A 57671-nucleotide genomic window follows, 5' to 3' on the forward strand; every position below is an offset into this window, starting at 1 on the left:
GGCGCTACATCATCAAGTGACCTTGCATAAATACGTGCTCTGGCAAATGAGTTATGTTCTGGTGGATTAACAAGCCCTGTGGTTGATTGAAAAATATTTATTTGATAACCGTCATAAAAATGTTCCATATCAATTAAAAGCGCTAAAGACACAAATGCGGCAGCCCGACCATAATAAATTTCGGGAATCACTCCGATGATCTCTAACTCGACTATACCTTTTTCCAGTTTGCCATCGAGTTGCCTTGTCACGACCATTTTTACTTTATCACCAACCTTTGCCTGCATTTTTTCTGCGGCTAAAGCGGATATTAAAATCTGTTGTTCATGATGCAAGAGCGGTAAACTTTGGGTTATAGGATCACCTTTAGCTGTCGGAATAATTTCAGCATTATTAACAAAATGACGATTATCTTTCATTAAATCAGCTTGAGTATTAAGGGAACGTGTCAACGGAATCACAAACGCAGTTTCAGGTTGTTGGGCAATCCATTCAAACATTGAATGATCTAACTGTAAATTACCCACAATTTTAACTTCTAAATTTTGCGGATCATTAAGTAACTGCTGGCGAAGCTGTGAAACAACACCATATTTTAAGCTAAAGAGTAGCAACAGTGGGGTAATTACCGAGATCACCGATGCAATAATACAAAATGAAACCTTCTTGTCGTACCATAAATCCGACAAAGATAACCGAGTAATAAGCCGCCATTTCGATAATAATGTGATCATCGCTTATACCTCATCTTGTAAGGGTAAAAATTCGGATGAATGGGAAGAGGTAATTTGAGACGTTAAAGTAAATAATCCTTTATCAGCAATACGTTGCCAATCATGGGTCACAATCAAGGCAGCAATATTATCCTGCTGAGCTTGCTCAATAATTAAATCAAATAATAAATTGGCATTATAAGGATCAAGCGCTGAAGTCGGTTCATCAGCCAGTAATAGTGCAGGTTTATGGATAATTGAACGAATAAAAGAAGCTCGCTGTCTTTCACCAATCGAGAGTTGTTTAGGATATTTACTTAACAAGTGTGAAATACTCAACTTTTGTACTAAATAATCAAATCGTTGTTTATCCACCTTTTTTTGTAACACATTTACTGAAAGCAAAATATTATCATGCACCGTTAAAAAAGGGAGTAATCCGCCTGTTTGCAACATAAAGCCCAAATAATTTGCGCGCATATCCGCTAACTTATCCAGTTTATCGTGTTGGATTAGTTGAGCAATATCAACGTCACCATTACCCATAGTAAGATTGTAGCAACCAATATGGTCAGGCTTTAGGATCATACCTATCATTTCAAGTAATGTGCTTTTACCCGAACCGCTATCACCTCGAATAATAACCACTTCACCCGCTTTAATGGTCAGCGCAGGAAGGTTAACACTAAAAAAAGATTTACCAGTTGAGCGCGTGATTGCAAGTTTTTTTATCGTTAGCATCTGTTTTACGGTAACATCTCTAAAGGAATAGGATAAACATTTTCACGAGGATCACTACCTTCCGCTAATGAAATCCAACGATCAACATCCGCATTACATTTCTGATAATAACGAATTTTACTATTTAAATTACGAATAAATTTCTCCTGCTCAAGACCACTCATACTTTTCCACAACTCTTGATCCAACCCGGTTACATCACTTTTATAAGGGATATTATCCAAATATTCCCCAAGTAACCCCAAATCGGCAATTTTTGTGACTGCGTTCGATTTTAATTTACTTGGGTCTTGCCCCATAGCAGCAGCAACCGATCGCAGCTGCGAAAACATATCATCGGCAGAAATTAATCCATCATTTGCTGCATTAGCGATTTTACTAACAATATCGCTTAAATCACTTAATTGAGATTTAGTTAATAAGATTCGAGGTTCAGCTGTTGGAATAGTGGGTTTAATAAAATCTTTATCAGCAATCCACGCTTTGAAGACCGAAGGCGCTTTAGACCCATTAGTTTCACCTAAATAAGCCAACTGCATAGCTTTACCCAGTAATAATGCATCATTCAACATATCGGCATTACTATCTTTAGCATTAATCGCATTACCTATTGACGCTTCACCTTTATAAGCAAGTTTCACTTGCTCGGCTAAGGCTTTGGCTAAAGAGTCAACTTTTTGACCAAACTCATTCACATTACCGGCATTAACAGGGTAGTAAAGTGATTTATGAATAAAATCATTGTACGTTAAATCAGAATACTGCGTCGCAGCAATTTGGTGATCTTTTTCGCCACTTGCCGTTTTTAAATGTAATGCATAAATCGCAACCCCTTTATGCTGTGCTTCAAGCCTTAATTGCGCAGCATCCATACCGGTGCTAGAAAGTTTATCATCCCCCGAAATTGCACTTGCATCCGTAATAAGAATCATATAACGCGCACCAAAACTATTCCAATTAATATCATTCAACGCTTGTGCAATCCCCGCAAATGAATCTTCGGCAAAATAAGCCGTTGATACCGAGGCTTGTTTAAGTGATGCACTGAGTTTTTTAAAATCTTCACGATTTTTTACTTGGTTTGGATCGGCAAAAACTTTTGTCACAAATTCAAGTTTATCTGATGCGGTTAAACTTGATCGAAACGACACCAACCCAAATTTAACTTGATCTTGTAACTTCTCTTTTTCAATATGCTGATAAACGCGTTCAACGGCCTCTTTGGTTCTTGAAATATACGGATCCATGGAAATCGTTGAGTCTATCACAAACACAATTGCAGCTTTAAAAGGAGCGACTTGATTAGTACTATCATCTGTTTTTTGAGTGGTAGTGGATGACTTAACGTTCTGAGTTGTTGCCACTAATTTATCTTGTTTACTGACAGAGGCGACTTCTAATATACGCTCATAAAACCCTTGTCCATTCATGACCTCTTCACCTTGTAAAATAGGTAATAAATAGAAGTTATTTTTAAAATCAACAAATTCCGCCGGCTCTTGAGCGATAACTTTTGGCGAAGTTTGGTTAACGTTTAATGCCTCACGAATGGGTTTTAATAATGTTTCTGGATGTTCAGAATCAACAATTGCCGTGAGTGAATCTTTATCTTTAAAAAATAGCAAAGGATCACGTTCAACCGGATTAGTAAAAACCAAGGTCATTTGCATATTCCATTCAATTGCGCATGAGCCATTAATCCAACCTACCGTTTTTCCATAGGAATCAGGTCCAACACTTAACCATTCTTGGTTATTTTGATTTTTACGTTCATAAACATAATAGCGAGAAAATGCAGGAACTTGCTGTCCTGTAACCTCGCTAATATCTTTTTTTAACTCACACGTTGGCGTACTTAGTACGCGTTGATACAGTGTTGTTTTACCTTGCTGTTTAAGCGGTTCATTGGCAAAACTTATCAAGGGTAAACAAGTTAAGCTCAATACAAACATAATTTTTGAGATAGCTAAATTTTCCATTTTTGTTCCTACCTACTTTTGTAGCTCAGCTAACCGTGCTTTTACGTCTTTATTATCGGGATCATTATTCAATGCGGTTTCGTACCAATAAATAGCCGTTTCTTTATCAGCTTCAAAACAGCTATTAGCTTGATAATACTTTTCGTCATATTCTTTGGCATACAAAATGGCAATGGTTGAATTTACTTGTGATTGATTAGCATATAACCGCTGAGCAATATTACATTTTTTTGCTTTTTTAGCATCATTGATCAACTGAATAATCATTGGAGTCAGTGGTTTAGTTTGCAAACATTTTTGAATAAAAGTGAGATCATCATCACCTACTTGACTTAAACTACATTGACCTAACATAGCCGGTTCAGCGTCTTTAGCTTGTTGATTTTGGAAGAATAGAAAATACCAAATTGCGATACCCATAACAATTACCAGTAAAATAGCAATGATCAAGCCGAATATTAAACCTGATTTTCTTTTTTGTTTAATCGGTTGTGTCAACGTCTCATCCGTTACAGTTTCAGATGTGGGTACGGATGTAACGACTTCCTCAACGACGGGTTCAACAGGTTCTTCGATAATTTGTTCTTCGATTTCAGGCTCGTAAATGGTTTGTGTTTCGCCATCCATTTTTTCGTCATCGGGGATTACATCTACACACTCCTCAGGTTCAAGATGCGTATCAGACGTAGTAGTAACCGTGTTTAATGCAGCTGACGTCATCACACCATCAGCTATGTTAATGACGCCTCGGTCACTGTAATTTTCGTTTTGCTTATCACGAATCTGTACCAAAAATCGTGCAGTACTTTCTTGAGTTAATAACGAATCAACCAGCCATTCACCAACAAGCCCGGTTAACTGTTCATGTTCGACAGTCATATCAGCCAACGTATGCCAACTTTTTTCTGGACTCCATTGATTTAATCCAGACAAATAATAACTATCCTGATTACGTTGAATCAATATTTCAATATCAGCACTACCATTCCATTTATATGCCAAAAATTTAGCTATACCTGGTTTATAACCATTTAATTCGATTCTTAATGCCATAATGTCCTCTATCCTGTCACTTCACTTTGTTATTGCATTAATTTACAAGAAATCATCCAATTTAATTTGTGATTGTTTAAAACATGCCAAAATCTCACCCAGACGACTATTTTGTTCCTGACTTATTTCCCGTCCGGCATGATGTCCGACATTTTCTTGTGCAAGCGTAGCAAAAGCTATAAACCAATCAAATATCGCAAATTGAGAATAATTTTTAGTATTATTATCCAATTTTGGCAACTGGTGAGATGATTGCATAACAAACTCATTTAACGGTGATGCAAATATACGCTTGCCATGATTAACACGACTCATTGGAATGTTATCCAACTGACCTTCAATAAAACCTAACCACGCAATATAATCAGATAATTGAGTATGAATTGTACTTATCTGTCTTGATTCAAGATCATCACGTTTACTGCCAGTATTTTCGTTATTTAAGATTTTTTCGGTTAAATTTTGTTCAATCTTCAAACGATTGGCTCCTGTAATAAGCTCTTCAACAATAAAAGATAATGATTTTTGGCTTAAACCAAAAAACTGTAAAATATGCTGATCCAGCACGATATTTCTTAAGTGCTCTAACCAAGTTGTAAAAACACTCTTAGCAAATTTAGATTCAGTCGGCAAAGTCACTGCTGGCTTACTGGTTAAATTGCTATTCATGTCCGAAAAAAGGTCAAATTCAGTATTAAAGCCAAAATCATTGGATAAATTGCCGACTAAATTATCATCATTATCTTTAGCTATCTGGTTTTCTACATGGTTGGAATGATACAAAGCTCGAATTGTTTGATCCGGCAATTCTAAAGTTTTGAGTAATTCACCTAATAACAATGCTTTACCCTGCAACTCTTTCACCACATCTGCGATAACGTGTTTTTTCTTACCAAGTTCTTCATCACTACCAGCTTGGTACCACGTATCAAAACGCATATTTGTGATGTAATCAATTTTTTCATTTAATTGCTCAACAATACGTTGTTGTTTTACTTCAGTAATCGCTACTTTTTCTAAATATTGACTAATTCGACCTATACCGCCATCGTTAAGTTTAAGCATGGCATCCCACGCTTCTTTTGGTTGAGATACATATTCTTGAACATCAACATTGTCGATAAAAGTCTTTTTTAATACGTCCATTTTAGTCTGATAATTCTCATTATGAGACAGTTCTTGGCGTGAAGAAGGATCGACATTTAAAAACGGTACATCAAAACCAGGTTTACGAACCAAATAAACATTGTTGAATTTCTGATTATTTGACCAATTCATTAGCCAATCATAACTTCCAAAACGTTCTAAAATAGTTTGTTGTAATAATCCACCTTTACCCCAACTATTTTTAAGATTATCTTCCGACAAGGTCAACGATGTACATATCCGTTTATCAAACATGGTAATCGCCCACAACAAGCCAACTTCTTTGGTTGCTCGCTTTTCAGGTGTTTCACCTTGTGTTTTACCGATCCACCGTTCAAGCACCGGCCCAACATCATTCACATCAGATTGCTTATCAGAAGGTGTACAAACCACTAATACATTCATCTCTTGGCTATCGGTATACTTTTCAAATAAGTAGGCAACTTTACCCCGTAATAATAGTTGAGAAATGGGATTACCTTCTTTAACATCTGAAATCGAGATTAAATTCAAGCGTCCTCGATATCCCGGAAAATCAAGCAAATCAACTTTTTCAAATGTTGAAACTCGCGTTTTGTTCACTAATGGAAAAATTAATTCCGCTGTTAAAAAAGCCAGTTGCGCCAAAGATAAATCCGTTGGTTTACCGTTAATAGGCGTTATCGTAACCGATGAATCTTTATCGGTGTTTAATCGCTCTAAGATGTCTACATTCATAATACTGTCAATTTGCGATTTAGTACCATTTTGCTCTTTAATCAAAACAGTTAACGGCGCATACACAGTTTCAGCATGATGTAAACGAGATAACGTATTAGCAAGCTGAATATAGATTGTTGTTAGCTCTGCAATTCCACCCCATAATACCGCAAACAGCTCGCCTCGTTCAGAAACAGATAGATAAGGAAGTAAATGTACTGCTTTTTCCCAATATCCCCCTTTTAATCCTTCTAAAGCGTTGCCGAAATTTTCAGACAAATAATCGTAAAGTTCAACGATATCATCTTCCGATATACCGCCGACATAACTGGTTTGTTTTTTATTTTCCAACCGTTGGATTAACTGATTTAATTGTGAAAATTCAATTTTATTAGAGACTTTTTGCTGGTCAAAATCTTTAAAAAAAGCATTAATTAATATTTTGACAATTTCTATCTCTCTAAACAATTTTAACTCTAACGGATAGTTGGCAATTCCACCCTTAGCGGTTCGACTAAAACGCGTGACTAAACCTGTCGCTTCTTTACCACTTCCTACCGGATTGACATGATCGATAAAATCTAAAATTTGGTTATCGACAACCGTTTCAAGTTTGCCATTATCTCCTGCGGCAAGTGCCGAAATCAGGTATGATTTTCCTGCTTGAGAAAGTCCAAAAAAACCGACCGCAACCGATTTGGTAGAGACCTCACCTAATCGTTTAGCGCTATTACGCAAACGGCGTAAATCAAGAATTAAATTATCTGCTTCACTATTTAAACGTTTGGATGAATGACGTGTTTGATTAACCCATTCAATTGCTTCTGCTGATGCATGGTAAACGTGTTCCCAAGATTTAGGCAGTTGTTCATTTATGTTATTCATCGTTTTATCATTCCACTATCAAGCCAATATTGGGTACTGATTAAACCGGAGTTAACCATTGTATTTAAACTCAGTTTAACATCTTGGTTTTTATTGCAAGCTCGTCCATCAGATGCTTTTATGTCTTTAATATAAAAATTCTCGACCATTTTTTGCCTATTTTTAATACCTAAGGTCACTTCAAGTACCACGCCTTGAGCACTTAAACGCCGAGCAACATCGCCGTTTTCAATGGTCAAAATATAGATCGGAGAAGCCGGCCAGCGATCAACTTCAAGTTGTTTAAAACCTAGCCGTGTTGTACCTCGTATTTCAAAAGATAGATCAGGAAAATCATAATCAGGATCATCTAAATTTATATCTCGGTAATAGACATTTTCATTTTTAATCATGTTTAAATTATCCAACAATCCAATGTATTTGACTGTTGAATAAAGATCCATATTTGTTGATCTAAAATAGAAATTAGGTAGCCTTAAATTCTTACTTAAGAAGCAAAGCATAGCGCCTACAGCAGCGGTGGTTTTAGGATCATCAATGCGTTCTTGTTTATGGAATGGATACCATCCGCCCGTATAATAACCATGGAGTGGCAAGATTCGCCCTGCAGGGATAGACAAACGAGATCGAAAATAACTTTGAATACCCGGTAAGCGTGAAGGGCGTCCAGTTAATAACAGCACATCACATTGATAACAACTGATGATTTCGGACAATGCGTCAAACGTTTTACAAATATTGTAATAATCACCACGTATAAACAGGTAATGAATTCGTTTGAGATTAATCTCAATATTCAAATTAAGTACTGAAAAGTCAGGATTATTTAATGAACGCTTGATTGGCTCATTAATAAAATTCAGCACACTATCAGTCATAACATGATGCTCTAATAATTCTTTAAAACTTGCACTAAATACCTGCTGTTCACTATGTAAAGGATCGTAAAGTTCATACTCTTTCAAGATTCGCAAACCTATCGGCGTAAACAGTTGTAATGTCAGTTGTTGACGTAAAACCGCATCTTGAATAGAAAGTTGTTGTGAACCAATAATCGTTGACAAGATTGGGCTTGGATCAGCAAGTCCTGCCTGCTTTAAGCCGTTGGTTAACGAGGTTAAAACAATATCTTGAATAATATCAAGTAAAATATCATCACCCGCTACTTTAAAACCATCACGAAAACGCTGACTTGGAACAATATAGGCATTACTACTGTTTTGTTGCCCGTTTGCACCATAATCTAAATGGTAATCGTTGATGACTAAATCGGTTGTACCCCCACCGATATCCACCGTCGCAATGGTAACTTTTTGCTTATTGGTTTTGTCAGGTCGAACAATTGAAGCAATAAATTCTTCACTACGTCCGTTAAAATTATTTTGTGTTTCATTGAAAAGATAAACTACTTGACCACAGGTTGCTTCATCCCATTGAATATAAACTTCCGGTATGTTTGGCCAAATATGTTTAAGTTCTTCCGGATGAGTAAAATCAATATTATCATCCGAATTATCCCAACCTAAACTTTTCCAAACAAGTCCAATAGCTTGATACACACAACTTTTAAATATCGCTTGTTCGGGTTTTGGCATAGCGGGCGGAATCGTTAAGATAATTGAACGTAAATTACGTGGCGTTTTAGCATGTTCAAGTTTATTACGTTGCGCAACGCTATTAATCTGCATCAAAGCATGCATCAATACTTCGCATAACATAAACGTCATGAGCGAACTACGTGAATATTTAGGGTGGAATACCGGTATTTTACGATCATATTCTTCTTGAATATTGTTATTAAGAATATGTAGGGCTTCACCATATTCATTAATTAAATTTGAAAAGGGCTCTGCCGTTGCAAAAGGTTCATGATCGCTTTTTACATAATAAGAGTTAAAACGCCAACCTTGTTCGTACTTATCTTGATCCCATAAATAACGTTTTGGACTTGAAAGCCCGGTTGCACCTTCGTTGCCTTCACGGCGACTAGCTAAGCGGCTTGCTTCTTTACCGACACGAACAATACTAGGCCAACGGAAGGTATCTCGTCGACCACTCTGTAGCGAAAAGTGTTCTTTACCAAAAAAGGTTTGTGCAAATTCAACTCGACTTTCAAATGGTTCGTTATAGATATATTCAGGTCTGGTTAGATCGCGTATCTCCAATTCATAGCGATGATTAAGACTGTCTTTATCTTGAACATGATCTTCAATCAAAATGCCACAAGTTCGTGAATTACCCACATCTAAAATCATATCGACAGGAATCGATTTCACAATATCATTTTTATTGTTAGAAACAATTTTAATGGTTGGTAGATTTAATGTTTCACCGAGCAAATTAATGATATTAAGATAGTGCCCATAATAAGCCTTATTATTCATTTCTTGCTGGATATCATCCTTATGCATCTTTAAACGTTCAGGTTGCTGCGCTAATTCTTCAAACAGATCGATTAACCAACTGGAAATCCATTTGAGTTCTAAAAACCATGACACATGATCAGAGCGGTGCGCCAGACTAAAAATCGCACCTGTCATTACGTCATTTTCAGTTGGAGCAAGATAAGCAACATCATCCAAATTAGTAAAGATTTTAGTGTCAAACGCAAATGTTATACGATGCGTATTACCATCGGGATCTTCACCCTGAGGAATACTGACAATTCTTACTCTGCTCCAGTTATGAGGACCTTTATCAAATCGTTCTGGAGGAATTGACCGTAAAACAGGAATCGGTAACCAAACACCGTCATACAATTTTAGGGATTGATCGACACTAATTTCTTGTGTGGGGGTAACCGCAAAAGTGGGGTTGTCAGGACTAAAAAATTGACCATTTTCGACATCTTCTAGTAATCGAATCAATGCACCACTTTCGGACGGATCAATAAAGCACCCATTCGCTTTATTGCGCCATTGGCTGTCTTTCCAATCTATTTTAAGTGCAAAATCAAGAAACTGAATACCACTGTTCATGATAAGTGTCACTTCTTGACCATAATTGCGTAATTCTGGAAGCATATACTACCCTATTGTTTTTTCATCGTTAACGGGAACGATGTACCATTATTATAATTTCCCTTACAATCAGTTTGATTGTTACTGTTTGTTGAGCACTCTATTTTCGGTAATTGATATTTTGTATTATCGCTACAAAGTGCTTCAGTATTGCTCTTTATACTTAAATTTGAGTTTTGAAAACCACTACCAACTTTACCGACACATTTCACACCATCACTACGAATTACCGTAACTTCACCATTTCCTTGATCAAAACTATAGTTTAAACGTAATGGTTTACCCGTTGATTTATCTTGGATTCCACCACCTACTGTCCATTGTCCATTAAGAAAATCCATAGAACCTTGCTTAATTGCATCTGGTGGTACACTTAAATTTTGGGATTGTGTAGCGTTATTGGTATCCATAGCTGCTGTGTTTTGATTCTGGTTTTCATTCTGATTAGTGTTATCAACATCAGAAGTCGTATCTGCATTATCAGGCGTTATGTCATGAATTGGCGGATTATCATCACCTGCACCATGACTATCGACAGGTAATGTGGTAGGCGTGTTGAGCGTATCAGTCACATCAATGTTACCTTCTGTAACAGTTGTACCAATTACGTCATTACGATTGTCAGTATTTAACACCGAATCATGATTTATGTTAGTACCCACCGATCTATGGATAACATTCACATCACGAATAGGATCCTCACCTTTTTTATCTTCTGGTTTTTTGTCCCGATCAGTCTCAACCGGTACATTCACCGCATTATCGACTGACAATGGCGGTGTAATTGATGATTCAGGGTGATAAAAGCACCCTCGTAATAAAAACAGTAGTAATAATAACAATAATAGTGGCAACAGCATTAATAACCACATCCACCAACGTTTCCACCAAGGACGTTTAGACGTTATCGGGGGGTCAATTTGTTCAGTAACATAAGGTGCTGTGCTTTCTGATTGTTCTAAACATTTGAAAGGTGATTGGGTTAGTTGAGTTTGTGGATTAATAAATCCCCAAAAAGTAATAACAGGCTTGCCATTAACGATATAAATATATTCATTGCTTGGAAACCGAATCGCCATAAGATTTGGTTCTTGGCTGTCCTCACGGTGATTAGGATCATAAATTAGGCGGCTAAATAGCAATTGATCGCCTTCAAGGTTTGGATTATTAGCTAATTGTTTGCCTAGCTCAACTACCTTTTGTTCAAATGCTGCCAACAATTGAAGCGCTGATTGCTGTTCTGATTCGCTGGCAGATGACCAAGGCACAATATCATATTGAGCCGAATCAAAAGGAATATACCAATCAACCCTATTTCCTTGATCATTACGTTGTGGAATGGCTAAATAGTCGGCATATTGTTTACCTATTTTTACTCTGAACATTTCACGAATTTGGGTTGCCACTAGGTAAGCAGCTTTACCGTCATGCCCAAGCATTTTAAAATCTTTAATATCACCAGTTCTAAGTAGTGTATTTGCCATACTGACCTTTCCATTCCATTATCATATGATATTTTTGTAATCTTTTAATTCTAACAGAAAAATCCAGCTGTTGTAATTGTTATCTATAGGATAAGTTAAGATTTTTTTACTTTATTTTTTACATACTGCAAAATTACCTTACCATAATAGTCATTTTAAAAACATATCATCAGTCAATACTCGTAATGGTTGCATATCACTATCTCCCCGAATGACTAAGGATGGATCAGAACGTAAACACGTTCCCCCATAATGTCCGCCGACAGTGAAAGTACAGATTTGCAAATAACGATCATCGACTTTCGGTAAACACCACAATTCTTGATAGATGTTTTCTTGTTTAGCAAATTTACCGACAGTTTTCCCCAAAATGGTTTCTTTGCTGCTGACTAATTGAATATCACTCCCCCGACGCCCTGCAATCGGCTTAACGGCATACCCCTTTTTCTCTAAACTTTTATTAAGTTCGAATGTAGACTCTAATAAATAACGATGATTAGGAAATAGAGACCACAGCACCGGTAAAATCGCTTTATTGCTTGGAATAACTGTCCATAAAGGTTCAAATACAGTAACTTCGGGACGTAAAAGAACGTCTATCAACCTTACCGCATTTTCTGGATGCCAAGTCCGGATTGGTAATCCAGCTATTTGGGCTTCACTTTCTTGACGAAGTTGTTCTAATACGGTTTCCCATGCCCATGTTTTCCAGACACAGGTTACTTGACGATCTTCATCATCAACTAATCGACCGCGTTTATCCCATTTTAAGCCGCTCAAACCTCGTAAAATTTTGCTCTTAAATCCTGCTTGTGTTAGGGCTTTTTGCATAAATAAAGCATGATAATTTTCCTCATTATCATTATCTTGCATAATATGGATAAAAGCTTGTGCATCGCTATGCTTCCAACAACTCGCTAATGCGTTAAGCAACCCAGCACTAGGGTTTACGCCAACATTTAGCCCAGCTTGTATTGCCCAATTTTGTAGTATCTGTCCAGCTTCAGTATGACACGATGCCGAATCAGCATTATATTCATAAACTTTAAAGCCTCGTTCATCCATGCAAAAGTCTAGCCGACCGGTTATCATTTGATAACGTCGTTGTTGCCATGACAGTCGCAAACGTGGCCATAAAATTTCGGGGATATTAAAATTCATCAGCAAGTTATCATCTTTTAGTACTCTATCGGTTGCATGTAAATACATAAGATGTAACTCATTGGTCGCTCGAATAAGTTCTTGCTCGGCACTTTCAGAAATAGTGAAATATCGGTAGTGATCATCATGACTAATTGCATGCCCTGCCGCTTGGATATAAGCATTTTCTAAACTATCTTGCTCATTAAGCCAGTTAATATCAAATTGACCTTGATTTTCAATATGTTGACTATGAATAGCCAGTAAAGGCGCCGGTACGGTTGGTTGTGGTAGACTATATTGTGTATTTTCGGTTTGAATCATCCAACCTAATATGGTGGTATCGTCAAACGTATCATGTAACAAATAACCATCGTCGGTGACCGTCATCCTCAATTCACGAGTCCAATGTTGACCAATTGGTAATCGGGTATGAATAACATTTTGTTCAGCTATCCGAACTTTATCTTCAAAGACTTCGGTAATAATAGCAACATGACCCGTTCTATCGAAAACACCACCATCATCCCAAATAAGTAATGCGCCAGCTTCAGGTTTTTTCTTACCACCATTAGCAAAAGCTTGTAAAGGCAATATCGCTTCATTGATGACTTGTCTTAAGACACGAAGTGAAAAAATTTCATGAGCCATGCCGACATCAGTAAACACAATACCGTAATTAAGAAATAAAAAACGCCTTGCAAATTCAACGCATTGCCATTTATATCCCATATATTCATGACCGGAATAACTTCTAAAAGAGGCATCATCAGGGTATTGAGTTGGGTCTAATGTTTCATAATCAGAAGAGTAAATGGCAACGCCACCTGGGGCATAACCTAACAATGTACCAAAAGGTTCTCTATCATCGGAGTGTGCTAACATATTTTTCAACCTTTTTTATAATTTATAGGATAATGCTAACTAAGCTGTGATAAAATTAATCTATCATAGATCAATTTGAATACTTTAAGAAGCGAAGTTTATGCTTGATCACTTGAAGAACATCAAAGCGCCTATATATGACTGTTATTCCTGGTAGTAATACCCCAAACATACCGATTACGTGAGAAACATAAAATTATGCAACAGAAAACAAATTTAAAAGAATTATTAGATTTTCCTTGTTCTTTTACTTATAAAGTCATGGGAGAAGCTAAACCAGAACTGGTTGATAAAGTCGTGTCCGTTATCCAACGTCACGCACCGGGTGATTACAGTCCGTCAATCAAACCTAGCAGTAAAGGGAATTATCATTCTGTGTCGATTACTATCAATGCAACACACATTGATCAGATTGAAAATTTATATAAAGAATTAGGTGAAATAGATATTGTAAGAATGGTTTTATAACACTTTACTTTTTCATCAATTTTTGTACAAAATAGAGCCTTGTTATTCCGACGAGGCTCAATCATGAAACCAGAAACCATTGCACTTCACACAGGTTATACCCCTGAACCCACTACTCATGCTGTTGCTGTTCCCATTTATCAAACAACCTCTTATGCTTTTGATGATACACAGCATGGCGCAGATTTATTTGATTTAAAAGTCGCTGGCAATATTTATACCCGTATTACCAACCCAACTAACGCCGTACTCGAAGCTCGAGTCGCTGCGCTTGAAGGTGGTATTGGTGCTTTAGCTGTTGCATCGGGCATGGCGGCTATCACTTATGCTATTCAAGCAATTACCTTTGCTGGCGAAAATATTGTATCTGTTTCGCAATTATATGGCGGCACTTATAATTTATTTGCCCATACCTTACCTAATTTTGGTATTACAACCAAGTTTGCTCCTCATAACGATTTAGTGGCTATAGAACAGCAAATTGATGACAAAACCAAGGCAATATATTGCGAAAGTATTGGCAATCCTGCAGGTAATATTGTTAATTTAAGCCAACTTGCCGACATCGCACATCGGCATGGTATTCCGTTAATTGTCGACAATACCGTCGCCAGTCCTGCACTTTGCAGACCATTTGAATTTGGTGCTGATATTGTCGTGCATTCATTAACTAAATATATTGGTGGGCATGGTAATAGTCTTGGAGGAATCATCGTTGATTCAGGACGGTTTCCATGGAAAAAATATGCGGATAGATATCCAATGCTTAATCAACCAGATCCATCTTATCATGGTGTCTCTTATACGGATACCTTTGGTGATGCGGCTTACATTGCACGTTGTCGAGTAATCCCTTTACGCAATATGGGCGCTGCACTATCGCCATTTAATACTTTTTTGATACTACAAGGGCTTGAAACCCTTTCTTTGCGCATGGAACGCCACTGTCAAAATGCACTCAACGTTGCAAATTATCTAATCTCACACCCACAAGTTGAATGGGTTAACTATGCTGGTCTTAGCAATCATCCTGAACATGATTTAGCGGTAAAACAGATGGATAATCATTTACCTGCTGGCATTTTATCGTTTGGTATTAAAGGTGGAAAATCTGCAGGTGCTAAATTTATTGATGCACTAAAATTAATTATTCGTCTGGTCAATATAGGCGATACACGCTCATTAGCTTGTCACCCTGCATCAACTACGCATAGGCAACTTAATAATGAAGAACTGAAAAAGGCAGGAGTAAGCCAAGAAATGATTCGTTTGTCTATTGGGATAGAACATATTGATGATATTATTTCTGATTTAGCACAGGCATTAAAAGCGACACTATAATCAAATTCAAAAAGCCAGATAACAAATGTATAACTGGCTTTTTTAACAATCGATTAATTAATCTAAGATTTTAACAAGTTCGTTTGTCACATCAGATACAGATTGGGTACCATCAATGCGGTAGTATTTTGCACGACCTTCTTTCGCTTCATGTTGATAGTAATCAATTAAAGGTTTAGTTAATTGATGATATTCAACAAGGCGTTTACGGACTATCTCTTCATCATCATCTTTGCGAGTTGTTAAAGGTTCACCCGTAATATCGTCAACATTTTCTAATTTTGGTGGATTATGACGGACATGATAAACTCGTCCCGATGGCGCATGAATTCGGCGTCCACTCATTCGATCAATGATAACAGAATCAGGCACATCAAATTCAAGTATATAGTCAACATTAATACCTGCTGATTTCATAGCATCAGCTTGGGGTACAGTTCGAGGGAATCCGTCTAATAAAAACCCATTTGCACAATCATCTTGTGCAATACGTTCTTTCACTAATGCAATCACAAGTTCATCAGTAACAAGTTTACCGGCATCCATTAATTCTTTAGCCTGTTGACCAAGTGGCGTACCTGCTTTCACTGCTGCACGTAACATATCGCCGGTTGAAATTTGAGGAATACCATATTTTTTCATAATGAATTGTGCTTGAGTTCCTTTTCCCGCACCTGGTGCACCTAATAAAATAATACGCATGAAATAACCTCTTATGGTTTTTATATAGATAGATTTTCTATTCTGGTAAATATTGAAATATCACTTTACTGCTGGAAATTAATCCATCAGTTTGACAAATATAATTTATGGCACCACAGCCTTTGATCATTTGAGCAGGTTGATGACAAGTGGGGCAAATATAGTGTTCGATAAAATGTTGTTTGCAGTGAGCACAAACGTAATGCTGGGCAGACATAACATCCATTTTATGATGACATTTAGGGCACAAGCCTTCTTGACTTTGCCCTGCTATATTTTTTTTTGACATAAACTATTTACGACCTCTAACGTGTTTCATCAATCGACGTCGTTTACGTTGTTGTGATGCCGTTAAACTATTTTTTCGACCTTCAAAAGGATTCGCCCCTTCTTTAAATTGAATTCGAATCGGCGTTCCCATAATTTTTAATGAGCGTCTAAAATAGTTCATTAAATATCGTTTATAAGAATCGGGAAGATCTTCAACTTGATTTCCGTGAACAACCACAATAGGTGGATTGTAGCCTCCAGCATGGGCATATTTGAGTTTTACTCGACGTCCACGAACGAGAGGTGGTTGGTGATCGTCTTGTGCCATTTGCATAATTTTGGTTAATAATGCAGTATTTACCCGACGGGTTGCACATTCATAAGCTTCTTGAATTGAATCGAATAAATTACCCACACCACTACCATGTAAAGCCGAAATAAAATGCAAACGGGCAAAATCAATAAAATCAAGTCGGTCATCTAGTGTTGCTTTAACTTGCTCTTTGATGTCTTGTGATAACCCATCCCATTTATTGACAGCAATAACAAGTGAACGCCCACTATTGATGATAAAGCCGAGTAATGATAAATCCTGATCTGAGATACCTTCTCTGGCATCAATCACCAATATGACAACATTTGCATCTTCAATCGCTTGTAATGTTTTAATCACTGAAAACTTTTCGACAGTTTGCGTTACCTTACCACGTTTACGCACCCCTGCCGTATCAATTAAAACATATTCTCGTTCGTCACGAGTCATTGGTATATAGATACTATCTCGAGTTGTACCTGGCATATCATAAACCACAACCCGTTCTTCACCTAAAATTCGGTTAGTTAGTGTTGACTTACCTACATTTGGACGCCCGACAATAGCCACTTTAATCGGTTGATTAATCAGTGATTCAACATCATCTTCGTCAACATCGTCATAAGATTCTGATAAATCTGGTGGCAATTGGTCTTCATTAAAGTCATCTTCATCGTGATCTTTAAATTGAAAAATAGGTTCCAACGCCGTTTCAATCAAAGAACTGACACCACGCCCATGACTTGCCGCTATGGGGTAGATATCGCCTAAACCTAATGAGTAAAAATCTGAGATAGCCGTATCAGCATCAATACCATCAATTTTATTGGCAACTAAAAAAGTGGCCTTTTGACGAGAACGCAAGTGTTTAGCGATCGCATGATCTGCCGGCATAGCACCCGCTCTTGCATCGACTAAAAACAGAACGATATCGGCTTCTTCGATAGCTTGTAAGGATTGGTCAGCCATAAAGCTTTCAACCCCTTCTTCAGTGCCATCAATTCCACCCGTATCAATTACAATATATTCATGGCCCTTGATTTCAGCTCGTCCATACTTACGATCACGGGTTAATCCAGGAAAATCTGCGACTAACGCATCACGTGTTCTTGTTAACCGATTAAATAAAGTTGATTTTCCAACATTTGGACGACCAACTAGTGCTACAACAGGTACCATGTTTATTCTCTAATTACTTAAATTTTTTGTGAAAGCGTAAATATCACCATTTTTGACTTGAACAATCAGTTTATTGTCAACCACCAATGGTTTAGCGATTATTCCGCTACTACTTACTTCTATTTTATTTACAAGTTCACCTGTTTCAGCATTTAACCAATACAGGTAACCTTCAAAATCACCAAATACGACATAATCTTGATAAATGACTGGATCAGTCAATTGGCGGTGTGTAAAACTTGATTGCGTCCAAAGTACGCCACCTTCCGTTTTTGATAATGATTGAATATTATCATCTTGATCTACTACGTATAATCGATTTTTATCAACCGCAAAACTGTGTGTTGAACCTATTTTTTTACGCCATATGACTTCACCATTACTTAAATCCAGTGCAGCAACATAACCATTAAATCCAACAGAATAGACAGTATTTCCTTCAACTACAGGGGTTGAATCAACATCATTTAATTTTGCAATTTCTGTTGAACCAGTCGGTTGTGAAATACGTTGTTGCCAAATTAATTGACCATCATTAATGTAGTAAGCATTTACTCGACCATTATCATCACCAAAGATAGCTGCACCATGGGCAATGACTGGTGTTGAGTTACCTCTTAATGATAATGCCGGAACTTCAAAAGTCACTTCCCAAAGTTCGTCACCAGTTTCACGATTAAGCCCTTGTAATATACCATTAGCGGTATGAACCACTAATTTATCATCAGATGATACCGGGCGAGCAAGGACTTCTCCTTTAACTGATTTTTCCCAGACGACTTTTCCGTTTTGACGATCTAAAGCATAAACAACAGCACGTTCACTGCCAACATAAACATAATTTTCATCGGCACTTACACCACCAGAAAAGAGCGCTGTTTTACTACTGAAAAGTGTACTTTTAGATAAATCGACATTCCACAATGTATTACCCGTCGTTAAATCAACTGCTTTTACCTCTCCACTTCGGCTCGCTGCATAAATAACATTATCATAACTAGCAGGACCTAATAATGAATAAATACGAGTATTTCCTGCAGTACTGTTACGCCATAATTGGTGAATAGTAAATTGGTTACTGACTATAGGAGAAGGTGAAACTTGAATAACTTCTTCTTCTCCTCCAAATATCGAGCATCCAGCAAGTGAAAACATAAAAACACTGGTTAAAAAACATTTAGATAACTTCATTGTATAGACCCTTATAGCAGGATAAATTAATTTTTATTTTCTTCCGTTTCAGTCTTTGACTGATCCTCTTGCTCTGCTTTTTCTTCAGCAGTTTGTTTATCTTGTTCAACTGTTTGTTTAGCTTGTAAATATTCAGCTTGATTTAGTTTAATTTTAATATTTGGCTCTGAACTTATCATTGCCGCTGATTTTAGCGCAATTTTATAAGCATCTACCGCCTCAGCATAACGAGACATTTTGGTTAATATATCGCCCCGTATTTCGTTAATCACTGGTTCCCAAGCTTCATTGTTAACTTTATCTAACGTTGCTAAACTTTCTTGGTATTGGTTTTGTTGATACTGCACACGTGCAATACGAATATTAATAACGGATTTTACCGGTTCCGCTTTTGTTTTAGATAAAGCATCAGTCAATAATGCTTGAGCACCTGCATAATCTTTTGTTACTTCGATATAAAATTTAGCCGCAAAAAGATCAGCAAAAACGTTATAAACGCTATCACCCTCTTTTGCAAAAGCAACTAAATCATTTACGGATTCCGGTTTTGTCTGATCTAACTGTTTTACAAGTTGCTCATAACGATCTGACATTTGTTCCAATTTTTTAACTTGATTTGATTGATAGTAATTCCAACCATAATAAGCCAATAATCCGATGACAATAACGGCAACAATAATTTTCCACGTTTTCGCAAGAAACTCTTTTAAAGCCCACATTTGTTCTTCACTTGACGATTGATAACTCACGCTTATCTCCTATTTCCTTTAGATTTATATCATTGCCAAACAAGTTTGAACAATATCGCTTTGCGCGACTTCAGTTTGTTCACCTGTTTGTAAATTTTTGATAGTTACCGTTTGGTTCGCTAACTCGTTTTCACCAACAATAACCGCTATTTTAGCACCTAATTTATCTGCTTTGGCAAATTGTTTCTTAAAATTAGACGTTCCATAATTAGTCACAATTCGTTTATCAGGTAAACCGTCACGTAATAATTCAGCAACACATTGTGCTACTGAAATCGTGTTTTCTTCTCCCGAGGAGATCATATAAATATCAATCGAATTATCTCGATTTAATGAAGGATTGACAGCTTGAACAAGTAAAACTAATCGTTCAAGTCCCATAGCAAAACCAACAGCTGGCGTTGATTGACCACCTAACTGGCTCACTAATCCATCATAACGCCCCCCACCGCAGACAGTACCTTGAGCACCTAAGCTACTTGTTACCCATTCAAATACTGTACGATTGTAATAGTCTAATCCTCTTACTAATCTTTGATTAATATTGTATTTTATTCCTGCTTTATCCAGTAAACGACACAGGCCTTCAAAATGTTCTTTCGATTCCGCATCCAAATAATCAAATAGTTTTGGCGCTTGATTAAGTAATTCTTGTACAACTGGATTTTTCGAATCGAGTACACGTAATGGATTAGTATACATTCTACGTAAGCAGTCTTCATCCAATTTATCTTTATGTTGTTCAAGAAAATCAACGAGTGCTTGACGATAGTTCGCTCTAGCTTCAAGTGAGCCAATTGAATTTAATTCTAACGAAGTGTGATCCTGTATACCCAGTGCTTTCCAGAATCTTGCGGTTAATAAAATTAGTTCAGCATCAATATTAGGTCCTTCAAGCCCAAAAACTTCAACCCCAAATTGATGAAATTGGCGATAGCGACCTTTTTGCGGTTTTTCGTAACGAAATGCAGGCCCTAAATACCATAGACGTTGTTCTTGATTATAAAAAAGCCCATGCTCAATGCCCGCACGAACACAACCCGCAGTAATTTCGGGACGTAAAGTGATACTTTCATCATTACGGTCATTAAAAGTATACATCTCTTTTTCGACAATATCCGTCACTTCACCGACGGCTCTTTTAAATAGCGCAGTATCTTCAACAATGGGGGTTCTTATCTCATTATAGCCATAGCTATTTAGAACACCTTTAACAATTTTTTCAATTTGTTGCCAACTCGCACTATCTGTTGGGAGTAAGTCATTCATTCCCCGTATAGATTGGATTTTTTTCTCTGTCATTTATGTATTCGCTATCTAATAAAATTATAGTTCAGTTGCTGCAATTCTGTTTTTTAGTATTGATGCTTTAGCTCGAATTTTTGCTTCCAGTTCATCGATCATCTGTTCGTTATCAATACGACCAATACGTACACCATCTTCATAAAAGCCACTTTTATTATGACCGCCAGCAACACCCATCGTTGAAGCCAAAGCTTCACCTGGCCCATTAACAACACAACCAATAATCGATACATCCATTGGTGTAATGATATCTTCTAAACGTTGTTCTAACGTATTGACTGTATTAATGACATCAAACTCTTGTCTTGAACAGGTCGGACAAGCAATAAAGTTGATACCACGAGATCGAATTCTCAATGATTTTAATATATCAAAACCGACTTTAACTTCTTCAGTAGGATCAGCAGCTAAAGAGACACGCAATGTATCACCAATACCTTCAGATAATAACAAACCTAAACCTATTGCCGACTTAATTGCACCACTGCGAACGCCACCAGCTTCAGTGATCCCCAAATGTAGGGGTTGTTTTATCTGTTTAGCTAAAATTCGATAGGCATCCACCGCTGTAAATACATCTGACGCTTTCACACTCACTTTAAATTGGTCGAAATTGAGCCTATCCAAAATGTCAACATGACGCATCGCTGATTCTACGATTGCTTGTGGCGTAGGTTCGCCATATTTTTCTTGAATATCTTTTTCAAGTGATCCGGAATTAACCCCAATTCTTATTGGAATATTTTTATCTTTAGCACAATCAACAACTGCTCGAATTCTTGATTCATTACCGATATTTCCCGGATTAATTCTTAAACAATCCACGCCATATTCTGCTACTTTCAAAGCAATACGATAATCAAAGTGAATATCTGCAATAAGTGGCACTTTCGCTTGTTGTTTAATCAATTTAAACGCTTCTGCCGCATCCATTGTTGGAATCGACACACGAACAATGTCGACACCTACTCGCTCAAGTGCTTGAATCTGAGCAACAGTTTTTTCAACATCCGTCGTACGGGTATTCGTCATGGATTGAACGGCAATGGGCGCACCACCACCAATAGGTACACTGCCGACATAAATTCGGGTAGATTCTCGTCTGATTATCGGTGAATCCTGATGACTCATAACACGCCTAATGATATAACAAAATAACTAGCTTGTGATCTTAACAAGATTTGCATCAAATGTCTGTATACGAGTAAGAAAATTTGCTAACTGTTAACGTGATTCGATGATGATGGCGAAATGTAATGACTCACTTCTACATAATTATTTTTACTTTCTTTATTAAAATAATAAATAGTTACACCAACTATACAAACCACTACAAATAAGCTAAAAAATAAAATCCGCTTTCCTCTTTTTCTAGGTTCAAGGGCAGGAATGAGTTGCTTTATTTTTGTTTCGGATGCATTTTGCTTTGACATTTTTTCTAGATAAGGTTGATACTCGTCCTCAGATAAACCAACAATTTCAGCATAAGAACGAATATAACCTTTAACAAAGACAAGAGGGGCATGAACTCGCTGATCGTTCTCAATTTCTTCGACCACTGCCTTTCGAACATGGATCTTATTGGCAATATCTTCTTGAGTTAATCCCATATTATTACGTAAATTGGAAAGCATCTTACCCAAAGAAATATTGTCTTCCATCATCCCCTCATTTTTGTTAAGAATTAAAAATAAATTAAATTGGATCCATTTTTACATATTTTTAAAATTAATCAATTCTTTTCGCATTAAACCATTGTGAAGGTTTTGCTATTTCATCTTGAGCGGCAACTAATTGAAGCTCATATTCATTGAGTTTCAAGGTTTCAAGCATAACAGCATAAACCGCAGAAGTGGTATGTTCTAACGCCTCAACCAGCGATTTACCAAGCAAAATATTCGCTAAAAACAATCCACTCGTCATATCGCCTACACCAACAGGCTGTCTCACGCCAAAGTCAACTAAAGGGCGCTCAATGTGCCATGCTTCTTGTTCTGTAACGAGTAACATTTCAAAACGATCTTTACGATACCCCGCACGACTTAAATGTTTAACTAAAATCGCTTTAGGCCCTTTTTTACAAAGTGCTTTACATGCAAATACCGCTTCTTCAACGTTATTAATTGGCTGTTTTCCATTTAACTCTTCTAGCTCCAAAATATTAGGCGCCATCATATCTGCTATCGGTAATGCAGTATTACACAAAAATTCAGATACGCCTGGCGCAACAAAACAACCTTTTTCAGGATGCCCCATAACAGGATCACAAAGATAAATTGCATTAGGATTTACAGCTTTTACTTTTTTTACTATTTCGGTTATGGCACTACCTTGTTCAGGGGATCCCATATAACCACTTAATACTGCGTCACATCGTTTAAGTTCACCTATGGCGTTAATGCCATCGGCGATATCAGTTAAATGTGATGCTGGCATTACCGTGCCTGTCCATTGACGATATTGCGTATGATTTGAAAATTGCACAGTATTTAAAGGCCATACATTTACTCCCACACGACGCATAGGGAATACAGCAGCACTATTACCTGCATGACCAAATACAACATGTGACTGAATAGATAGTATATTTTTCATAAATTAACTCCAAATTAGTAAGCAGTAATATTTCTTACCTCGACGAAGTAATGTATAACGTCCAAAAAGCTTATCTTCTTGTGAAAAATGATAATCTGTTGTCGCGTTACGTTCACCATTAACTGAAATCGCATTAGATTCAATCATTGTTCTGGCTTGGCCTCTTGACGGTGCAAACTGTGCATTAACGATCGCTTGTTGCAAATCAATATCGCCCTCAACCGTAATCGTTGGCATACCGTCTTGCGCCAATTGTTCAAAATCGGCTTGAGATAGATCGGCTAATTTTCCTGAGAATAAACTTTCAGTGATCCGTTTGGCTGCCATTAAGCCTTCTTCACCATGGACTAAGCGTGTGACCTCTTCAGCAAGAACATATTGTGCTCTTGGTGCCACACCGCTATTTTTATCTTCTTCTTCAAGTGCATCAATTTCATTTAATGACATGAAAGTAAAGAATTTTAAGAAACGATAAACATCAGCATCAGCGGTATTAATCCAGAATTGATAGAATTTATATGGACTGGTCTTTTTAGGGTCAAGCCAAACCGCACCGCTTTCCGTTTTACCAAATTTTGTACCGTCAGATTTGGTAATTAAAGGAACCGTTAAACCATAAACTTGTTTTTGATGTAATCGACGAGTTAAATCAATACCGGCAGTAATATTACCCCATTGATCTGATCCCCCAATTTGTAACACCACATTATGATCTTTATTTAAACAAGCAAAATCATAAGATTGTAATAAACTGTAAGAAAACTCAGTAAATGAAATCCCAGCTTCATCACGATCAATACGTTGTTTGACTGATTCTTTGTTAATCATGGCGTTAACTGAAAAATATTTACCAATGTCACGTAAAAAAGTTAATACATTCATGCCACCAAACCAATCATAGTTATTAGCGACAATCGCTGCATTTGCACCACAATTAAAATCTAAGAATGGAGAAACTTGTTGTTTAATTTTTTCGCTCCACTCAACAACAGTCTCTTGAGTATTTAATTTACGTTCAACGGCTTTAAAACTCGGGTCACCAATTAAACCTGTTGCGCCGCCAACAAGCGCAATCGGTTTATGACCGGCTAACTGAAAGCGTTTTAAACAAAGTAATGGTACCAAATGACCTAGATGCAAACTATCAGCCGTGGGATCAAAACCACAATAAAGCGCTATGGGATTTTGTTCAATTAGTTCCATGAGTGCTTTTTCATCTGTCAGTTGAGCAATCAATCCTCGCTCTTGCAGTTGTTTGATCACATTTTTTGTCATGTTATTTTACCTATAAAAATTTTATTACGTTGAAATTTGACTTTGGATAACTCTATTTTTATTGAAATCTATTCTACTTTATTATGATAACGTTTATACGCTTGTTTAAAATGATCTTCCACTATTTCATTCGGTTTTTTATCACATAAACTAAAGATTACTATCGCTAAAGACGCAAATAAGAAACCCGGAATAAGTGAATAAAGATTAAACCAATTAAAATTAATCCAAAGCAATACTGTTGCCGCTCCTGTAATCATACCTGCTAGAGCGCCATTGCGTGTCATGCGAGACCAAAATACTGAAAACACAATAATGGGGCCAAAGGCAGCACCAAATCCTGCCCATGCATGACTAACTAAATCTAAGACACTATTATTAGGGTTAATTGCTAATAAAATGGCGATGACCGATACCAGTAAAACCATGATTCGTCCAACCCAAACAAGTTCACGTTGTTTTGCTTTCGGTCTAAAAAAGGCACGATAAAAATCTTCCGTTAATGCGCTTGAACAGACAAGTAACTGACAACTTAACGTACTCATCACCGCAGCCAAAATCGCCGCTAATAAAACACCAGCAACCCATGGATTAAACAATAATTTGGATAACTCGATAAAAATACGTTCATGTTTACCGTTATTAATGAGATCTGAAAACTCTGGATGATTGGCAAAGAAAGCAATACCAAAAAATCCTACCGTAATTGCTCCACCTAAACATAAAATCATCCAAGTCATACTAATTCGACGCGCATTTTTCATCACATCATGTGAGTCAGCCGCCATAAAGCGAGCTAAAATATGCGGTTGCCCAAAATAGCCAAGACCCCAACCAAGCAATGAAATAATAGCGATAAAATCCATGTGAGCAAAGATGTTGGTATAATCAGGATTGAGCGATTCAATATTTGCTAAGGCATCGGTAAAACCACCTGCGTTCACCATAACCATAACGGGAGTTAAGATAAGTGCAAACATCATCAAACTCGCTTGAATAGTATCCGTCCAACTGACCGCTAAAAAACCACCTATAAAAGTATAAGCGATTGTTGCGCCAGCACCAGCTAACATTGCCCAACCATAACTCATTCCAAAGGTACTTTCAAAAAGTTTTGCACCCGCAACAACGCCTGATGCACAATAAATCGTAAAAAAGATAAGAATGATTACCGCTGAAATAATACGCAGCAAAGCGCTTTTATCATCAAATCGGCGAGCAAAATAGTCGGGTAAGGTCAAGGAATTATGATTAATTTCAGTAAAAACACGTAACCGCCCGGCAATCAGTAACCAGTTTAAGTAAGCCCCAATTATCAAACCAATTGCAATCCAACTTTGCGAAATACCGAATAAAAAAACAGCCCCTGGCAGCCCCATTAATAGCCAACCACTCATGTCCGAAGCGCCAGCCGAAAGTGCAGTGACAACACTACCAATACGGCGCCCCCCCAAAATATAATCACCAAAGTTTTGCGTTGATCGAAAGGCAAAAAAACCGATCGCAATCATTCCTAAAATGTATATAGCAAAGGTGACAATCATTGGTAAGGACATATTTCTAAAAAACCTTGTTGATGAAATTAAAAAATAGTGGAGTAGCTTATCATAAAAACCACATGCTAAAAAGCAGGCGATGAATGAATATAACTAAGCTGACAATCCGTCACGCTAAAATTTTTCAGATAGGTCATTGAGAATGTTATTTTGCCGTAATTTTAATTATCGTCGTATAAAGTGACTTTTAGCTAAAAATTAAATTTAACCTACAATATTTATACAAATAAAGTATATAATATCAGGCATGTTATTTATATTTATTATACTCTGTGAAACAATCAACTCGTATTCAAATTTTAGAAAGATTAAAAGATCACATTAAAGATCCAACAACAGAACTTGTTTATCAAACACCTTTCGAATTGCTCATTGCTGTTGTTCTTTCTGCACAAGCAACCGATGTGAGTGTAAACAAAGCGACCAAACCTTTATTTGCAATTGCTAATACAGCGGAACAAATCTTAGCACTTGGGATTGATAAGCTCAAAAGTTATATCCGTACCATTGGCTTATACAATAGTAAAGCAGATAATATTATTAAAACCTGCCAGATTTTAGTTGAGAAATATCAAGGTCAAGTGCCAGAAAATTTTGATGCATTAATCGCATTACCCGGTGTAGGCAGAAAAACAGCGAATGTAGTGCTAAATACGGCTTTTGGTTGGCCAACGATTGCGGTTGATACTCATATTTTTCGTGTCAGTAATCGCACAGGCTTTGCACCCGGAAAAACCGTTGAGGCAGTGGAAGAAAAATTATTGAAAGTGGTACCCAAAGAGTACAAAATAAATTGTCACCACTGGTTAATTTTGCATGGACGTTATACTTGTATCGCCAGAAAACCGCGATGCGGGGCTTGTGTGATTGAAGATTTATGTGAATTCAAACAAAAAGTTTACCCAGAGTAATTATCAATGACTGAAAAATTTAAATTAACTCAAGAAGAGATAAACTTATTCAAAAGTAGCATTGGCAACACCCAAAAACTTGCACAAGATACCGTTGTTCATAAACCCTTAAAACGGTCTCAAAAAGCCATTGCGATTGAAAAACGACAACATGAAAAAAATCATGCTGAGTTTTATTTTTCGGATGATTATCAACCGCTCTTACAAGACGATCCCATTCGTTATAGTCGTGACAACGCCGATCCTTATGAGATTAAAAAATTACGTCGTGGATTTTATGAACCTGAATTTTTTTTAGATCTACATGGATTAACACAGCAAGAAGCGAAAAAAGAAATAGCATCGCTTATTACTGCTTGCTTAAGCGAAAACGCACATTGTGCTTGTATCATGTATGGACATGGTAAAAACATCTTAAAAAAACAGACGCCAATGTGGTTAGCCCAGCATCCTAATATCATTTGTTTTCATCAAGCACCGAAAGAATTTGGCGGCAGTGCAGCATTACTTATTTTATTTGATACAATTAATAACTAAAAATAAATGTTAAACACATAGGGAATAACAACTTGAAATTATTAAAGAAAATAAAACATGTTTATCTACTTCTAATACTTGCCATCTTTATTACTGCATGTAACGAACTTGATGCAATTCCACCCGAAAAAAGTAACTATATTGGCACATGGCAAGGTGAATATATGGTGATAAGTATAGCTAAAGACGCCAGAGTTAATTACAATTATAAAAAAGATGGGGTGACGACAACCATTAAAGGACCGATACAAGAATTTATTGGTGATGATTTTAAAGTAGGGATTTTAGGTTTAAATTCTTTATTTAAAGTAAGTACGCCTCCTTATTTTGAGGACGGTCAATGGAAAATGGTTATTGACGATCAATTAGTTATCAAAACATCGGATTTAAAATCACTTTAAAATAAAAAAGCCAGCATAGTTGCGCTAGGCTGGCAAACATTGGAAGCAATGTGAGCAATGTCATACTTTTTCAGAAGTCTTGCGACGCTCTAATCAAGTACATCTTAATGATAATAATTCTCATTATTAAAAGCAAGCGTTTTTTTGACTTTTTTCAAAAAAACAGAAAAAATTTAAAATAAAAGTTTTTTAATATGAAATCATTGTGTTAGCGTGAGAATAATAGAGAGGAATACAGGGCTATGTCACCCTGTATTTTAGCAATGCTGATTTTTTAGTTGATAATTTGAAGTGATAAGTTTAACTTATTTTAGGTTATTACTATTTTTGATAGATGAATTCAACCCCTTCTTCGTCACTCTCATCCCAATCATCAAAATCATCGTCGTCGTCATCAAAAGCCTCATCCATAGCTTGTTGGTGATAATCATCCCACATAAATTCAACTTTTTCTGGTGATGTTTCTTCTTGCTCTTCTTCACGTGGATGAGCATTCATATAATCCATCAGATCCCAACATAAAGCTTTTACCCCTTCATGATTGACCGCTGAAATAACATAATATTTGTCATCCCAATCCAATGCTTTAGCGATTTCGGCAGCACGTTTAGCACTTTCTTCTTCACCTAAAACATCCATTTTGTTGAATACCAACCAACGAGGTTTATTGGCAAGTTTTTCACTATATTGATGAAGTTCTTGAATAATGACTTTCGCATTTTCAATAGGATCAGATTCATCAATTGGTGCAATATCAATTAAATGCACTAAAACTCGACAACGTTCAAGATGTTTTAAAAAACGAATACCCAGACCAGCACCGTCCGCAGCACCTTCAATTAATCCCGGAATATCCGCAACAACAAAACTTTGCTCATTATCCATTCTTACCACGCCTAAACTTGGCACTAACGTCGTAAACGGATAATCAGCGACTTTCGGTTTAGCTGCTGAAACTGATCGAATAAATGTGGATTTACCGGCATTAGGTAAACCAAGCATACCGACGTCAGCAAGTAGCAATAATTCTAACAGTACATCACGTTTTTCACCGGGCGTACCATCGGTTTTTTGCCTTGGAGCCCGATTCACTGAAGATTTAAATCGTGCATTACCCAAGCCATGAAACCCACCTTTTGCGACTAACACTTTTTGTTGATGATGCGTTAAATCGCCGATAATTTCACCCGTATATTTGTCTGTGATTCGAGTTCCAACGGGCACTTTTACGGTAATATCTTTGCCTCTTTTACCGGTACAATCTGAACCTTGTCCATTTTGTCCACGCTCTGCCCGATAATTTTTTTCAAATTGGAAATCAACCAAAGTATTGAGATTTTCATCCGCAATAAAATAGACATCACCACCGTCACCACCGTCACCACCGTCAGGGCCACCTTTGGGAATGTATTTTTCTCGACGAAAACCTACGCAACCATTGCCACCATCACCGGCTTCGACTCGGATTGAAGCTTCATCTACAAATTTCATTATTCTTCCTCTTTCTTCTGGTTAATTAGCCAGCCTTTTCTTGGATGCCATAAATAGTGCCCAATTGTGGCAAACATCGCACCAGCAACGACTGATACTGCGCCAATATAACCTAAAATATTTAAATACTGCATAGCAAATTTTTCTGGCCAAATTATGGCAAATAAATCTGAAAAAATTAATGCAAACAACGGTGATAATGTGGTAATTGCACTAACTTGTGCAGCTTGCCAACGTTCCATTGCCATAACTAATGCGCCATAAGCAATAATGGTATTTAAACCACAAAAGATAATGGCAAATAACTGCGTTGCATCGGCATGAGCGATTTTTGTTGGCGATGCCAATGGCCATAAAAATACCGTACAAATAAGATAAATTAGCCAAAGTAACTGTTCTGCACGTAATTTACGTAATAACACTTTTTGTGCCAATGCATAAGCTGCCCATGAAATTGAAGCAAGTAAAGCAAGCCAAACACCAATGCCATAAGTCGATATATTAGCAAATAGAACGATAATATTTTTATTAAAAAATAGTCCTAATCCAATTAACAATATCGAAATACCCATTATTTGCGTTGGTCTTAATCGCTCTTTAAAAACAAACGCACTTGAAATCATAAAAATTACAATACCCATTTGACCTACAACTTGAGCCGTTGTCGCAGAAAGATACTGAACAGAACTTGCAAATAACGCAAAATTACCAAGTAACCCAAATCCGGCAATCATTAATAAGATAAAACGTCGACGTTTTTTAAACATCGCTAAATTAGGAAATTGTTTTTTATAAGCTAACCATATCGTAATACCGACGGTAGAAATTGCCAATCGAGACCACGCTAACGTTAATGGGTCAATAACCACCAATGCATATTTCATTGCAATCGGCACTAGCCCCCACATAACCGCTGTTAACATGGCTAAGGCAAAACCTAATTTAACATTTTGCTGTTTTATCATATTAACTAATATTATATGAATTCAAGAAATGAAAAAAGCCCCACAATAGCTGTGAGGCTTCCATAAACGTTAAACCGCTTTTTATTAGCTGTTAGCAATTACACTAACATAACGACGGTTTTTAGGTCCTTTAACTTCAAATTTTACTTGTCCGTCAATTAAAGCAAATAAGGTATGGTCACGACCACAACCTACATTAGTGCCTGGGTGGAATTGAGTTCCACGTTGACGTACTAAAATATTACCAGCAAGAACTTCTTGAGAACCATAACGTTTAACACCTAAACGTTTACTCTGGGAATCACGACCATTACGTGATGAACCACCAGCCTTCTTATGTGCCATTGTTCGATACTCCTATTAAGCGATTGCAGTGATCTTCACATCAGTGAACCACTGACGGTGACCTTGTTGTTTACGATAGTGTTTACGACGACGGAATTTAACAATTTTCACTTTATCGCCACGACCGTGCTCAACAATTTCTGCTTTAATTGTTGCACCTTCAACAAACGGAGCACCAACTTTGATGTCTTCACCATTTGCTACCATTAAAACTTTATCGAAAACAACTTCTGCACCTGTTTCGACTTCAATTTTTTCCAAGCGAACGACTTGTCCTTCGCTGACTCGGTGTTGTTTACCACCACTTTGGAAAACTGCGTACATACTTAACTCCGCAATAAAAAGCAGACTATTCCTGATTTAGCATATATGTCTGCATTGATTAATCTTATAGGGCGTGAATTTTACGCAAAATTTATCCTTGTTGCAAGCAGTCTTTACTAAAAGATCGCAAAAAGTTACAAAAAAGATCAGCAAGATATCGTTTTAGCGTTACAATACGGATAAATCATTATTTCTTAGTTAATTTATTGTAATTCTATGCTGAGTACTAAAACAACCAATAATAAAACTCGCTATCATGCTTCAATTATTAATCGTTTGTCGCTATTAATGTGTTTTTTAGGCACCATTGCGTTAATTGCGTTATCGCTATCTATTCAAGTCGCTAATGATACCAAAGGTAGCGCTTATATGATTAATCAATTAGGGCTAATTCGTATGAAAAGTTATCAACTTTTATCAATGGTTCCCCTTAATAAACACGATAATGACCGTTTAAATATTTTTAGTGAAATAACGTCGTCAAAGCAACAATTAGCTCTTTTTGAACGTTATGATTTAATAGATGAATTCAATGAGTTACATAATAAATGGCGTACTGAAATTGCAATAAAAATTGCACAAGCCAAAAACATCGATGAGATAAAAACGGATATCGATCAATTTGTTATCAAAACCAATTATTTAGTACATAAGATCGATCAGAAGACCGAAAACCAGATTCATTATATATCTCGCTTGCAACAATTATTTATTATCATTATTGTGGTCTTTCTTATTGCTCAGATTTACTATTTGCGTCGTTATCTTCTCGCCCCTTGGCGCAAACTGATTAATATGGCTCAGGCTATTTCAAAACACAATTTTAGTGAACGTTTTCCGCTACGTTCCAGAAAAAATGAATTCGATTTGTTAGGGTTAGCGTTAAATAACATGTCTGATCAAATCGAATCTCAATATTTAATCCTTGAAGAACGGGTGGCTGAAAAAACGGCTGAATTGCAACAAACCAATAACATCATCTCATTTCAATATCACGCCACCAAACAGCTCCATACATCAAAGCCATTATGTGAACGTTTTTTAATGATTTTACGTCAATTAGAAGAACTTGTACCACTCACTCAATTTCAAATCCGATTTTATGAATCTGAAAACCCTGAACATTACCAACAAATTAGTTATGACAATGAGCAGAAATTACCTTTCTGCCAAAATCCGCATTGCTGTGCTTGTTTAACCGAATCAAAACATTCTCAACAACATGGATTTCAACGTTATTGGTATCTTCAAGACAATGGCGAAAAATATGGCATTTTATTTGCCATTCAACCGACAGATGTTACCCTTAGCGACGAGCAGGAAAACTTAATAACAGGACTTATCGAGCAGATGTCCACGGCAATGATGCTAGATCGACAAATAGAGCAACAAAAGCAGTATTTATTAATGAAAGAGCGATCAGCAATGGCAAGAGAGTTGCATGATTCAATTGCGCAATCATTATCCTGTTTAAAAATACATCTTAGCTGTCTACAAATGCAATCTGATTTGACATCACAAAGTAGTATTGAACTATTAGCAACAATGCGAAAAGAGGTCAATATCACCTATTCCCAGTTACGTGAATTAATTACCTCTTTTCGTTTGCGGCTCAATCAAACAGGTTTTTATGCTAGCTTAATGGAGATGATTGAAGAGTTTAATCAAAAACTAAAATTTAACATTCAACTTGAATATCAATTACCGCTCAATATCATCAAAAGCAAACATGCTTTTCATTTATTACAATTTATTCGAGAAGCGCTAAACAATGTGTACAAACACGCACAAGCATCACACGTTATCATTGCGTTAACCATTGATGATAACCAGATTATCACAGTCAGTGTTAGCGATAATGGTATTGGCTTTCAAACTGATGTTAAGCAGGATAATCATTATGGTATGGTGATTATGCGAGACAGAGCAGAAATCCTAAATGGTAATCTAACAATTAATACTGAGCCACAAAAAGGCACGCAAGTTATGGTAATATTTAAAGCCAATAAGACCATTCCATTTACGATAATAGAAGAGTAACCCATGGACCAGATAAAAAGTTCGATACTACTTATTGACGATCACCCTATGCTTAGAAATGGTGTAAAACAATTAATCAATACCGTTAGCCATTTTGAAGTGATTGGCGAAACGGGGTCTGGAACGGAAGGGATAAAACTCGCTGAAAAGCTCGATCCCGATATGATCTTACTGGATATCAATATTCAAAATGTTAGTGGGTTAGAAATACTACGCTATTTACGGGAAAAAAATATCTCCAGTCGCATCATTATGTTCACGGTATCGGATGCCAAAGAAGATATCATTACCGCACTCAAAAGTGGAGCGGATGGTTACCTGTTAAAGGATATGGAGCCAGAAGATTTTATTAAAGCGCTAAAAGATATTGCGGAAGGTAAAATCATTATGGATGAAGCAATTTCGCATATTATTCTTCACTATATGCGACACAGCGGCGAACCAACAACCAAACAAATTCACGATATAAACTTATTAACGCCTCGAGAACATGAAATATTTAATCTGCTAGTGCAAGGGCTTTCGAATAAACGCATTGCCAAAGATCTGGATATTGTTGAAAGTACCGTAAAAGTGCATGTAAAAAGTATCTTTAAAAAATTAAATTTTAAATCACGCATGGAAATGACCGTATGGTATTTACAGAGCAAAGAGTAATGCATTAATTGAAGATAATTGATTATACTTAACTCAATCGAAAAGTTTAAAAGCTGTCATCCCTTAAATTATGATGATGTAAGGCAGTATACGTTTAGATAACAGGCAAGACCATTATGCTGTAAAGTAATAGACTTGCCTGTTTAAATTAATGATTTGAAAACCAATTGAGTTTTTCTCGTAATGCAACAACAGGCCCGATGATAATCAAACTTGGACTACATGCTTGCAAAGCGATTTTAGCTAACTCACCAAGCAAACCTGTTACCACTTTTTGTTTGGTACTGGTACCTTCCTCAACAATGGCGACGGGCGTATTAGCATTCATTCCGTATTTGATTAATTGTTGACTAATGTTTTCAGCTTGAGACAGCCCCATATAGAACACTAAGGTCTGCTTTTCAGCCGCTAAACTTTGCCAATCAAGATGACTACCATCTTTCAAATGCCCGGTAATTAAACGAATACTATGCGCATAATCTCGATGTGTTAAAGGGATACCACTGTATGCAGAACACCCCGATGCAGCAGTAATTCCCGGTACAACTGAAAATGGAATATCAGCATTATATAACGTTTCCAGCTCTTCGCCCCCTCGCCCAAAAATAAACGGATCGCCCCCTTTTAGACGGACAACTCGTAACCCTTTTTGCGCTTGTTCTAACAAAATTTGATTAATCTGTTCTTGTGGCACGCAGTGATACCCTGCCCGTTTGCCAACAAATATACGCTGAGCATCCCGCCTGACAAGATTCATAATTTCATCCGAAACCAATCGATCATACACAATAATATCGGCTTGTTGGATTTGCTGTAATCCTTTCAAAGTCAGTAAGCCTGCATCACCGGGACCGGCGCCTACTAAAACCACTTCACCACGATGATCCAATGATAGATTAAATAACTCATTGGTTAGTATTTCAACTTGTTCAGAATCATTATTAGCAATGGCTTGTGCCAATCTATCATGAGTAAACAGCTTTTCCCAAAATCGACGGCGTTCTGTGAGCGTTTTATAGGTTTGCTTAGCTTTATTTCGTAAATAACCCGCATATTGCGCTAATTTACCTAAGTGCTGAGGCAATATTGACTCTAGTTTTTCTCGTAATAGACGAGCTAAAACCGGCGCATGCCCTGCTGATGACACAGCAACCATAATTGGTGAACGATCAATAATCGAAGGCATAATAAAACTAGCATCTTTCGGCGAATCGACAACATTGCAAAAGATACGGCGATTTTCAGCCTCGAGACTGACGGTTTGATTGGTTTTAGGACAATCGGTCGCTGCAATGACTAACCATTTATTATCAAGCAGTTGTGCATTAAATTCCCCTTGCTGTAATATCAACTGGTTTTGCGCTTGCCAACATAAAAATTGCTCATTGAATTCAAGTGCGTTAACCGTTAACTTTGCACCTGCTTCGAGTAATAGCCGAGCTTTTCGTTCAGCGATTTCACCACCCCCGACTAACAGACAATCCCGATTTTCTAACTTACAAAATAGTGGAAAATAATCCATAAAACCTCAATATATATCCTTTTTAATTCAGCCAAGATTATGGTCGTTCAGTTTTTGGTGTCGAATACCAGTATCCCAAGCCCATAAAAACAACGCCAGAAACAAGGTTACCTAACGATACCCAAAGTAAATTATGACCAATTCCACATAGGGTATAAGCATCACTATGATGACCAAACCATGAAAGTGAAAATAACGTCATATTCGCCACCGAATGCTCATAACCACAGGCAATAAATGCTAGCAAACACCACCAAATCGCAATAAATTTAGCTGAACCTTCAACACGATTTGCCATCCAAATAGCTAAACAAACTAGCCAGTTACATAAAATACCACGAAAAAACAGTGCACTAGCCGATGCGGTCGTTTTGGCTAATGCTGCACTATGCACTAAACTGGTATCGGTTGATAATAATGGTGTAGCAGCATAAAAATATAAAGCAGCGACAAAAATAGACCCCAATAAATTGGCTAACCAAGTTTGAGGTAATACTAGCCACATCTGTGTATGCGTAATTTTCTTACATTTTACGCCAAACGTTAAAAACATTGTGTGACCGGTAAAAAGCTCAGATCCTGCAATCACCACTAACGTTAAGGCAATACCAAATGTCGCCCCCATGACTAAAGGTCTTAACGACGGATCAAGTAAATTACCTAAAGTGAAGATCAAAATAATACCAAGACCAACATAAGCGCCGGCCATAGCAGAACTTAACCAAAACCCTATCGGGTTAGTTTTGGCTAAACGTACAATACGTGCTGCATTGGCAGCACATTTATTAATTGTATCGGTATACATAACTATCTAAACCTTTAAAATTGTTTTAACTCGATGATTTAACTTCAACAAAACCATCTGTATTGACTCTTACTTCATAATGCGCAATTGAATAGTCGGCATCATCAATGCAATAACCATCTTTTAAACGAAAACGCTGTTTTTTTAATGGGCTTGCAACATACAAGTCATTTTCATGCTGTCCAATAATACCTCGAGATAAGACACTGGCTTGTGCAAAAGGATCGATATTACTGATTGCATAAATTTCATCGGAATCATAAGGACGAAATACTGCAACATGTTCATGACCGACAAGTGCACACACGCCTGTTTCCGGTAAAATGTCATCGAGTTGACAAACTGTTATCCATTGACTCATATTATTGCTCTCCTAACATTGCTTGACGTTCTTCGGCTGTCGCAGGTCGATGCTGATCTCGTTCAGGAATAAATTTGACATTTTCATCACGCAAATTACTGTTAATAAAGTGAGTAAATCGTTGTTGGTTTTCAGGATGTTCAACCGTTTCTTTCCACTCACACACCACCAATTTACGCAGACGAGTCATTTCACTTTCCAGCTCATCATTAATACCTAACTTATTGTCGATAATTACACTACGCAAATAGTCAATCCCGCCTTCCAGATTTTCAAGCCATACCGAAGTGCGTTGTAATTTATCAGCGGTACGGATATAAAACATAATAAAGCGATCAAGATATTGAATTAATGTCTGTCTATCGAGATCAGCAGCAAGCAAATCAGCATGACGAGGTTTCATCCCGCCATTACCGCATACGTAAAGATTCCAACCTTTTTCAGTTGCAATAACCCCAATATCTTTACCTTGTGCTTCCGCACATTCACGTGTACAACCCGATACACCTAATTTGAATTTATGTGGAGCCCGAATCCCTTTATAACGATTTTCCAGTTCAACACCCAGACCAACACTATCCCCAACACCAAAACGACACCACGTACTCCCCACACAGGTTTTAGCCATTCGTAAGGCTTTTGCATACGCATAACCACTCTCAAAGCCAGCATTAATTAACTCTTTCCAAATAGCGGGTAGATCATCTTTTTGCGCACCGAAAAGACCGATACGTTGTGAGCCGGTAATTTTTGAATAAAGTTGATATTTTTTAGCAATTTGCCCCACCGCAATCAAGCCTTCTGGCGTAATTTCACCTCCGGCACTACGCGGAATAACCGAATATGTTCCATTTTTTTGGATATTACCAAGAAAGATATCGTTACTATCTTGCAACGGAACTAAATCTTGTTTGAGAATATAATCGTTCCAACATGAAGCTAATAAAGAGGCGATCGTCGGTTTACACACCTCACATCCATAACCCGTACCATGTTTTTTGATCACTTCATTAAATGAAGTTAACCCTTCAACACGAATTAAATGATATAATTCTTGGCGTGAATATTTAAAATGTTCACATAAAGCATGGCTGACTTCGATACCTTGTTTAGCTAATTCTGAGTTTAAGAGCTGAGTCACCAATGGAATACAACCACCACAACCTGTACCGGCTTTGGTTTCTGCCTTAATTGCCGCTACAGTATGACAACCTGCGTGAATCGCATTAATGATTTTTGCTTTTGTCACATCGAAACATGAGCAAATTTGTGCAGTATCCGGTAAAGCTTCGACGCCCATTGTGGGTTTAGCCCCAGCATGAGCTGGTAAAATTAAGGTGTCCGGATGCTCAGGAAGATCCATCTCATTTAACATCAATTGTAATAAATTACTGTAATCAGCCGTATCACCCACCAATACAGCACCTAATAATTTTTTATTATCTGACGAAACGACCAATTTTTTATAAACCGGTACATTTTCATCTAAATAGACATAGCTACGGCTAGCGGGTGTTTTTCCTTTGGCATCCCCTATACTACCGACATCAACGCCCATTAACTTTAATTTAGCGCTCATATCAGCGCCTTCAAATTGCATTGGCTCACCCATTAAGTGCGCTAAGGCAACTTGTGCCATCTTATAGCCCGGAGCAACCAAACCAAATACTTTACCTTGCCAACACGCACACTCACCAATAGCGTAAATATCAGGATCAGATGTCTGACAATGGTTATTCACCACAATGCCACCACGTTGACCAATCTCAAGTTGACATGCTTTAGCAAGTTGATCATTCGGGCGAATACCTGTTGAAAATACGATAAAATCAACTTCCAGCGACGATCCATCAGCAAATTGCATCTTCTTACCTAGCGGCGTATGAATAATTTCTTGGGTGTTTTTACTGGTATGAACTCCAACGCCCATCTCTTCAATTTTTCGGCGTAACTGATCACCCCCCATGGCATCAAGTTGTTCAGCCATCAATACTGGCGCAAATTCGACGACATGCGTTTGTATTCCTAAATTTTTCAGCGCACCAGCAGCTTCAAGCCCTAACAACCCCCCACCGACAACAGCACCTGATTTACACTGTTTTGCGCATTCACGAATGGCATCAAGATCTTCAATGGTTCGGTAAACAAAACAATCTGCACCATCTGAACCTTTAATAGGTGGTACCCACGCATAAGATCCGGTAGCAATAATCAATTTATCATAGTGAACAATTCGCCCTGTGTGTGAGTGAACTTCTTTACGTTGACGATTAATTAATATTGCCCGCTCATTCAGTAATACTTGAATGTTATTTTCTTCATATAGCCCTTCACGAACTAAAGAAAGCGCTTCAGCAGTGTGGTCAGAAAAATAGGAAGAAAGGTGAACACGGTCATAAGCAAGGCGAGGTTCTTCACAAAAGATGGTAATATTGAACAGATCAGACTGCATTTTATCGATAACTTCTTCAATAAAACGATGTCCAACCATCCCATTACCGATGATAACGAGATTGGTTTTACTCATAATAAAGCTCCAATTTTATTTTAATTCAATTATTTAATTTATAGCTGTGCTCCATTTTATGTTACTTTGCTCAGATTATAATTATCCTCAAGGATTACCACTTTAGTAGTAATAAGGATAACTATTTTTAAAACAAAGCATTATAAAATATTTAACGTCAATTAAATTTAGGATCCCTACCCTGATAGGCTTTAACCTATAATATCCAATCACCCTTGGTTAAATAATGTTGCTAATCAAAATTTAAATAGTATAATTAGCCGACTAAATAAATTGAGTAATGATAATTGAATTACAAGTCAAGAAAGCTTCCGTCTCGTGAAACGTTAGCACGAGCACAAAGATTTAATGATGATATTGTTGATGTTTCAGGCGTTGATCTGGTCTTAAGCTTGATCACTACGGCTGACTTAATCCGTTCAAACATTTACGCACAACTGACTAAAGATTATGATGTTTCAGAAGGTAAGTTCGCATTATTAATGTCACTCTTTTCGGAAGGTGAAACCTGTGCCAGTGATTTGGCATTACGCATAGGTGTTACCCCTGCTACCGTGTCAGTTATGGTTAAGCGAATGCTAGCTGCAACTCCACCATTAATCACCATGTCTAAAAGTGGTGAAGATGGTCGCTCTCGACTTATCTCATTGACTGAAGTTGGCGAAAAATTAATTCAAGAAGCATTACCCAATCACCTAAAATCGATTCGTGCTTTTGCCGAAGTTTTAAACTCGCAAGAACAAGAGTCTTTAATATTGATGTTACGTAAACTTTTACGAAAATAACTGACTTTAAGCTTACTTAAAGTCTATTTTATTTATCTAAATACTTAGCTGACTAATTAAATGGAAAATAAGCTATATATGAAAAAAAATATCAAAATCCCTGTTATATTTTTGGTTATCCTAACAGTTGCCTCTTTTTTAATCTTTTTAGGTTCTCGAAATGATGCCGTCACCGTGGCTAAAAGCATTAAATCTGGCGTATTAACCGCAGATGAGATTAATATTGCCTTTCAAAATGTGAGCGGAAAAGTCATCAAACGATTTGTCGAAGAATCACAATTTGTAAAAAAAGGGGATCCGTTAATGCAATTAGAAGATGTCGATACTAAGTTAGCTATCGATCGTCTACAAGCGCAGGTTGACAGCCAAAAAGCGGCAGTTGCTCAAGAACAAGCTGCCATTGCGATCACCGAAAACGAAACAAATTTAACCGAATTATCCACTTGGCGTAAAATTGAAGAAGTGAAAGCAAATTTAGAAGCCGCTAAATCAGCTCAAAATTTAGCTCAAATGGAGTTTGATCGTCAAACCCAATTACGTAAAACAGGGGGAAACTCGCAATCGCAACTTGATACCGCCCGTAATGCCTTTACGGTTGCGAAAATGCAAGTTGTTCAGATTCAAAGCCAATTATCCACCTTAATGATTGGTGCAACACCCGAACAAATTAATCAATTTGAGCAAACTCGAAATGCAACAGGTATGACAATACAATCTGTTACTATTGCCCGACAAAAACTTCAAAATCGACAAAATCAGTTAGCTCAGCTCCAAGCACAACTTGCACAAGCTGAAGCAGACTTAAAACAGCTACATATCAATTATCAACGATTAACATTAACGGCTCCTGAAGATGGCAAAGTATTAAAAATCATGTTTGAAGATGGTGAATTAGCTCCGACAGGCGCACCAGCAGTGTTATTAGAGACCGATCGTAAATACATTGATATTTATGTAAACGAAAAAATGGTTAATGACTACCAACCGGGCACAACGGTTAAAGCCAATGTTATCGCCCTTGATAAAGAGATAAAAGGTAAAGTTCGTTTTGCAACCGCAGCGCCTTCTTTTGCGGATTTACGTATGACACGTGAACGTGGTCAAGCTGATTTAACCTCTTATCAGGTCAGAATATATATGGAATCTATTCCAAAACTTTTAACCGGTATGACAATCGAGGTTGATCAATGATGCAAAACATCATTAAATCTATGCTTGAAGAACTTGACGCAATGTTGTCAGGTCACTTCATTCCATATTATAAAGTTGCAATAGGATTAGCAGCCATTGTTGCGCTAATCTTTTCCATTGTGTTAAGTCATGGTGCCGTTTTTGAAGGTAAGATTGCGGTTATTGATCTTGATGGTTCACATTATTCAACGGAATTAATCAGTAAAGTCAATACTTCGCCTTATATCGAAGTATCCGAAGTCATCCGATCACCGGTGAATCCTATCACTTTAGTTTCGCACGATCGCAATTTAGGGGTACTTTATATTCCTAAAGGACTAGAAAAAAGTCTTAAAAAAGGTGACCAAACTGTTCGTTTAGGGTATTTTGCCGATGATACCAATGATGCACAAAATGCCAAAGTGTTACAAAGCTTAAATGAATATATTCCTGAGTTAGGGGCTGAACTTAGCGTTGGTAAAGTGTCTGCATTAGGTTTAGGACATGAAGGGACTGAAGCCACCTTATCGCCAATGCAACTTAAAACGCGCTATATGTTCAATCCAGCTAGCTCTTCCACTATATCGACAATTATCTATTTTGTTTACTTCTTTTCGTCACTGACGTATGGATTAACCTCTTTAATGATTGTCGGTCGTTTAAAAGTCACGGGCATGTGGAATACAGTTTTAGAAAGAGGCTTTGTTGCACTATTAGCAAGAACAGTCCCTTATGCATTATTTTATACGACCGGATTAACATTAATAACCGCCGTATTAGTGATCTTTGGTCAATTACGTTTTGATGGTAACTATTTTATTTTTATACCAAGCATTTTCATGACCGGACTTGCATTTGGTTGGTTAGGTTTTTTACTTTCCTGGAAAACCAATAATCCAGGTGAAGGTGCAAGCAAAATGATTTTCTTAGTGCCACCAGGATTTATTATGGGTGGATCAACCATGGCGGTCGGGATTATGCCACTTTGGACTTACTATGTTAGTCATGCATTTCCTTTAGTCTGGCTATTTCGATTCTTCCGAGATATCGCCATGCGAGGACGTTCACTGATTGATATGCTATCTACCTATGGCATTTTCATTATTTATTTAACTGTCATTGCGTTTGTGGTGATGATCGTTTTTGAACGAACGCAAAAATCCATTGCACAACCCAAAACCGACGTAAGCTAACTCGTTAATAAAGTTATTGAAACTCTCATTGGGTTTCAATAACGACTTTCACTGTATTAAACTTTGGACTCAACGTCATTTCTTTTTTATTGATAAAATTTCTAAATATTTCGGTCAAATTATCCAATTTGTGATCTTCATCACTTCATTAAACGAAATACACGTTATTTTTTTGATGATTTAAGTATTTTTCATTATCCATTCAAGTTTGCTAATTAACTGAATAACAATACAATATTATTTTTAAGTTATTATTACTCCCCTTACCCTTTCTTTCACTTCCTTTCAAATGAAAAGGTTTTCACGTTTTTACAACCAAAATCGGTTTTGTGACTCACCTATCATTTTTCGATCCTTTGCATATGTTTAAATTGAATAACAGAATGAAAGCAAAACAAGTAATTATGTTATGAATGATTTAATAATGAATACATTGCAACGTCGAGAAAAAATTATTTATTTACTTGGTAAAGAAAATACCGTTTCAGTCAATAAATTAAGTAAACTTTTTAAAGTTTCAACTGTCACCATTCGTAATGATCTTCGCCATTTAGAACAAAAAGGTTGTGTATTGCGTTCCTATGGCGGTGCTATGCTAAATAAAGCTTTCGCTTTTGATAGACCTTTACAAGATAAAAGTCGTATTAACTCTACCATTAAAAATAAGATTGCCCAAAAAGCGGCAGAAATGGTTAAAGATGGTGATCGCATTATTCTCGATTCAGGGTCAACAACTGCGGCCATGGTGCCTTACCTGCGTGAAAAACAAAATCTCATTGTTTTTACCAATGCAATTAATATTGCCTACGATTTATCAATCAATACTGACATTGAAGTCATCATTGCTGGCGGTAATATTCGAAAAAAAGCCTTTTCTATTTCAGGACCAACCGTAGAACAACAACTTAAAATGTATCATTTTAATAAACTTTTTTTAGGTGTTGATGGCTTCGACCTTAGCGCAGGGATCACAACACCCAATTTTGGCGAAGCATCGGTTAATCGAGTCATGTGTCAAGTTTCAGGTCAAATCATTGCGATAACGGATTCAAGTAAATTTGGACGTAAAAGCTTTTGTATGATTGAAAAAATCAATCCTATTGAAACGCTGATTACAGATTCAAACATTCCAAAAGAATATTTAACGCAATTACACACATTAGGCATTAATGTGGTTATTGCCAATCTATAAACTTTTCTCTTTTTTTATTTTTATGACTTAACGAACAGGATCACAATTATGCAACAATACTTAAATTATTCGAAAGAGTGGTTAGAACAACACGGCGCAATTCATACAGCTAAAGAAATTTGTCAACAACCTAAAATTTGGCGTGATTTGCTTCAATTACTTTCCCAAAGACAACCTCAAATAGAAACCTTTCTAACCCCTTTACTTGCTGATCCGAATTTAGTTATTATCCTTACCGGTGCAGGATCTTCCGCTTTTGGCGGTGTCGCCCTTGCACCATGGCTAAGAGAACAGACTAAACGCAATGTTTATGCTTATGGCACTACTGAAATTGTTGCTGATCCATTACAATATTTATCTGCCCATAAAAAAACATTAATTGTCTCGTTTGCTCGTTCTGGCAACAGCCCTGAAAGCGTAGCAACCGTAAAATTAGCCGATCAAATCGTTTCAGATTGCTATCACCTATTGTTAACCTGTAATCCCAATTGTGCATTAACCGATTATGCTAACCAAAAAAATAATGCTCAGCGTATATTTCAATTAGTCCTGCCAGAAGGAACGCATGATCTTGGGTTTGCGATGACATCGAGTATTAGTAGCATGATATTAGCCACACTGCTGCTTTTAGGCGGTATCGATACTCATGATGCAAATGATGCAGTCATGAAAATTGCCACTATTTGTGAGCAACAACTTTTAAATTGGCAAACCATCACAAAACAATTAGCCCAAAAAAATCATGAACGAGTAATTTATGTTGGTAGTAGTTGCTTCACTGGCACCGCTCAAGAAGCCGCATTAAAAATTTTAGAACTCACTGCCGGTAAAATTGCAACCCGATTTGATTCAATATTAGGTTTACGCCATGGCCCTAAATTTATGATTAATGAAAAAAGTTTAGTGGTATGTTTCTTTTCTAACGATGCTTATATCCACCAATACGATATCGATTTATTTAATGAGTTAAAACACGATCGTATCGCAACAGATGTACTTGCTTTGAGCGGTCAGCAGAGCACGCATAAACAAATATTGTCGGTTGATTGTCATCTTTCCGATTGTTGGTTGATTTTTCCTTACTTAGTTTTTGCTCAAATGTTAGCGTTTGAAAAATCACTGAGTGTTGGATTAACCCCTGACAATCCTTGTCCTACCGGTGAAGTGAATCGAGTTGTAAAAGGTGTGACCATTTATCCGTTTCATCAAATTTAAGTCATCAATCCGAGTAAACCTTTAAATAAAAGGATATAAAAATATGAGTACTCCCAATATTCTTATGACACGTATTGATAACCGCTTAGTTCATGGTCAAGTCGGTGTGACTTGGGTGAATGCGCTTGGCGCTAATCTTTTATTAGTTGCCAATGACAGCGCTGCGCAAGATCCGGTACAACAAAATCTGATGGATATGGTTATTGCAGAAGGAATTCAAACGCGTTATTTCACCTTGCAAAAAACTATCGACATTATTGGCAAAGCCGCTGAACGTCAAAAAATCTTTATTGTTTGTAAAACACCACAAGATGTTCTAACTCTAGTGAAGGGTGGCGTACCCATTAAATTTGTCAATGTTGGTAATATGCACTTTTCTGAAGGGAAAAAACAGATCCATAAAACGGTATCCGTTGATGACGATGATATCGCTGCTTTTAAAGAGCTGGAAAAGTTAGGCGTCACTTGCGAAGTTCGCCGTGTACCGGACGAATCTGGCGAAAAAATAGCAGATTTACTCAATCTATCATCATAGCAAGAGGGGCAAATTATGTTAATGGATGCTTTATTGATAGGACTACTGGCCGGTATTGCTGGGGTAGACTTATTTGACGGACTTACGCATTTACACAGACCAATCGTAATTGGACCGTTAGTTGGGTTGATTTTGGGTGATGTAAAAACAGGTTTATATGTGGGTGGTTCATTAGAACTGGTCTGGATGGGCATGGTTCCACTCGCCGGCGCACAACCTCCAAATGTTGTTATAGGCGGCGTGATTGGTACCAGTTTTGCAATTTTAACACATACTGAACCTAAAGTTGCCATTGGGATAGCGGTTCCCTTTGCCATAGCGGTACAAGGTTGTATTACCCTTTTATTTACATTCTATTCGCCAATGATGCACAAATGTGATCGCTATGTTGATCAGCTCAATTTTAAAGGTATTGAGTGGGTGAACTATCTGGGGATGATAATTCTATTTTGTTTCTATTTCATTGTCGCATTTTTACCTATCTATTTTGGTGCTGATGCAGCAACCGCGTTAGTTGAAAAATCACCTAAATGGTTATTAGATGGGCTTAGTGTCGCGGGCGGAATGATGCCAGCAATTGGTTTTGCAATGCTAATGAAGATTATGATGAAGAAAACGTATGTTGCTTACTTTATCTTAGGTTTTCTGGGGGTGACCTATCTTAATTTACCTATTTTAGCCATTGCGTTAGGTGCTTTAGCCATTGCAATGATTGATTTCTATAATTATAGCCGTGATAACAATGACAGTAACAAGTCTGTAAGCGCAACTTCAGTGGAGGTAGAGGATGGAATTTAATGATGATCATGACCAAAAAATGGCAGATAAAGAAGAAAAACGTATGGCACAAGCACTCGCCACAAGTAAAGTCTCGGCAGATACGTTTACCGACCAAAGCCAAGATGTCACACTATCTAAAGGTGATATAAACCGAATGGCGTTTCGCTCATTGGCGTTGCAAGCATCATTTAATTACGAACGGATGCAAGCTGGCGGTTGGCTTTTTACCGTATTACCTGCATTGCGTAAAATTCATAAAAATAAGGATGATCTAAAAAATTCTATGCACATGCATATGGAATTTATCAATGTTCATCCTTTCGATGCGACCTTTTTATCTGGATTAGTCTTAGCCATGGAAAAAGGAAAAGAAAACATATCGACTATTCGGGCGGTAAAAGTTGCCTTAATGGGGCCATTAGGCGGAATCGGTGATGCGCTATTTTGGCTCACCTTATTACCAATCTGTGCAGGGATTGGCGCCTCATTAGCTTTAGAAGGAAGTCTGTTTGGTCCGATCATTTTCTTGTTAATGTTCAATTTAGTCCATTTCGGTCTACGTTTTGGACTTGCTCATTACGGTTATCATGCAGGAACCAGTGCGTTACCTTTATTAAAATCCCATACTAAGCGTATTTCACACGCAGCCTCCATTGTCGGTATGACCGTTATTGGTGCACTGGTTGCCTCTTACGTGCATTTTTCAACGCCGTTAGAAATTAATGCGGGTCAAGCGCATATTGCGTTACAAGCGGATGTGCTCGATAAACTTATGCCGAATTTGTTACCACTTGGATTTACATTAACTATTTATTACTTGATGAAACGTAACTTTTCACCCGTTAAATTAATTGGGTTAACGGTGATTATTGGTGTAGTCGGCAAATTAGTGGGAATTTTATAGAGGAAATTTATGTTAGGCGTAATATTAACAGGTCATGGTAGCTTTGCTACCGGACTTTTTGAAGCAGCAACACAAATCATTGGTGAACAAACACAATTTAATGCCGTTAATTTTCCTGATGGCATGAGTAGCGAACAATTAGCAGAACAGTTAAATACGGCATTAAAACAGTGTGATCGTGGTCAAGGTGTGATATGTTTGACAGATATTGTTGGTGGTTCGCCTTTTCGACTAGCCGCCATGTTGAGTTATCAATATAATAATATTGAAGTGATAAGTGGGACTAATCTGCCATTATTACTTGAAATATTATTACAGCGAGAGGATCTGGACTTAGCAACAATTCGTCAAGAAACCATTGAAAATGGGCAAAGAGCGATAACGAGCTTATGGCACGAGCACCAAAAAAAATCACCTAAAAATGAGGAGTGTTCTGATGGAATTTAAGCAAATCCACGCCAAACAAGTGTTAACACCGGTTGGCTGGCTTGATAATGTCATTGTCACCATTCAAAACGGAATCATCACGGATATCACACCGAGTGATAAACCGTGTCCTAATCAAATCAAACTATTACCGGCACTGATTGATACGCATATTCATGGTGTCATGGGCGCCGATACCATGGATGCGACCCATGAATCACTCAATACCATGAGCAATTTTTTAGCCCAACATGGGGTAGGTGCTTTTTTGGCAACGACGGTGACAGAAAGCCATGACAAAATCGAAGCCGCACTACGACAAGTTAAAAACAGCATTCAGCAAGGCGTAACAGGCGCAACTTTGTTAGGTTCTTATCTGGAAGGCCCTTTTTTTAATGCTATTCATAAAGGTGCCCACCCAGAAGCATTACTGCAAGCCCCCGATCGCGCTACAATTGAAAAATGGCTAACCTTAGCCGAAGGAACATTAAAGTGTATCGCTTTAGCGCCCGAGTATCCCAATGCTTTAGCCATTATCAAATGGTTACATCATCAAAATATTCGGGTCATGATTGGGCATACCAATGCAGATTATCAAACAACAAAAGCTGCACTTTTAGCAGGCGCAAGTGGCGTAGTGCATTGCTATAATGGCATGTCAGGATTACATCATCGTAACCCAGGTGTAGTGGGTGCAGCTCTCAGCATAGATCACTGCCAAACCGAAATCATTGTTGATGGTCACCATGTACACCCTGCCGCAGTTGCAATTGCCCATAAGTGTTGTGGTGAAAATTTACTTTTAATCACCGATGCTATGCGCGCAACGGGTATGCCTAATGGTGACTATTATTTAGGTCAGTTGCGAGTGCATATGAAAGATAATGTTGTTCGCACCGATGATGGAAACTTGGCAGGTAGCACATTAACTCTTGATTGTGCAGTTAATAATTTGGCAAACTTTACTAATACTTCTTTTGATAAGGCTTGGCTACATGGTAGTTATTACCCAGCCAAAGCATTAGGCATAGACAACACATTGGGTAGCATTGCGCCAGATAAAATCGCTAATTTGGTTGTTCTTAATGAACAAAATCAATTGATTGCAACTTTAGTCAAAGGCAATATCGTTTATCAATCTAATCAATTCAACGAACAATATATCACTCACCCCAAACAAGTTTAATAAATATGGAAAATGCCTGAATAATAACTCATCATTAATAGCAATTGAGTTTTGATTTAAGCAAATTAGGAGATCAGATGAAAAAGATAATATTAAAGGGAATCATAGCATTAACAACTGTTTTATCTTTCAATGTACCAGCTATCGAAACAGTGAACGATTTTACATTAGAACAAGTTGTTGTTTTTAGTCGCCATGGTTTGCGAGCACCATTAGCTAGCCCTAATAGTACGTTGGGTAAAGTCACGCCCAATCAATGGCCGCAATGGGATACGCCTGCGAGTTATTTAACGACTCGTGGTGGAGCATTAGAAAGCTATTTTGGTCACTATTTCAGTGAATGGTTAGTCGATAACAAATTATTAAATCAAGATCGTTGTCCAAACGACCAAGATGTTTATATTTATACCAATAGTTTGCAACGCACAATTGCCACCGGACAGTTTTTTGCAGTTGGTGCTTTTCCGGGTTGTCTTGTGCCGATTATCCATAAAGAAAAGCTTGGTAGCATGGATCCGCTATTTTTTCCTGTCATTGATGATAATAGTTCAGCCTTTAAACAGGCCGCAATCAATTCAATTAACCAAACTGCCGATACCAAAGGCATTGAAGGGCTGAATGAAAAACTGGGTAAAGCGTATCAAGACATGTCGACTATCCTAAATTACCCTAATTCAACCAATTGTATTACACATAAACAGTGTGATTTTGCACATTTACCCACCGAGCTTATTATTGAAAAAGGCAAGGAACCTGGCATAACAGGCGCACTTCGCACGGGAACATCCATTGCTGATGCTTTTATCTTACAATATTATGAAGGATCGCCTTTACATGATATTGCTTGGGGGCAAATAAAGGATAAACAACAATTCGAACAATTAGTTGCGATCAAAGAGCACTACAATAGCGTTTTATTTGGATCGCCCGTTGTGGCAAAACAAGTGTCAGCAAAATTAGTTAATTATATTAATCACGCTTTTTCAGAAAATGAAGTACATCCTAAATTTACGCTGTTAGTGGGACATGATTCCAATGTAGCCTCCCTACTTTCAACAATTAAAATTAAGCATTACACGTTACCAGAGCAGTTTGAAACCACCCCTATTGGTGGGAAAATTGTCTTTCAAAAATGGCGTAATAATCACAATGGCGAAGCACTGATGAAAATTGAATATTTTTATCAATCCACCGACCAGATCCGTGACTTAGTACAATTAAACCGTCAAAACCCACCGCATAAAGTCGTATTAGAAATGGAAAATTGTCCTATTAATGCTAATGGATTTTGTTCATTTTCAACGTTTAAACAAGTGCTGAATCATCTCATCCAATAACATTAATTTTATCGATCGTGTGCTTAAAAAGTCACTTAAGCACACTCTATCAAATCCTAAAACCTAACGATGTATTTTGATGTTAGCCGTGAGTCACTCATTTCATAAAAATAAAATGAGTTCACCATTATAACTATGAAAATCACTTTTTAGTGACAATACATACCCCCCATTAATAACTGACAGTAAGTGACTGCCAGTGTAATAAATTAACGCTCATTTCAAGTTAATTACCCATACTTTTCTATTATAATTTTCCTGCACTTCCACAAATGCGAATTTTTTCTTCCACAATTTTCGCCATAGCTAATTTAGCTGGTTGCATATAATGTCTTGGATCGTTAGCATCAGGGTTATGATTAAAATCTAGCTTTAACGCATCTGAAAAAGCAATTTTTAATTCCGTTGCCACATTCACTTTACAAATGCCTAAGGAAATCGATTTTTTTACCATCACTTCAGGGATACCCGATGCGCCATGTAATACCAGTGGAATATCAACTTTATCGCGTATTTTAGCTAATCGTTCAAAATCAAGTTTAGGTTCACCTTTATAGAGCCCATGAGCTGAACCAATGGCAACAGCCAGCGAATCGATACCTGTGCGCTCGACATACGCTTTGGCGGCATCCGGATCTGTAAATGCACTCTCTTTATCTTCAACAATTAAATCATCTTCTTGCCCACCAAGCCTGCCTAATTCGGCTTCAACACTTGCATTATATTGATGACTAAATTCAACCATTTTTTTCACAATTTCAATATTTTCTTCATAGGGATGATGTGAAGCATCAATCATAATCGAGCGAATACCCGCCTCAATTTTTTCTTTAATATCACTGATGTTTTCGTGGTGATCCAAATGTAACGCAAATGGAAAGCGCAGCATTTGTGCTGCGGTTTTGCAAATATTAATTAAGTAGGGTGTGCCTGCATATTGATAAGTTGACGGTGTTGCTGCGAGTATAACCGGTGATTCCATTTTTTTAGCTGTATCAACCACAACTTGAATGGTTTCCAGATTGTGTATATTAAACGCAGGTACGGCATATTTTTCACGTTGTGCTTTTTTTAACATCTCTTGACTAGAAATAAGATACATAAGTCACTCCTAATTAACCTTATATTTTTAGATAATTTTTGTAATTTTCACTTGTTGATAATAGTGGTCGTAATGACGCATATTCACAAACCCTGTCTGTGATTCCATGGCATTGAGCATTCCCATCGTCATAGCTCGAGCTAACATCACTTCAATCGATTCATTTTCATGCAAGCTGACTGCCAGCCCAGCTAAAGTAATATCTCCTGAACCCACCGGATTAATGACCTTAATTTGGGGAATTGAGGCTTGATAATATTGATGATGGCAACGCGCAAACGCTCCATTTTTCCCTAATGAGATAACAATAATCGGAATGTCACTTAATAACGGATGGTTGAGTGCTTGGATTAATGAATGGGTATCATCCGCATCAATCTTCATCTCAATGATTTGTTGTAATTCTTCTTTATTTGGCTTGATTAAATAAGGTTTGTGTTTTGAAATCAGTGTTGCATAGAGCATTTTGCCTGATGAATCTAACAACACCGGAATTTGACGTTTTTCAGATTGTTCAATCAATTTGACATAAAAATCGATGGGAAAACCTTGAGGCAATGACCCCGATATTGTGATGATTTTGGCTTGCTCAAGCATGGTTTCATAATGGTTCAGAAATTGTTCAACATCATTATTATCCAACTCTGGGCCTGACTCTAAAATTTCGGTTTGATTGCCTTCATGCAAAATAGCAATGCAGTTTCTTGACTCCTGTTTAGTTGTATAAAAGCAATAAGCAATGTTATCTTTATCTAACTGCTTTTTAATGTATTCACCAGTTGTTCCACCAATAATGCCAGAGGCTAAAACAGGTATACCAGAAAATTTTATACCTCGGGTCACGTTAAGCCCTTTACCACCAGCTGTCTTTTTTACATTCGATACCCGATTAATATCATCAATAATTAATTTATTTAAGGGGTATGCGATATCCACTGAAGGATTCATTGTAATCGTTAATATCATATTCTCACCTACATGTTAATGCTTTGTGAGAAATAACCATTGAGCAACCGTAATCTTTAAACTAACACCTATTTTCAACTGGTTAAAAAGACTTAAACCGTATTGATGAAAATAACGTTTTTCGCTCCACTCAATTGTCTTAAAAAAGTACACCATGACCAGAAAAATATCTTAAACCGCTATTAAATTGATGCCTTGCTGCTCAAATTCTTGTCGACACCTATCATTAATACCCGAATCCGTAATGATAGTGTCTAATTTATTGAGCGGTAACACGATGTTGATTCCATTGCGTCCAAATTTAGATGAATCTAAAACTGCGACGACTTTTTTAGCGGCATTTGCCATAATACTACTAATGGTGTAACCTTCATTAAACGTTGTTATTCCTCGTTTTGCATCGATTCCATCTGCGCCGACAAATAAAATATCAGCAGAGATACCGTCTAACGATTGCTCAGCAATTTTTCCATGAAAAGAGCGAGTCTTGTGTCTGAGTGTTCCACCACATATAAATAACATAATGTCACTATTGTCGGAGAGAATAAAAGCAGAGGTAAGACTATTGGTAATGACAGTGATATGCTTTAATTTAACCAGTTCTTCAGCTATCAACATCGTGGTGCTACCACTATCTAAAATAATAATATCGCCTTCTTTAACATGTTTAACTGCTTCAATTGCAATGCGTTTTTTAGCTTCAATAAATCGCTGATAACGTTCTTCTAATTGCAATTCTTTAAATGATTTGATGTCATCATTGTCAATAATTTTAGTTGCACCACCATGAAATCGGCTTAGCACGCCTTGTTTTTCTAATAATCTAAGGTCTGTTCTAATGGTCACTTCAGAAACACCATACTGTTCTGACAGATCACTGACCAATACCGTACCTTTCATATTAAGAATATCTATAATTTGTTGGCGTCTTTCACTTGCGTTCATAATATTTCCTTTTTCGAAATCTTTTCAGCAGTGTATAACAAACAAAATCAAAAGATAAGTTTTCATTTTCAATGATTGACGTGAATCAATAGTTAATTGCAGTTGAGCAATATTTTTCCATTCATGGCTCGCCCATTTAAACTGGTAACTTGCTCAATAAACGAATCAAAATCACCGATACCGGCAACCAGTTCATCCAGTTTTATTTTTCCTTCTAAAAAAAATTGGCTTACCAGTTGCCACTCTTTGCCTGGCCATGGCGCAGAATAATTCATCCAACTACCTAAAATTTGTAGTTCTTTTCGTAGAATTAAACTAAATATTTTTTCTGAAAGCGTCAGATCATTATGTAAAGTGCCAACCAAACCAATTTGAGCTCGTGGGCCAGCAATCTCAATGGCGAGTTTAACGGTAATCGGTGATCCAGCCGTTTCTAATACCAACTGATCAAACCGATTGATTGATAATGCTTGATAAATTTCATCTGCTGTAAGGTCTTTTGAGTTATAGACCTGATCTGCGCCTAAGCGTTTAGCTAGCAGAAGGCGATCGTCATTAATATCAAGAACAGTTACCGTGTTGGCACCCATTGCTTTTGCGCATTGCATAGCAAGCAATCCAATTGTACCGCCGCCTACAATGACCACGTTTTTATCTTGGCAACCACCAGCTAATAAAATGGCATGCATTCCCACTGTCATTGGTTCGAAAAAAGCCCCTTGAAGTGGTGTAACGCCTTTTGGCAATTTAAAGGCATTTTTTTTATTTAATAAAATATACTCAGCAAACCCCCCCGTTATTCTTGAGCCAACAAAGGTATAGTGCTTACAAAGTGAGTAGTAATGTTTTTTACACTCATCACAAGCAAAGCATGGCAATAAAGGGGCACATGAGATTAAATCACCTATTTCAAATTCGGTCACACCGCTACCTAATTCTGTCACAACACCACTAAATTCATGCCCCAGTGTAATAGGGTAAAAATGTGCGCCATGATGAAATATTCGAGGTATATCCGAGCCGCACAATCCCGAATAAGCGACTTTAACTAAAATCTGATCCGGTGAGATTATTTTGGGTACTGGAATATCCTTTATAGATAACGTACCTCCTTCATTGACTAGAATGACTTTCATTTTATGTTCCTTTTTAAATAATCAATTTTGTTAATGCATGCTTTCACTGACATTTCAGTGAAAGCATAAGAATCAACTTCATTTCAATAACTTATTGCTTAGTGTTTATCGCCTCTATTTACTTAATTTTGCCCAGTTGCACCTTGATATTTCCGAGCTCGTTTCCATGTTAAAAATAAGCAGAAAAGATAGAAAATCCCAATAGCGATAAATCCAATAGGTTGTTTCAAATTGACTAGTTGAACCATGATATAAGTAATAGGCGATCCACCTTGATCCATAGCACCGACTGAAATACCGGTATCGGAATTGATCGTACCTGCATTGAGGGCTAATTGGGTCGTAAGTGGAATCATTTGTGTAGCAATCCATAGTGTGATAGCAATGATGATGGAACCAGAAAGAATAATTCTAAATAAATTACCTTGGTGAATCGCTACCCCCATCGCAATGAAGAAGCCAATCGTTGCTAAATCCCCAAAGGGTAAGACCTCATTACCCGGTAATATAATGGCGATAAAAATACTTAAAGGAATAAAAATTAAACTTGCCGAAACAACGGTTGAATGTCCTAATAGTAGAGCAGGATCTAAACCGATAAGAAAATCTTGTCCACCAAATTTAGATTGTAAATGTTTACGTGCCTGTTTAGATATTGGTGTTAAGCCATCCATAATCGGTTTAATTACGCGTGGCATCAATAACATTACTGCGGCTGTTTGAATAGCAAGTTGTAATGTCTCTTTAACGCCATATCCGGCTAATATTCCTAACAAGATCCCCATAAATAATCCAACAGTGACCGGTTCGCCAAACGCGCCAAATCTTTTTTGCATGTCAACGGCGTTAAAGTTAATCTTATTAATAACAGGTATTTTCTCAATCACCGCATCAACAAATACCGCAATTGGTCCACAATAAGCAGATGTGCCATGCGGAACAGCAATGCCTTCAAGTTCAAAAAACTCTTTAGTATCTTTGGCAAACCAATCCCCTAGCTTATAAGCAATAATGGCATGGACAATCACACCTGCGATACCTAACCAGTAGGATCCAGATGCGATATAAACCAGTGCACCAGTAAAGGTCATATGCCAAATATTCCAAATATCAACATTAACAACTCGAGTGAGTTTAGAAACCAACATCACAATATTGACGGCTATAGCAATGGGAATTGCAACTAAAGCAATTTGTGATGCCCATGTCATCGGCGCAGCGCCGGGCCAACCAACATCAATAACATTCAAACTGATATCAAATCTTTCTGCCATGGCTTTTGCTGCTGGTCCAACTGAACTTGTGAGCAACCCCACAACCAAACCGATTCCAACAAAACCGATGCCTATATGAATACCAGCTTTTAAGGCATCACCCACTTTCATTCTTAACACTAATGAAAAGAGAATAATCACAATCGGCAACATGACTGAAGGGCCAAGATCCAAAATGTACTGCATAATTTCGGTAAACATATACTTATCCTTTTAGAATCGACAATATTTTATCTTTTAGCTGATCAATCCCTACCCCCGAAACAAAAGGCATACCGTGTACAATCGGGATATCACCAAAAGTTTGATCCATTCTGGCTGTAGTACAGATCAAATCGACATCATCAATAAAAGTATTAATTTCATTAATACGACACTGAACAAGATCTAACTTAATATTATTTTCTTTGCAGAGTTCTTTTATCTCTTCTGCAGCCAAAGTTGATGTTGCAACTGCACCACCACACGCAACAATAATCTTTTTTTTCATAATGCCTCCTAAACAACTTTCTAATTAAATATCACGTTATTAAATCGTTCAGCTATCTGATCTTGCTGTGCGTTTAATAAGAAGTGATAGAACTCTTTATCTTGTAAATTTGAAAATAATGCTTTTAAAAGCGTGAGTTGATCTTCTGGTGAAGTCACGACCAGTGAAATGATTAATGAAACCTCTACAATACTGTCTTCATCTGCTCGATTAAACGCAACAGGTGATAGTGTTCGAACAATAAAGATAGCCGGCGATATAGCATGCTCTGCTTCACAATGAGGAATGGCAACCGCATAACCATCAAGCGCAATACCCGTTGGAAATGTTTTTTCCCTTTCTATCAATGCTTCTAAATGACTTTTTTTGACAATCCCTTTTTGTTGTAGTTGCTCACTAATATAAGTAAGCGCTTCTTGTTCATTGTTAAATCGAAGATCATCTTCGATAAAGAGCTGACATTTGTTCATCTTTGATCACCCTTATTGCCTTTCTTCATTTTTTTAATAATACTTTCGAAATCAAAAGTTATAATGAAAGATTATTTTCTTTCGAAATTAAAAGCAAATGACAATTATTATTTTTGTGATCGAAATCTATTTTTTAAGTAAAATTTGAAATTGATTGTGATAAATTTATGATTGGGCATAATATAGTTCATGATCTTCATCACAAAAGCGCGTTCTCGATATTGAAAATATCATTAAAATACTCAGAATATTATTGATAAAAAACGGAAAGGTAAGAGGTCTTTGTGTCACAAAAAACTCAACAGGTATTTGTATTAATGGGGGTATCAGGAAGCGGTAAATCAGCTGTTGCCAAACATGTGGCTTATGATCTTGATGCCGCTTTTTTAGATGGTGATTTTTTACATCCTAAAGCCAATATTTTAAAAATGCGCAGTGGTATGCCTCTAGATGATGAAGATAGAATGCCGTGGCTTCGTTTAATTAGTGATGCAGTATTTGCCATGAGCAATGTTAATCCTATTTCAATTATTATCTGCTCAGCGTTAAAAAAACAATACCGAGATATTATTCGAGGCGAAAATAAAAATATTCATTTTATTTATTTAAAAGGTGGGTTTGAGGTCATTGAAAACCGTTTAGCTGAACGTCAAGGTCATTATCAAAAAACGGGAATGTTACAATCCCAATTTGATACTTTAGAAGAACCATCACAAGATGAAAACGATGTTTATACCGTTAATATCGAACAACCTTTAGCCGATGTAGTCAATGATACCGAATGTATCATACAGAAAATCTGTAACAGCTAAACAATCACTCAAAGCAATGATTGTTAATCAGTTGGTAATGTATCATCAACTATTCTGCCGATGGTATCGGCAGAATAATCGAGATAATTTAACATTATTTTTTAATAAAATTATCCACTAATAAATTTACAACATCCCCCATTTTGCCACTCAATGATGCTTTGACGCTATATAGCGC

54 protein-coding genes (2 of these 54 cut by a window edge) are annotated in these 57671 nt (G+C 37.2%); 19 read left to right on the forward strand and 35 right to left on the reverse strand.

The genetic code is table 11. The annotated features are described in order from the left end of the window. The 8 genes from ACGH46_RS03490 to gss all read right to left on the reverse strand — a co-directional run. On the reverse strand, window positions 1-734 hold the 5' portion of the coding sequence (locus tag ACGH46_RS03490; protein ID WP_267379780.1) for an ABC transporter permease. Its footprint begins 490 nt before the window's first position; only the first 734 of its 1224 coding nucleotides appear in the window; its start codon is at window positions 732-734; the stop codon falls past the left edge of the window. Between the two features lie 3 nt (window positions 735-737). Then, entirely contained in the window at window positions 738-1454 is a 717-nt protein-coding gene (locus ACGH46_RS03495) for an ABC transporter ATP-binding protein (protein WP_411604194.1), read from the reverse strand. 5 nt (window positions 1455-1459) lie between these two features. After that, a complete protein-coding gene (locus tag ACGH46_RS03500; protein ID WP_411604197.1) occupies window positions 1460-3433 on the reverse strand; it encodes a vWA domain-containing protein in 1974 nt (657 codons plus the stop codon). Window positions 3434-3445: 12 nt separating this feature from the next. Beyond that, a complete protein-coding gene (locus ACGH46_RS03505; protein WP_267350393.1) occupies window positions 3446-4486 on the reverse strand; it encodes a hypothetical protein in 1041 nt (346 codons plus the stop codon). A 42-nt stretch (window positions 4487-4528) separates the two neighbouring features. Further along, window positions 4529-7216, reverse strand: a complete 2688-nt coding sequence (locus ACGH46_RS03510) for a putative virulence factor (RefSeq protein ID WP_411604200.1) — start codon at window positions 7214-7216, stop codon at window positions 4529-4531. After that, window positions 7213-10239 (reverse strand): virulence factor SrfB, encoded by a 3027-nt coding sequence (locus ACGH46_RS03515; protein WP_411604202.1) that lies wholly within the window; start codon window positions 10237-10239, stop codon window positions 7213-7215. The genes ACGH46_RS03510 and ACGH46_RS03515 overlap by 4 nt, the downstream gene beginning before the upstream one ends. An 8-nt stretch (window positions 10240-10247) precedes the next feature. Further along, the gene (locus ACGH46_RS03520) at window positions 10248-11720 is read right to left on the reverse strand and encodes an SrfA family protein (RefSeq protein WP_411604205.1); all 1473 of its coding nucleotides are present in this window, start codon (window positions 11718-11720) and stop codon (window positions 10248-10250) included. Window positions 11721-11870: 150 nt separating this feature from the next. Continuing rightward, window positions 11871-13745, reverse strand: a complete 1875-nt coding sequence (gene gss, locus ACGH46_RS03525; protein WP_411604208.1) for a bifunctional glutathionylspermidine amidase/synthase — start codon at window positions 13743-13745, stop codon at window positions 11871-11873. Between the two features lie 198 nt (window positions 13746-13943). Here gss and ybeD point away from each other — a divergent pair, with 198 nt between their 5' ends. Together ybeD and ACGH46_RS03535 are read left to right on the forward strand one after the other, a co-directional pair. Further along, window positions 13944-14213: a DUF493 family protein YbeD gene (gene ybeD, locus ACGH46_RS03530; protein WP_065558632.1), complete on the forward strand. Its 270-nt coding sequence runs from the start codon at window positions 13944-13946 to the stop codon at window positions 14211-14213. A gap of 63 nt (window positions 14214-14276) precedes the next feature. Continuing rightward, a complete protein-coding gene (locus tag ACGH46_RS03535) occupies window positions 14277-15554 on the forward strand; it encodes a bifunctional O-acetylhomoserine aminocarboxypropyltransferase/cysteine synthase (protein ID WP_411589655.1) in 1278 nt (425 codons plus the stop codon). A gap of 57 nt (window positions 15555-15611) precedes the next feature. Here ACGH46_RS03535 and adk read toward each other — a convergent pair whose 3' ends face one another. The 11 genes from adk to putP form a co-directional block, all read right to left on the reverse strand. Next, window positions 15612-16256 carry an adenylate kinase gene (gene adk / locus ACGH46_RS03540; protein WP_411604211.1) on the reverse strand — a complete coding sequence of 215 codons (645 nt, stop codon included), beginning with the start codon at window positions 16254-16256 and terminating at the stop codon, window positions 15612-15614. A 37-nt stretch (window positions 16257-16293) separates the two neighbouring features. Continuing rightward, window positions 16294-16545, reverse strand: coding sequence for a zinc-ribbon domain-containing protein (locus tag ACGH46_RS03545; protein ID WP_267358849.1), 252 nt, complete (start codon window positions 16543-16545; stop codon window positions 16294-16296). A 3-nt stretch (window positions 16546-16548) separates the two neighbouring features. After that, window positions 16549-18018: a ribosome biogenesis GTPase Der gene (gene der / locus ACGH46_RS03550; protein WP_411604213.1), complete on the reverse strand. Its 1470-nt coding sequence runs from the start codon at window positions 18016-18018 to the stop codon at window positions 16549-16551. A 9-nt stretch (window positions 18019-18027) separates the two neighbouring features. Beyond that, window positions 18028-19209 carry an outer membrane protein assembly factor BamB gene (gene bamB / locus ACGH46_RS03555; RefSeq protein WP_267379753.1) on the reverse strand — a complete coding sequence of 394 codons (1182 nt, stop codon included), beginning with the start codon at window positions 19207-19209 and terminating at the stop codon, window positions 18028-18030. Between the two features lie 26 nt (window positions 19210-19235). Next, the gene (locus ACGH46_RS03560) at window positions 19236-19958 is read right to left on the reverse strand and encodes a YfgM family protein (RefSeq protein ID WP_267358855.1); all 723 of its coding nucleotides are present in this window, start codon (window positions 19956-19958) and stop codon (window positions 19236-19238) included. Window positions 19959-19982: 24 nt separating this feature from the next. After that, window positions 19983-21260: a histidine--tRNA ligase gene (hisS, locus tag ACGH46_RS03565; RefSeq protein ID WP_411604216.1), complete on the reverse strand. Its 1278-nt coding sequence runs from the start codon at window positions 21258-21260 to the stop codon at window positions 19983-19985. Between the two features lie 24 nt (window positions 21261-21284). After that, a complete protein-coding gene (gene ispG, locus ACGH46_RS03570; protein ID WP_411604219.1) occupies window positions 21285-22394 on the reverse strand; it encodes a flavodoxin-dependent (E)-4-hydroxy-3-methylbut-2-enyl-diphosphate synthase in 1110 nt (369 codons plus the stop codon). Window positions 22395-22480: 86 nt separating this feature from the next. Then, entirely contained in the window at window positions 22481-22924 is a 444-nt protein-coding gene (locus ACGH46_RS03575; protein ID WP_065558624.1) for a helix-turn-helix domain-containing protein, read from the reverse strand. Between the two features lie 67 nt (window positions 22925-22991). Then, window positions 22992-23858: a pyridoxal kinase PdxY gene (gene pdxY / locus ACGH46_RS03580; protein ID WP_411604222.1), complete on the reverse strand. Its 867-nt coding sequence runs from the start codon at window positions 23856-23858 to the stop codon at window positions 22992-22994. Between the two features lie 3 nt (window positions 23859-23861). Further along, a complete protein-coding gene (gene tyrS, locus ACGH46_RS03585; RefSeq protein ID WP_220216382.1) occupies window positions 23862-25133 on the reverse strand; it encodes a tyrosine--tRNA ligase in 1272 nt (423 codons plus the stop codon). A gap of 68 nt (window positions 25134-25201) precedes the next feature. Further along, window positions 25202-26689: a sodium/proline symporter PutP gene (gene putP, locus ACGH46_RS03590; protein ID WP_065558621.1), complete on the reverse strand. Its 1488-nt coding sequence runs from the start codon at window positions 26687-26689 to the stop codon at window positions 25202-25204. A gap of 272 nt (window positions 26690-26961) precedes the next feature. Between putP and nth the strand changes: the two genes are divergently transcribed. From nth to ACGH46_RS03605, 3 genes are read left to right on the forward strand one after another with little or no spacing between them, the layout of a single operon-like run. Further along, window positions 26962-27600, forward strand: a complete 639-nt coding sequence (gene nth / locus ACGH46_RS03595) for an endonuclease III (RefSeq protein WP_294826131.1) — start codon at window positions 26962-26964, stop codon at window positions 27598-27600. Window positions 27601-27606: 6 nt separating this feature from the next. Next, on the forward strand, window positions 27607-28137 hold the full coding sequence (smrB, locus tag ACGH46_RS03600) for an endonuclease SmrB (RefSeq protein WP_220216380.1): 531 nt from the start codon (window positions 27607-27609) through the stop codon (window positions 28135-28137). Between the two features lie 32 nt (window positions 28138-28169). Then, window positions 28170-28538: a hypothetical protein gene (locus tag ACGH46_RS03605; protein ID WP_411599321.1), complete on the forward strand. Its 369-nt coding sequence runs from the start codon at window positions 28170-28172 to the stop codon at window positions 28536-28538. Window positions 28539-28859: 321 nt separating this feature from the next. Here ACGH46_RS03605 and cgtA read toward each other — a convergent pair whose 3' ends face one another. The 4 genes from cgtA to rplU form a co-directional block, all read right to left on the reverse strand. Then, window positions 28860-30029, reverse strand: coding sequence for an Obg family GTPase CgtA (gene cgtA / locus ACGH46_RS03610; protein WP_220216378.1), 1170 nt, complete (start codon window positions 30027-30029; stop codon window positions 28860-28862). Continuing rightward, a complete protein-coding gene (locus ACGH46_RS03615; RefSeq protein ID WP_411604225.1) occupies window positions 30029-30994 on the reverse strand; it encodes a DMT family transporter in 966 nt (321 codons plus the stop codon). Before ACGH46_RS03615 ends, cgtA begins: the two co-directional genes overlap by 1 nt. A gap of 84 nt (window positions 30995-31078) precedes the next feature. Then, entirely contained in the window at window positions 31079-31339 is a 261-nt protein-coding gene (gene rpmA / locus ACGH46_RS03620; protein ID WP_025314437.1) for a 50S ribosomal protein L27, read from the reverse strand. A gap of 15 nt (window positions 31340-31354) precedes the next feature. Then, the gene (gene rplU / locus ACGH46_RS03625) at window positions 31355-31663 is read right to left on the reverse strand and encodes a 50S ribosomal protein L21 (RefSeq protein ID WP_025314436.1); all 309 of its coding nucleotides are present in this window, start codon (window positions 31661-31663) and stop codon (window positions 31355-31357) included. Window positions 31664-31879: 216 nt separating this feature from the next. On the opposite strand from rplU, the gene narX reads away from it, so the two are divergent. Together narX and narL are read left to right on the forward strand one after the other, a co-directional pair. Continuing rightward, window positions 31880-33703 carry a nitrate/nitrite two-component system sensor histidine kinase NarX gene (narX, locus tag ACGH46_RS03630; RefSeq protein WP_267358864.1) on the forward strand — a complete coding sequence of 608 codons (1824 nt, stop codon included), beginning with the start codon at window positions 31880-31882 and terminating at the stop codon, window positions 33701-33703. A gap of 3 nt (window positions 33704-33706) precedes the next feature. Beyond that, window positions 33707-34360 (forward strand): two-component system response regulator NarL, encoded by a 654-nt coding sequence (narL, locus tag ACGH46_RS03635; protein ID WP_220216375.1) that lies wholly within the window; start codon window positions 33707-33709, stop codon window positions 34358-34360. A 148-nt stretch (window positions 34361-34508) separates the two neighbouring features. On the opposite strand, the gene cysG is transcribed toward narL, so the two are convergent. From cysG to nirB, 4 genes are read right to left on the reverse strand one after another with little or no spacing between them, the layout of a single operon-like run. Continuing rightward, entirely contained in the window at window positions 34509-35882 is a 1374-nt protein-coding gene (gene cysG / locus ACGH46_RS03640) for a siroheme synthase CysG (protein ID WP_411604228.1), read from the reverse strand. Window positions 35883-35919: 37 nt separating this feature from the next. Continuing rightward, complete coding sequence (nirC, locus tag ACGH46_RS03645; RefSeq protein ID WP_267350355.1) at window positions 35920-36687, reverse strand: nitrite transporter NirC; 768 nt, start codon at window positions 36685-36687, stop codon at window positions 35920-35922. Window positions 36688-36712: 25 nt separating this feature from the next. Continuing rightward, a complete protein-coding gene (gene nirD / locus ACGH46_RS03650; protein ID WP_267350354.1) occupies window positions 36713-37048 on the reverse strand; it encodes a nitrite reductase small subunit NirD in 336 nt (111 codons plus the stop codon). A 1-nt stretch (window position 37049) separates the two neighbouring features. Further along, window positions 37050-39575, reverse strand: a complete 2526-nt coding sequence (gene nirB / locus ACGH46_RS03655) for a nitrite reductase large subunit NirB (protein ID WP_411604231.1) — start codon at window positions 39573-39575, stop codon at window positions 37050-37052. 287 nt (window positions 39576-39862) lie between these two features. Here nirB and ACGH46_RS03660 point away from each other — a divergent pair, with 287 nt between their 5' ends. The 11 genes from ACGH46_RS03660 to agp all read left to right on the forward strand — a co-directional run bounded on the left by ACGH46_RS03660 (window position 39863) and on the right by agp (window position 50298). After that, on the forward strand, window positions 39863-40360 hold the full coding sequence (locus tag ACGH46_RS03660) for a MarR family winged helix-turn-helix transcriptional regulator (protein ID WP_220216370.1): 498 nt from the start codon (window positions 39863-39865) through the stop codon (window positions 40358-40360). Window positions 40361-40438: 78 nt separating this feature from the next. Continuing rightward, a complete protein-coding gene (locus tag ACGH46_RS03665) occupies window positions 40439-41551 on the forward strand; it encodes an HlyD family secretion protein (RefSeq protein WP_411604234.1) in 1113 nt (370 codons plus the stop codon). Further along, entirely contained in the window at window positions 41551-42723 is a 1173-nt protein-coding gene (locus tag ACGH46_RS03670) for an ABC transporter permease (RefSeq protein ID WP_267350350.1), read from the forward strand. The genes ACGH46_RS03665 and ACGH46_RS03670 overlap by 1 nt, the downstream gene beginning before the upstream one ends. A 421-nt stretch (window positions 42724-43144) precedes the next feature. Continuing rightward, entirely contained in the window at window positions 43145-43915 is a 771-nt protein-coding gene (gene agaR / locus ACGH46_RS03675) for a transcriptional repressor AgaR (protein WP_363317347.1), read from the forward strand. A gap of 48 nt (window positions 43916-43963) precedes the next feature. Further along, window positions 43964-45130 carry an SIS domain-containing protein gene (locus ACGH46_RS03680; protein WP_411604237.1) on the forward strand — a complete coding sequence of 389 codons (1167 nt, stop codon included), beginning with the start codon at window positions 43964-43966 and terminating at the stop codon, window positions 45128-45130. 43 nt (window positions 45131-45173) lie between these two features. Then, window positions 45174-45665: a PTS N-acetylgalactosamine transporter subunit IIB gene (gene agaV, locus ACGH46_RS03685; RefSeq protein ID WP_411604240.1), complete on the forward strand. Its 492-nt coding sequence runs from the start codon at window positions 45174-45176 to the stop codon at window positions 45663-45665. A 15-nt stretch (window positions 45666-45680) separates the two neighbouring features. Beyond that, window positions 45681-46463, forward strand: coding sequence for a PTS N-acetylgalactosamine transporter subunit IIC (gene agaW / locus ACGH46_RS03690; RefSeq protein WP_065558605.1), 783 nt, complete (start codon window positions 45681-45683; stop codon window positions 46461-46463). Continuing rightward, window positions 46453-47349 carry a PTS system mannose/fructose/sorbose family transporter subunit IID gene (locus ACGH46_RS03695; protein ID WP_411589628.1) on the forward strand — a complete coding sequence of 299 codons (897 nt, stop codon included), beginning with the start codon at window positions 46453-46455 and terminating at the stop codon, window positions 47347-47349. Before agaW ends, ACGH46_RS03695 begins: the two co-directional genes overlap by 11 nt. Window positions 47350-47358: 9 nt before the next feature. Further along, window positions 47359-47796 (forward strand): PTS galactosamine/N-acetylgalactosamine transporter subunit IIA, encoded by a 438-nt coding sequence (gene agaF / locus ACGH46_RS03700; RefSeq protein WP_220216362.1) that lies wholly within the window; start codon window positions 47359-47361, stop codon window positions 47794-47796. Further along, the gene (gene nagA, locus ACGH46_RS03705; protein WP_411604243.1) at window positions 47786-48961 is read left to right on the forward strand and encodes an N-acetylglucosamine-6-phosphate deacetylase; all 1176 of its coding nucleotides are present in this window, start codon (window positions 47786-47788) and stop codon (window positions 48959-48961) included. Before agaF ends, nagA begins: the two co-directional genes overlap by 11 nt. A 77-nt stretch (window positions 48962-49038) precedes the next feature. Continuing rightward, window positions 49039-50298, forward strand: coding sequence for a bifunctional glucose-1-phosphatase/inositol phosphatase (gene agp / locus ACGH46_RS03710; RefSeq protein ID WP_267379700.1), 1260 nt, complete (start codon window positions 49039-49041; stop codon window positions 50296-50298). A gap of 247 nt (window positions 50299-50545) precedes the next feature. On the opposite strand, the gene ACGH46_RS03715 is transcribed toward agp, so the two are convergent. From ACGH46_RS03715 to gatA, 7 genes are all read right to left on the reverse strand, one after another. After that, window positions 50546-51400, reverse strand: a complete 855-nt coding sequence (locus tag ACGH46_RS03715; RefSeq protein WP_411604245.1) for a tagatose bisphosphate family class II aldolase — start codon at window positions 51398-51400, stop codon at window positions 50546-50548. A 27-nt stretch (window positions 51401-51427) separates the two neighbouring features. After that, complete coding sequence (locus ACGH46_RS03720) at window positions 51428-52366, reverse strand: hexose kinase (RefSeq protein ID WP_411604247.1); 939 nt, start codon at window positions 52364-52366, stop codon at window positions 51428-51430. Window positions 52367-52537: 171 nt separating this feature from the next. Then, window positions 52538-53311 carry a DeoR/GlpR family DNA-binding transcription regulator gene (locus ACGH46_RS03725; protein WP_411604249.1) on the reverse strand — a complete coding sequence of 258 codons (774 nt, stop codon included), beginning with the start codon at window positions 53309-53311 and terminating at the stop codon, window positions 52538-52540. A gap of 92 nt (window positions 53312-53403) precedes the next feature. Next, window positions 53404-54447, reverse strand: a complete 1044-nt coding sequence (locus tag ACGH46_RS03730) for an alcohol dehydrogenase catalytic domain-containing protein (RefSeq protein ID WP_411604251.1) — start codon at window positions 54445-54447, stop codon at window positions 53404-53406. Window positions 54448-54569: 122 nt separating this feature from the next. Beyond that, window positions 54570-55922, reverse strand: coding sequence for a PTS galactitol transporter subunit IIC (locus ACGH46_RS03735; RefSeq protein ID WP_220216355.1), 1353 nt, complete (start codon window positions 55920-55922; stop codon window positions 54570-54572). 4 nt (window positions 55923-55926) lie between these two features. Further along, the gene (gene gatB / locus ACGH46_RS03740; protein WP_220216354.1) at window positions 55927-56211 is read right to left on the reverse strand and encodes a PTS galactitol transporter subunit IIB; all 285 of its coding nucleotides are present in this window, start codon (window positions 56209-56211) and stop codon (window positions 55927-55929) included. Between the two features lie 20 nt (window positions 56212-56231). After that, window positions 56232-56681: a PTS galactitol transporter subunit IIA gene (gatA, locus tag ACGH46_RS03745; protein ID WP_267358887.1), complete on the reverse strand. Its 450-nt coding sequence runs from the start codon at window positions 56679-56681 to the stop codon at window positions 56232-56234. Window positions 56682-56998: 317 nt separating this feature from the next. On the opposite strand from gatA, the gene ACGH46_RS03750 reads away from it, so the two are divergent. Next, the gene (locus tag ACGH46_RS03750) at window positions 56999-57493 is read left to right on the forward strand and encodes a gluconokinase, GntK/IdnK-type (protein WP_411596785.1); all 495 of its coding nucleotides are present in this window, start codon (window positions 56999-57001) and stop codon (window positions 57491-57493) included. A gap of 94 nt (window positions 57494-57587) precedes the next feature. Here the strand turns inward: ACGH46_RS03750 and ACGH46_RS03755 are convergent, their stop codons facing one another. Further along, on the reverse strand, window positions 57588-57671 hold the 3' portion of the coding sequence (locus ACGH46_RS03755) for a thiamine pyrophosphate-dependent enzyme (protein ID WP_411604254.1). Its footprint extends 1638 nt past the window's final position; the window shows 84 of its 1722 coding nt (coding positions 1639-1722); its start codon lies beyond the right edge, outside the window — the gene reads right to left on this strand; its stop codon occupies window positions 57588-57590.

Source organism: Gilliamella sp. CG22 (assembly GCF_046635725.1).
GTDB classification, from domain to species: domain Bacteria; phylum Pseudomonadota; class Gammaproteobacteria; order Enterobacterales; family Orbaceae; genus Gilliamella; species Gilliamella apicola_I.

Bases quoted from the DNA above. Each gene is read 5' to 3' on its own strand.
- ACGH46_RS03495 (WP_411604194.1), bottom strand. From the start codon at position 1,454: ATGCTAACGATAAAAAAACTTGCAATCACGCGCTCAACTGGTAAATCT.
- ACGH46_RS03500 (WP_411604197.1), bottom strand. From the start codon at position 3,433: ATGGAAAATTTAGCTATCTCAAAAATTATGTTTGTATTGAGCTTAACT.
- ACGH46_RS03505 (WP_267350393.1), bottom strand. From the start codon at position 4,486: ATGGCATTAAGAATCGAATTAAATGGTTATAAACCAGGTATAGCTAAA.
- ACGH46_RS03510 (WP_411604200.1), bottom strand. From the start codon at position 7,216: ATGAATAACATAAATGAACAACTGCCTAAATCTTGGGAACACGTTTAC.
- ACGH46_RS03515 (WP_411604202.1), bottom strand. From the start codon at position 10,239: ATGCTTCCAGAATTACGCAATTATGGTCAAGAAGTGACACTTATCATG.
- ACGH46_RS03520 (WP_411604205.1), bottom strand. From the start codon at position 11,720: ATGGCAAATACACTACTTAGAACTGGTGATATTAAAGATTTTAAAATG.
- gss (WP_411604208.1), bottom strand. From the start codon at position 13,745: ATGTTAGCACACTCCGATGATAGAGAACCTTTTGGTACATTGTTAGGT.
- ybeD (WP_065558632.1), top strand. From the start codon at position 13,944: ATGCAACAGAAAACAAATTTAAAAGAATTATTAGATTTTCCTTGTTCT.
- ACGH46_RS03535 (WP_411589655.1), top strand. From the start codon at position 14,277: ATGAAACCAGAAACCATTGCACTTCACACAGGTTATACCCCTGAACCC.
- adk (WP_411604211.1), bottom strand. From the start codon at position 16,256: ATGCGTATTATTTTATTAGGTGCACCAGGTGCGGGAAAAGGAACTCAA.
- ACGH46_RS03545 (WP_267358849.1), bottom strand. From the start codon at position 16,545: ATGTCAAAAAAAAATATAGCAGGGCAAAGTCAAGAAGGCTTGTGCCCT.
- der (WP_411604213.1), bottom strand. From the start codon at position 18,018: ATGGTACCTGTTGTAGCACTAGTTGGTCGTCCAAATGTTGGAAAATCA.
- bamB (WP_267379753.1), bottom strand. From the start codon at position 19,209: ATGAAGTTATCTAAATGTTTTTTAACCAGTGTTTTTATGTTTTCACTT.
- hisS (WP_411604216.1), bottom strand. From the start codon at position 21,260: ATGACAGAGAAAAAAATCCAATCTATACGGGGAATGAATGACTTACTC.
- ispG (WP_411604219.1), bottom strand. From the start codon at position 22,394: ATGAGTCATCAGGATTCACCGATAATCAGACGAGAATCTACCCGAATT.
- ACGH46_RS03575 (WP_065558624.1), bottom strand. From the start codon at position 22,924: ATGGAAGACAATATTTCTTTGGGTAAGATGCTTTCCAATTTACGTAAT.
- pdxY (WP_411604222.1), bottom strand. From the start codon at position 23,858: ATGAAAAATATACTATCTATTCAGTCACATGTTGTATTTGGTCATGCA.
- tyrS (WP_220216382.1), bottom strand. From the start codon at position 25,133: ATGACAAAAAATGTGATCAAACAACTGCAAGAGCGAGGATTGATTGCT.
- putP (WP_065558621.1), bottom strand. From the start codon at position 26,689: ATGTCCTTACCAATGATTGTCACCTTTGCTATATACATTTTAGGAATG.
- smrB (WP_220216380.1), top strand. From the start codon at position 27,607: ATGACTGAAAAATTTAAATTAACTCAAGAAGAGATAAACTTATTCAAA.
- cgtA (WP_220216378.1), bottom strand. From the start codon at position 30,029: ATGAAATTTGTAGATGAAGCTTCAATCCGAGTCGAAGCCGGTGATGGT.
- ACGH46_RS03615 (WP_411604225.1), bottom strand. From the start codon at position 30,994: ATGATAAAACAGCAAAATGTTAAATTAGGTTTTGCCTTAGCCATGTTA.
- rpmA (WP_025314437.1), bottom strand. From the start codon at position 31,339: ATGGCACATAAGAAGGCTGGTGGTTCATCACGTAATGGTCGTGATTCC.
- rplU (WP_025314436.1), bottom strand. From the start codon at position 31,663: ATGTACGCAGTTTTCCAAAGTGGTGGTAAACAACACCGAGTCAGCGAA.
- narX (WP_267358864.1), top strand. From the start codon at position 31,880: ATGCTGAGTACTAAAACAACCAATAATAAAACTCGCTATCATGCTTCA.
- narL (WP_220216375.1), top strand. From the start codon at position 33,707: ATGGACCAGATAAAAAGTTCGATACTACTTATTGACGATCACCCTATG.
- cysG (WP_411604228.1), bottom strand. From the start codon at position 35,882: ATGGATTATTTTCCACTATTTTGTAAGTTAGAAAATCGGGATTGTCTG.
- nirC (WP_267350355.1), bottom strand. From the start codon at position 36,687: ATGTATACCGATACAATTAATAAATGTGCTGCCAATGCAGCACGTATT.
- nirD (WP_267350354.1), bottom strand. From the start codon at position 37,048: ATGAGTCAATGGATAACAGTTTGTCAACTCGATGACATTTTACCGGAA.
- nirB (WP_411604231.1), bottom strand. From the start codon at position 39,575: ATGAGTAAAACCAATCTCGTTATCATCGGTAATGGGATGGTTGGACAT.
- ACGH46_RS03665 (WP_411604234.1), top strand. From the start codon at position 40,439: ATGAAAAAAAATATCAAAATCCCTGTTATATTTTTGGTTATCCTAACA.
- ACGH46_RS03670 (WP_267350350.1), top strand. From the start codon at position 41,551: ATGCAAAACATCATTAAATCTATGCTTGAAGAACTTGACGCAATGTTG.
- ACGH46_RS03680 (WP_411604237.1), top strand. From the start codon at position 43,964: ATGCAACAATACTTAAATTATTCGAAAGAGTGGTTAGAACAACACGGC.
- agaV (WP_411604240.1), top strand. From the start codon at position 45,174: ATGAGTACTCCCAATATTCTTATGACACGTATTGATAACCGCTTAGTT.
- agaW (WP_065558605.1), top strand. From the start codon at position 45,681: ATGTTAATGGATGCTTTATTGATAGGACTACTGGCCGGTATTGCTGGG.
- ACGH46_RS03695 (WP_411589628.1), top strand. From the start codon at position 46,453: ATGGAATTTAATGATGATCATGACCAAAAAATGGCAGATAAAGAAGAA.
- agaF (WP_220216362.1), top strand. From the start codon at position 47,359: ATGTTAGGCGTAATATTAACAGGTCATGGTAGCTTTGCTACCGGACTT.
- nagA (WP_411604243.1), top strand. From the start codon at position 47,786: ATGGAATTTAAGCAAATCCACGCCAAACAAGTGTTAACACCGGTTGGC.
- agp (WP_267379700.1), top strand. From the start codon at position 49,039: ATGAAAAAGATAATATTAAAGGGAATCATAGCATTAACAACTGTTTTA.
- ACGH46_RS03715 (WP_411604245.1), bottom strand. From the start codon at position 51,400: ATGTATCTTATTTCTAGTCAAGAGATGTTAAAAAAAGCACAACGTGAA.
- ACGH46_RS03720 (WP_411604247.1), bottom strand. From the start codon at position 52,366: ATGATATTAACGATTACAATGAATCCTTCAGTGGATATCGCATACCCC.
- ACGH46_RS03725 (WP_411604249.1), bottom strand. From the start codon at position 53,311: ATGAACGCAAGTGAAAGACGCCAACAAATTATAGATATTCTTAATATG.
- ACGH46_RS03730 (WP_411604251.1), bottom strand. From the start codon at position 54,447: ATGAAAGTCATTCTAGTCAATGAAGGAGGTACGTTATCTATAAAGGAT.
- ACGH46_RS03735 (WP_220216355.1), bottom strand. From the start codon at position 55,922: ATGTTTACCGAAATTATGCAGTACATTTTGGATCTTGGCCCTTCAGTC.
- gatB (WP_220216354.1), bottom strand. From the start codon at position 56,211: ATGAAAAAAAAGATTATTGTTGCGTGTGGTGGTGCAGTTGCAACATCA.
- gatA (WP_267358887.1), bottom strand. From the start codon at position 56,681: ATGAACAAATGTCAGCTCTTTATCGAAGATGATCTTCGATTTAACAAT.
- ACGH46_RS03750 (WP_411596785.1), top strand. From the start codon at position 56,999: ATGGGGGTATCAGGAAGCGGTAAATCAGCTGTTGCCAAACATGTGGCT.